The sequence below is a fragment of the Lentzea sp. NPDC036955 genome (genome assembly GCF_055608005.1).
Window position 1 is genome coordinate 225901 of the sequence record NZ_JBVJRC010000009.1, and the last position, 56921, is coordinate 282821.

At 71.7% G+C, this 56921-nt stretch carries 51 protein-coding genes and 1 pseudogene (2 of these 52 only partly in view); 26 read left to right on the forward strand and 26 right to left on the reverse strand.

Annotated elements, in window-relative coordinates:
- From ACZ7CF_RS30325 to ACZ7CF_RS30345, 5 genes are all read left to right on the forward strand, one after another.
- A protein-coding gene (locus ACZ7CF_RS30325) for a proline racemase family protein (protein WP_470371175.1) crosses the window boundary here: on the forward strand, window positions 1-84 show its 3' portion. Its footprint begins 909 nt before the window's first position; 84 of the gene's 993 nt are visible here — the last part of the coding sequence; its start codon lies off the left edge, out of view; it ends in the stop codon at window positions 82-84.
- A 35-nt stretch (window positions 85-119) separates the two neighbouring features.
- Window positions 120-971 carry a hypothetical protein gene (locus ACZ7CF_RS30330; protein WP_360392726.1) on the forward strand — a complete coding sequence of 284 codons (852 nt, stop codon included), beginning with the start codon at window positions 120-122 and terminating at the stop codon, window positions 969-971.
- A 121-nt stretch (window positions 972-1092) separates the two neighbouring features.
- Window positions 1093-3477, forward strand: a complete 2385-nt coding sequence (locus tag ACZ7CF_RS30335) for an ABC transporter permease (protein WP_470371176.1) — start codon at window positions 1093-1095, stop codon at window positions 3475-3477.
- Window positions 3474-4073, forward strand: coding sequence for an ABC transporter ATP-binding protein (locus ACZ7CF_RS30340; protein WP_470371177.1), 600 nt, complete (start codon window positions 3474-3476; stop codon window positions 4071-4073). Before ACZ7CF_RS30335 ends, ACZ7CF_RS30340 begins: the two co-directional genes overlap by 4 nt.
- A 14-nt stretch (window positions 4074-4087) precedes the next feature.
- Window positions 4088-4690 (forward strand): ATP-binding cassette domain-containing protein, encoded by a 603-nt coding sequence (locus ACZ7CF_RS30345; protein ID WP_470371287.1) that lies wholly within the window; start codon window positions 4088-4090, stop codon window positions 4688-4690.
- On the opposite strand, the gene ACZ7CF_RS30350 is transcribed toward ACZ7CF_RS30345, so the two are convergent.
- Both ACZ7CF_RS30350 and ACZ7CF_RS30355 read right to left on the reverse strand, forming a co-directional pair.
- The gene (locus ACZ7CF_RS30350; protein ID WP_360392718.1) at window positions 4659-5279 is read right to left on the reverse strand and encodes a DJ-1/PfpI family protein; all 621 of its coding nucleotides are present in this window, start codon (window positions 5277-5279) and stop codon (window positions 4659-4661) included. The genes ACZ7CF_RS30345 and ACZ7CF_RS30350 overlap by 32 nt on opposite strands.
- Entirely contained in the window at window positions 5279-6217 is a 939-nt protein-coding gene (locus ACZ7CF_RS30355) for a GlxA family transcriptional regulator (RefSeq protein WP_458431372.1), read from the reverse strand. The genes ACZ7CF_RS30350 and ACZ7CF_RS30355 overlap by 1 nt, the downstream gene beginning before the upstream one ends.
- Window positions 6218-6476: 259 nt before the next feature.
- Here ACZ7CF_RS30355 and ACZ7CF_RS30360 point away from each other — a divergent pair, with 259 nt between their 5' ends.
- The gene (locus tag ACZ7CF_RS30360; protein WP_470371178.1) at window positions 6477-7481 is read left to right on the forward strand and encodes a GDSL-type esterase/lipase family protein; all 1005 of its coding nucleotides are present in this window, start codon (window positions 6477-6479) and stop codon (window positions 7479-7481) included.
- Window positions 7482-7727: 246 nt separating this feature from the next.
- On the opposite strand, the gene ACZ7CF_RS30365 is transcribed toward ACZ7CF_RS30360, so the two are convergent.
- The 3 genes from ACZ7CF_RS30365 to ACZ7CF_RS30375 all read right to left on the reverse strand — a co-directional run bounded on the left by ACZ7CF_RS30365 (window position 7728) and on the right by ACZ7CF_RS30375 (window position 11718).
- A complete protein-coding gene (locus tag ACZ7CF_RS30365; protein ID WP_470371179.1) occupies window positions 7728-10499 on the reverse strand; it encodes a hypothetical protein in 2772 nt (923 codons plus the stop codon).
- A 173-nt stretch (window positions 10500-10672) separates the two neighbouring features.
- Window positions 10673-11350, reverse strand: coding sequence for a hypothetical protein (locus ACZ7CF_RS30370; RefSeq protein ID WP_470371180.1), 678 nt, complete (start codon window positions 11348-11350; stop codon window positions 10673-10675).
- Window positions 11347-11718 carry a YchJ family protein gene (locus ACZ7CF_RS30375; RefSeq protein ID WP_360396473.1) on the reverse strand — a complete coding sequence of 124 codons (372 nt, stop codon included), beginning with the start codon at window positions 11716-11718 and terminating at the stop codon, window positions 11347-11349. Before ACZ7CF_RS30375 ends, ACZ7CF_RS30370 begins: the two co-directional genes overlap by 4 nt.
- Window positions 11719-11814: 96 nt before the next feature.
- Here ACZ7CF_RS30375 and ACZ7CF_RS30380 point away from each other — a divergent pair, with 96 nt between their 5' ends.
- Window positions 11815-12375: a DivIVA domain-containing protein gene (locus ACZ7CF_RS30380; RefSeq protein WP_470371181.1), complete on the forward strand. Its 561-nt coding sequence runs from the start codon at window positions 11815-11817 to the stop codon at window positions 12373-12375.
- Window positions 12376-12402: 27 nt separating this feature from the next.
- Here the strand turns inward: ACZ7CF_RS30380 and ACZ7CF_RS30385 are convergent, their stop codons facing one another.
- Genes ACZ7CF_RS30385 through ACZ7CF_RS30395 form a run of 3 tightly spaced genes read right to left on the reverse strand, consistent with a single transcriptional unit; the run spans window position 12403 to window position 18205 of the window.
- Window positions 12403-12927 (reverse strand): GNAT family N-acetyltransferase, encoded by a 525-nt coding sequence (locus ACZ7CF_RS30385; RefSeq protein WP_470371182.1) that lies wholly within the window; start codon window positions 12925-12927, stop codon window positions 12403-12405.
- On the reverse strand, window positions 12928-15408 hold the full coding sequence (locus ACZ7CF_RS30390) for a DNA gyrase/topoisomerase IV subunit A (RefSeq protein ID WP_360396469.1): 2481 nt from the start codon (window positions 15406-15408) through the stop codon (window positions 12928-12930).
- A 34-nt stretch (window positions 15409-15442) separates the two neighbouring features.
- Window positions 15443-18205 carry an ATP-binding protein gene (locus ACZ7CF_RS30395; protein ID WP_470371183.1) on the reverse strand — a complete coding sequence of 921 codons (2763 nt, stop codon included), beginning with the start codon at window positions 18203-18205 and terminating at the stop codon, window positions 15443-15445.
- A gap of 451 nt (window positions 18206-18656) precedes the next feature.
- On the opposite strand from ACZ7CF_RS30395, the gene ACZ7CF_RS30400 reads away from it, so the two are divergent.
- The 4 genes from ACZ7CF_RS30400 to ACZ7CF_RS30415 are packed head-to-tail and all read left to right on the forward strand — an operon-like array spanning window position 18657 to window position 23300.
- A complete protein-coding gene (locus ACZ7CF_RS30400; protein ID WP_470371184.1) occupies window positions 18657-19022 on the forward strand; it encodes a hypothetical protein in 366 nt (121 codons plus the stop codon).
- 23 nt (window positions 19023-19045) lie between these two features.
- Window positions 19046-20644 (forward strand): DUF4331 domain-containing protein, encoded by a 1599-nt coding sequence (locus tag ACZ7CF_RS30405; protein ID WP_458431366.1) that lies wholly within the window; start codon window positions 19046-19048, stop codon window positions 20642-20644.
- A 26-nt stretch (window positions 20645-20670) separates the two neighbouring features.
- Entirely contained in the window at window positions 20671-21933 is a 1263-nt protein-coding gene (locus ACZ7CF_RS30410; RefSeq protein ID WP_470371185.1) for a tetratricopeptide repeat protein, read from the forward strand.
- Window positions 21930-23300, forward strand: a complete 1371-nt coding sequence (locus tag ACZ7CF_RS30415) for a nickel/cobalt transporter (RefSeq protein ID WP_470371186.1) — start codon at window positions 21930-21932, stop codon at window positions 23298-23300. Before ACZ7CF_RS30410 ends, ACZ7CF_RS30415 begins: the two co-directional genes overlap by 4 nt.
- A 62-nt stretch (window positions 23301-23362) precedes the next feature.
- On the opposite strand, the gene ACZ7CF_RS30420 is transcribed toward ACZ7CF_RS30415, so the two are convergent.
- Together ACZ7CF_RS30420 and ACZ7CF_RS30425 are read right to left on the reverse strand one after the other, a co-directional pair.
- Window positions 23363-24118, reverse strand: coding sequence for an anti-sigma factor family protein (locus ACZ7CF_RS30420; protein ID WP_360396457.1), 756 nt, complete (start codon window positions 24116-24118; stop codon window positions 23363-23365).
- 216 nt (window positions 24119-24334) lie between these two features.
- Window positions 24335-25087, reverse strand: coding sequence for a TetR/AcrR family transcriptional regulator (locus ACZ7CF_RS30425; RefSeq protein ID WP_470371187.1), 753 nt, complete (start codon window positions 25085-25087; stop codon window positions 24335-24337).
- Between the two features lie 101 nt (window positions 25088-25188).
- Here ACZ7CF_RS30425 and ACZ7CF_RS30430 point away from each other — a divergent pair, with 101 nt between their 5' ends.
- Both ACZ7CF_RS30430 and ACZ7CF_RS30435 read left to right on the forward strand, forming a co-directional pair.
- Window positions 25189-26127 (forward strand): ATP-binding cassette domain-containing protein, encoded by a 939-nt coding sequence (locus ACZ7CF_RS30430; protein WP_470371188.1) that lies wholly within the window; start codon window positions 25189-25191, stop codon window positions 26125-26127.
- Window positions 26124-26912 carry an ABC transporter permease gene (locus tag ACZ7CF_RS30435; RefSeq protein ID WP_470371189.1) on the forward strand — a complete coding sequence of 263 codons (789 nt, stop codon included), beginning with the start codon at window positions 26124-26126 and terminating at the stop codon, window positions 26910-26912. Before ACZ7CF_RS30430 ends, ACZ7CF_RS30435 begins: the two co-directional genes overlap by 4 nt.
- Before the next feature lie 119 nt (window positions 26913-27031).
- On the opposite strand, the gene ACZ7CF_RS30440 is transcribed toward ACZ7CF_RS30435, so the two are convergent.
- The 5 genes and pseudogenes from ACZ7CF_RS30440 to ACZ7CF_RS30460 form a co-directional block, all read right to left on the reverse strand.
- A complete protein-coding gene (locus tag ACZ7CF_RS30440; RefSeq protein WP_470371190.1) occupies window positions 27032-27253 on the reverse strand; it encodes a hypothetical protein in 222 nt (73 codons plus the stop codon).
- A gap of 158 nt (window positions 27254-27411) precedes the next feature.
- Window positions 27412-27894: pseudogene (locus ACZ7CF_RS30445) on the reverse strand (carboxylesterase family protein); the annotation flags it as partial.
- Window positions 27895-27953: 59 nt separating this feature from the next.
- Window positions 27954-28811, reverse strand: coding sequence for a bile acid:sodium symporter family protein (locus ACZ7CF_RS30450; protein ID WP_470371191.1), 858 nt, complete (start codon window positions 28809-28811; stop codon window positions 27954-27956).
- A 198-nt stretch (window positions 28812-29009) separates the two neighbouring features.
- A complete protein-coding gene (locus tag ACZ7CF_RS30455) occupies window positions 29010-30026 on the reverse strand; it encodes an MFS transporter (RefSeq protein ID WP_360396448.1) in 1017 nt (338 codons plus the stop codon).
- Between the two features lie 174 nt (window positions 30027-30200).
- The gene (locus ACZ7CF_RS30460; protein ID WP_470371192.1) at window positions 30201-31544 is read right to left on the reverse strand and encodes a cellulose binding domain-containing protein; all 1344 of its coding nucleotides are present in this window, start codon (window positions 31542-31544) and stop codon (window positions 30201-30203) included.
- A 93-nt stretch (window positions 31545-31637) separates the two neighbouring features.
- Here ACZ7CF_RS30460 and ACZ7CF_RS30465 point away from each other — a divergent pair, with 93 nt between their 5' ends.
- Window positions 31638-32408, forward strand: coding sequence for a class I SAM-dependent methyltransferase (locus tag ACZ7CF_RS30465; protein ID WP_470371193.1), 771 nt, complete (start codon window positions 31638-31640; stop codon window positions 32406-32408).
- Between the two features lie 36 nt (window positions 32409-32444).
- Here ACZ7CF_RS30465 and ACZ7CF_RS30470 read toward each other — a convergent pair whose 3' ends face one another.
- Window positions 32445-33203: an SGNH/GDSL hydrolase family protein gene (locus tag ACZ7CF_RS30470; RefSeq protein ID WP_360396442.1), complete on the reverse strand. Its 759-nt coding sequence runs from the start codon at window positions 33201-33203 to the stop codon at window positions 32445-32447.
- 139 nt (window positions 33204-33342) lie between these two features.
- Between ACZ7CF_RS30470 and ACZ7CF_RS30475 the strand changes: the two genes are divergently transcribed.
- Window positions 33343-34236 (forward strand): DUF4142 domain-containing protein, encoded by an 894-nt coding sequence (locus ACZ7CF_RS30475; protein ID WP_470371194.1) that lies wholly within the window; start codon window positions 33343-33345, stop codon window positions 34234-34236.
- A gap of 84 nt (window positions 34237-34320) precedes the next feature.
- A complete protein-coding gene (locus tag ACZ7CF_RS30480; protein ID WP_470371195.1) occupies window positions 34321-35784 on the forward strand; it encodes a DUF1996 domain-containing protein in 1464 nt (487 codons plus the stop codon).
- Window positions 35785-36024: 240 nt separating this feature from the next.
- Here the strand turns inward: ACZ7CF_RS30480 and ACZ7CF_RS30485 are convergent, their stop codons facing one another.
- Genes ACZ7CF_RS30485 through ACZ7CF_RS30495 form a run of 3 tightly spaced genes read right to left on the reverse strand, consistent with a single transcriptional unit; the run spans window position 36025 to window position 37884 of the window.
- Window positions 36025-37071 carry an alpha/beta hydrolase family protein gene (locus tag ACZ7CF_RS30485; protein WP_360396437.1) on the reverse strand — a complete coding sequence of 349 codons (1047 nt, stop codon included), beginning with the start codon at window positions 37069-37071 and terminating at the stop codon, window positions 36025-36027.
- A complete protein-coding gene (locus tag ACZ7CF_RS30490; protein ID WP_360396436.1) occupies window positions 37068-37421 on the reverse strand; it encodes a hypothetical protein in 354 nt (117 codons plus the stop codon). Before ACZ7CF_RS30490 ends, ACZ7CF_RS30485 begins: the two co-directional genes overlap by 4 nt.
- 1 nt (window position 37422) lies before the next feature.
- Window positions 37423-37884: a TetR/AcrR family transcriptional regulator gene (locus tag ACZ7CF_RS30495; protein ID WP_360396434.1), complete on the reverse strand. Its 462-nt coding sequence runs from the start codon at window positions 37882-37884 to the stop codon at window positions 37423-37425.
- A 105-nt stretch (window positions 37885-37989) separates the two neighbouring features.
- Here ACZ7CF_RS30495 and ACZ7CF_RS30500 point away from each other — a divergent pair, with 105 nt between their 5' ends.
- Both ACZ7CF_RS30500 and ilvD read left to right on the forward strand, forming a co-directional pair.
- On the forward strand, window positions 37990-39159 hold the full coding sequence (locus ACZ7CF_RS30500) for an alginate lyase family protein (protein WP_470371196.1): 1170 nt from the start codon (window positions 37990-37992) through the stop codon (window positions 39157-39159).
- A 20-nt stretch (window positions 39160-39179) separates the two neighbouring features.
- Window positions 39180-40859, forward strand: a complete 1680-nt coding sequence (gene ilvD, locus ACZ7CF_RS30505; RefSeq protein WP_360396428.1) for a dihydroxy-acid dehydratase — start codon at window positions 39180-39182, stop codon at window positions 40857-40859.
- A 60-nt stretch (window positions 40860-40919) separates the two neighbouring features.
- On the opposite strand, the gene ACZ7CF_RS30510 is transcribed toward ilvD, so the two are convergent.
- Window positions 40920-42515, reverse strand: a complete 1596-nt coding sequence (locus ACZ7CF_RS30510) for an AMP-dependent synthetase/ligase (protein ID WP_470371197.1) — start codon at window positions 42513-42515, stop codon at window positions 40920-40922.
- 49 nt (window positions 42516-42564) lie between these two features.
- Between ACZ7CF_RS30510 and ACZ7CF_RS30515 the strand changes: the two genes are divergently transcribed.
- Window positions 42565-43104: a TetR/AcrR family transcriptional regulator gene (locus ACZ7CF_RS30515; RefSeq protein WP_470371198.1), complete on the forward strand. Its 540-nt coding sequence runs from the start codon at window positions 42565-42567 to the stop codon at window positions 43102-43104.
- Between the two features lie 37 nt (window positions 43105-43141).
- Window positions 43142-43750 (forward strand): alpha-ketoglutarate-dependent dioxygenase AlkB, encoded by a 609-nt coding sequence (locus ACZ7CF_RS30520; protein WP_470371199.1) that lies wholly within the window; start codon window positions 43142-43144, stop codon window positions 43748-43750.
- On the opposite strand, the gene ACZ7CF_RS30525 is transcribed toward ACZ7CF_RS30520, so the two are convergent.
- Entirely contained in the window at window positions 43716-44660 is a 945-nt protein-coding gene (locus ACZ7CF_RS30525; protein ID WP_458431354.1) for an SDR family oxidoreductase, read from the reverse strand. The two genes, ACZ7CF_RS30520 and ACZ7CF_RS30525, sit on opposite strands and share 35 nt — an antisense overlap.
- 133 nt (window positions 44661-44793) lie before the next feature.
- Between ACZ7CF_RS30525 and ACZ7CF_RS30530 the strand changes: the two genes are divergently transcribed.
- The gene (locus ACZ7CF_RS30530; RefSeq protein ID WP_458434364.1) at window positions 44794-45651 is read left to right on the forward strand and encodes a helix-turn-helix transcriptional regulator; all 858 of its coding nucleotides are present in this window, start codon (window positions 44794-44796) and stop codon (window positions 45649-45651) included.
- Window positions 45652-45708: 57 nt separating this feature from the next.
- On the opposite strand, the gene ACZ7CF_RS30535 is transcribed toward ACZ7CF_RS30530, so the two are convergent.
- On the reverse strand, window positions 45709-47094 hold the full coding sequence (locus ACZ7CF_RS30535; RefSeq protein ID WP_360396417.1) for a PP2C family protein-serine/threonine phosphatase: 1386 nt from the start codon (window positions 47092-47094) through the stop codon (window positions 45709-45711).
- Between the two features lie 137 nt (window positions 47095-47231).
- Here ACZ7CF_RS30535 and ACZ7CF_RS30540 point away from each other — a divergent pair, with 137 nt between their 5' ends.
- On the forward strand, window positions 47232-51380 hold the full coding sequence (locus ACZ7CF_RS30540; RefSeq protein WP_360396415.1) for a hybrid sensor histidine kinase/response regulator: 4149 nt from the start codon (window positions 47232-47234) through the stop codon (window positions 51378-51380).
- Between the two features lie 86 nt (window positions 51381-51466).
- On the opposite strand, the gene ACZ7CF_RS30545 is transcribed toward ACZ7CF_RS30540, so the two are convergent.
- Window positions 51467-51835 (reverse strand): STAS domain-containing protein, encoded by a 369-nt coding sequence (locus ACZ7CF_RS30545; RefSeq protein ID WP_360396413.1) that lies wholly within the window; start codon window positions 51833-51835, stop codon window positions 51467-51469.
- Between the two features lie 104 nt (window positions 51836-51939).
- On the opposite strand from ACZ7CF_RS30545, the gene ACZ7CF_RS30550 reads away from it, so the two are divergent.
- The 3 genes from ACZ7CF_RS30550 to ACZ7CF_RS30560 all read left to right on the forward strand — a co-directional run bounded on the left by ACZ7CF_RS30550 (window position 51940) and on the right by ACZ7CF_RS30560 (window position 52991).
- On the forward strand, window positions 51940-52326 hold the full coding sequence (locus ACZ7CF_RS30550) for an ATP-binding protein (protein ID WP_470371200.1): 387 nt from the start codon (window positions 51940-51942) through the stop codon (window positions 52324-52326).
- A gap of 20 nt (window positions 52327-52346) precedes the next feature.
- Window positions 52347-52559, forward strand: a complete 213-nt coding sequence (locus ACZ7CF_RS30555) for a DUF6480 family protein (protein WP_360396410.1) — start codon at window positions 52347-52349, stop codon at window positions 52557-52559.
- A 78-nt stretch (window positions 52560-52637) separates the two neighbouring features.
- The gene (locus ACZ7CF_RS30560) at window positions 52638-52991 is read left to right on the forward strand and encodes an STAS domain-containing protein (protein ID WP_360396408.1); all 354 of its coding nucleotides are present in this window, start codon (window positions 52638-52640) and stop codon (window positions 52989-52991) included.
- Window positions 52992-52998: 7 nt separating this feature from the next.
- Here the strand turns inward: ACZ7CF_RS30560 and ACZ7CF_RS30565 are convergent, their stop codons facing one another.
- The gene (locus tag ACZ7CF_RS30565; RefSeq protein WP_470371201.1) at window positions 52999-53883 is read right to left on the reverse strand and encodes a Ppx/GppA phosphatase family protein; all 885 of its coding nucleotides are present in this window, start codon (window positions 53881-53883) and stop codon (window positions 52999-53001) included.
- A 115-nt stretch (window positions 53884-53998) separates the two neighbouring features.
- Between ACZ7CF_RS30565 and ACZ7CF_RS30570 the strand changes: the two genes are divergently transcribed.
- Window positions 53999-54976 (forward strand): hypothetical protein, encoded by a 978-nt coding sequence (locus ACZ7CF_RS30570; RefSeq protein WP_470371202.1) that lies wholly within the window; start codon window positions 53999-54001, stop codon window positions 54974-54976.
- Here ACZ7CF_RS30570 and ACZ7CF_RS30575 read toward each other — a convergent pair.
- The gene (locus ACZ7CF_RS30575; protein WP_470371203.1) at window positions 54955-56139 is read right to left on the reverse strand and encodes an MFS transporter; all 1185 of its coding nucleotides are present in this window, start codon (window positions 56137-56139) and stop codon (window positions 54955-54957) included. The two genes, ACZ7CF_RS30570 and ACZ7CF_RS30575, sit on opposite strands and share 22 nt — an antisense overlap.
- Window positions 56139-56921, reverse strand: the final stretch of a protein-coding gene (locus tag ACZ7CF_RS30580) for a DUF4910 domain-containing protein (protein WP_470371204.1). It continues 870 nt past the right edge of the window; 783 of the gene's 1653 nt are visible here — the last part of the coding sequence; its start codon lies off the right edge, out of view; the stop codon is at window positions 56139-56141. The genes ACZ7CF_RS30575 and ACZ7CF_RS30580 overlap by 1 nt, the downstream gene beginning before the upstream one ends.

Genomic DNA, 56921 nt, shown 5'->3' on the forward strand with positions numbered 1-56921 from the left:
GTGGCCGGCCGGGCGTGGATCACCGGGATGGGCCAGTACCTGCTCGACCCGTCAGACCCGTTTCCGGAGGGCTTCTCGCTGTAACCGGTGGGCTCCGCGGAGTCGTTAGGCTCACGGGGGTGAGCACCACGCCCAGTCTCGAGGCACTGCTGCGCATCGGGCCGTTCCACGCGGCGCTGAGAGCCGCGATCCGCCGGCGTGGGCTCACCCTGGAGCGGCTGCGCTCGCGGCTGGCCCAGCAGGACGTCCCGGTCGCGCTGTCGACGCTGAGCGACTGGCAGCAGGGCCGGGTCCGGCCGGTCTCGCCGAAGTCGCTGCGCGCGGTCGCGGTGCTGGAGGAGCTGCTCGACGTCCCGCACCGCTCGCTGCTGGACCTGCTGGAGCAGACCGGTCCGAGCGGCTGGCCGGACGTCGTGCCCGGCATGATGCCCGGCTTCGACGCCAACGACCTGGAGGTCGTCGCCCGGCACGACCGGGTGTTCGTCGACGCCGACCGGCACGCTTCCCGCGCCCTGGTGAAGATGGTCGTCCGCGCGCACACCGACGGCGTGGACCGCTACAACGCGCACTACTACGGCGACGACCTGGTCCGCGTGGCGCACGAACCGCTGCGCAACTGCCGGCTCGGCCAGACCGTGCTGGAGGACCGGACGACCGTCGAGGAGCTGCTGTTCGACCGGCCGCTGCGGCTGGGCGAGACGTGGGTGTTCGAGTACTCGATCCACGACCCGACGCGCGTGGACAGCGTCGAGTACGCGCACGGCGTGCGGTGCTTCCTCGCGCAGAGCCTGATCGAGGTCCACTTCGACCCGGCCGCGCTGCCCGTCGACCCGCACGTCTACCTGCAGGACTGGGAGGAGACCGAGCCGCACCGCACGATCGACCTGTCGCTCGACCACACGCACTCGGTGCACCACTTCGAGTCGAACGTGTCGGTGAACTGGGTCGGCATCCGGTGGAGCTGGGTGTAGGTCCGGCGACGAGAACGGCCAAGGGCTCCCGAAAACGCAGCTCGCCGGTTAGCGTGCGCTGGTGCAATTGCCGTGGAGAGCCGCCCCCCGGGCAGCGCTGTCGAGCCCGCTCACGCTCGTCGTGAGCATCGTGACGACGTTGCTGCTCGGCTTCGTGGTGGCCGCGGCGGTCCTGCACTCCTCGGCGGCCGGCAGCGCGGCGCTCGCCTACCAGCAGGGCCGCGTCTGTCCACAGTCGATGCACCCCTCCCTCGACGGCGACGGGATTCCGCTGGCGCAGGCCGTCCGCACGGCCACGACCAATGGCGGCCTGGGTGCCGTCTACACCAACATCGCGCGGCCGGACTTCACCGGGCTCGCGACCTACGCGCGGTTCGGGTACCGGCCGGGTGCCACCGAGCACCTGCGGGTGCTGCAGGGCGGCGGCACCGGGTTGTGGGTGCCGCAGACGGTCGCGTCCGCCGCGAAGGTGAAGATCGGCGACCGGCTCGTCGGGTCGACGCTCGTGGTCAGCGCGATCTACGCGGACCTCGCGCACCCGGTGGCGGACTGGTGGTGTTCCGAGGCGAAGACCGTCGTGCCGAACCCGCTGGCCGGTGAGGGCGCCAGCACGTCGGTGATCTGGGTGCACCAGGCCGCCGACCTCGCACTGCTGCCGGCGGACTTCTCCAGCGCCACGGTGTCGATCCGGTTCCCGGCCGCGCCGGTGACCACCATCGCCGAGGCGGAAGCCCTGCGCGACAACGGGAACGCGCTGCTGGCGAAGCTCGGCCTCCCGCTGACCAGGACCGACCTCGTCAGCGCCGCGATCACCGCGTCGGCCACCGCGCGGGACAACGTCGGGTCGGCGTTGCTGCCGCTGGTGGTCGTGAGCGTGCTCGTCGGGCTCGCCGGTGTCGGCACGGTGACCGTGCAGTGGGCCCAGCGCAGGCACTCCGAGCTGCGGCTGCTGTGGGTGCGCGGTGCCGGCCCGCTCGCGCTGGGCCTGCGCGGGGTGCTGGAGCTGGGGCTGCCGCTGGTGCTCGGCGGTGTGCTGGGACTGGTGGCCGCGCGGGTGCTGCTGCCCCTCTACGGGCCGGGCACGGCGCCGGCGCCCGGAACGCTGTGGACCGCGCTCGGCGCGGTGCTCGCCGTGGTGGTGCTGAGCCTCGCGGTGACCGTGCTGACCGCCTGCTGGAGGACGCACCGGACGTTCCAGGGACGGCCCCGGCGGTGGCGGCTCGCCGTGCTGCCGTGGGAGCTCGCGGTCGGCGGGCTCGCGGTGCTCGCGTGGCTGCGGCTCGCGGAGAACGGGCTGGGCACCCGGCCCGGGGCCGGTGAGCTGCCGCGCATCGACGCGGCGGCGCTGACGTTCCCACTGCTGGTGGTGCTCGCGGCGGCGTTGCTCGCCACGCGGGTGCTGCGCTGGACGCTGACCTGGTCGCACCGCGTGCAGTTCTGGCGGGTGCCGGCCGCGCAGCTGGCGGTGCGCCGGCTCGCCGCGGCCGCCGGACCGGTCACCGGCGTGGTGCTCGTGGGGGTGCTGGCGGTCGGCACGATCGCGGTCGGCAGCTCGGTCGCCGGTGCCCAGCGGTCGGCGCTGGACTCGAAGTCCGCCGTGCACGTGGGCGCCAACAGCACGGCGCAGGTGTCGCAGGACCTCGCCACCGGCAAGGTGGCGCTGCCGGAGTCGTTGCGCGGCACCACAACGCTCGTCGGCGTGAGCTCCGGCGCGCTCGTCGTGGACCCGGCGACGTTCACCGACGCGGCCATCGTCGGCGACCCGGACCGGGTGCGGGCGGTGCTGGCGGGCCTGGGCAAGACCGGCGCGGTCGCCTCCGCGGTGCGGATCGGGCGGGCGGCGAACCAGGAGATGCAGGTCCCCGGCCTGCCGCTGCTGAAGCCGTCCGAGTCGCTGCCGTCGTTCCCGAAGCTCGGCACCCGCGGGTACGTCATCACGCGGTCCGCGGTGCCCGCGCCCGAACAGGTCGGGTCGTGGCACCTGTGGTCGTCGCTGCCGGTGAGCGCGCTGACCGCGGAGCTGCAGAAGGCGGGCATCCACTACACGAACGTCGCCGACCGCGCGAAGGTGCTCGACGGGCTGCCGTTCCTGACCGTGCAGTGGACGTTCGGGTTCGTGGCGGCGATCGGCGTGGTGCTCGCGGTGGTGGCGGCGGTGGCGCTGCTGCTGGCGATCGAGGTGCGGCGGCGGCAGAACGCCGTGTCGGGCGCGCTGTCCACGCGGATGGGGATGAAGCCCGCACTGCTGTGGTCGAGCCACCTGCTGGAGGTGGGCGCGATCGCGGTGGCGGCGGTGGCGGTCGGTGCGGTGGCGTCGTTCGTGAGCGCGGGGGCCGCGGTGCCGCGGCTGGACCCGGCGCCGTGGCTGAACCCGGCACCGGTGCTGCCGGACCTGGTGCCGTTGCTGGGGCTGATGGTGGTGTGCGGTGCGGCGGTGGTCGCGGCGGCGGCGTGGCTCGCGTTGCGCGGCGTGCGCACCGCGCGGATGGGAGAGCTGCTCAGGTGATTCGCGCTTGTGGCGTCGGGGTGTCCTACGGCGGGGTGCGGGCGGTGGCGGACATGTCGCTGCGCACCGCGCCCGGCCTGACCGTGCTGTCGGGGCCGTCCGGGTCGGGCAAGTCGACGTTGCTGCGGGTGCTGTCGCTGGTCGAACGGCCGTCCGCCGGCGAGGTCTTCGTGCACGACCGGCCGACCTCGCAGCTGTCGTGGCGCGAGCTGCGGTCCTTGCGGCGCAAGGAGATCGCGGTCGTGTTCCAGAACCCGGCCGACAACCTCATCGGGCACCTCACGGTCGGCGACAACCTGCGGGCGGCGGGCGCGACGGACCTGTCGCTGCTGGAACGGCTCGGGCTGGGCGGCTCGGGGACGTGGCGAATCGGGGCGTTGTCGGGCGGGCAGCAGCAACGGCTCGCGTTCGGCTGCGCGCTGGCGCGCGGTGCCTCGGTCGTGGTGGCGGACGAGCCGACCTCGCAGCTCGACGCGCGGTCGGCGGACCTGGTGCTGGAGACGCTGACGTCGTTGCCGGTGCCCGTACTCGTGGCCTCGCACGACCCGCGGCTGGTCGAGCTGGCCGACCTCTGCGTGCCGCTGGTGGCGTCGTGATCAGCGCGACGGGGATGCGGCGGTCGTTCGGCGGCGTCGAGGTGCTGCGCGGGGTCGACCTGTCCGTGGCACCGGGCGAGCTGGTGACGCTGAGCGGGCCGTCGGGGTCGGGCAAGACGGCGCTGCTGTCCGTCCTGTGCGGCTTCGACTTCCCCGACTCCGGCACCGTCACGCCGGGGCCGGCGGCGTGGTCGGCGTGCGCGGTGCTGCCGCAGTCGCTGGGACTCGCGACCGAGCTGACGCTGGAGGAGAACGTCGCGCTGCCACTGCGGTTGCGCGGGCTGCCGGTCGGCCCGGTGGCGGACGTGCTCGCCGAGCTGGGGATCGCGGACCTGGCCCGGCGGTACCCGGCGCAGGTGTCGTTCGGGCAGCAGCAACGGGCGGCGCTGGCGCGTGCGGTGGTCGCGAAGCCGTCGGCGTTGCTGGCGGACGAACCGACCGCGCACCTGGACGCCGTCAGCGCCGACGCCACGATCGGGCTGCTGCGCCGGGTCGCCGACGACGGCGCCGCGGTGCTGATCGCCACGCACCACGACGCCGTGCACGCCGCCGCCGACCGGGTGTTGGAGCTGGCCGGCGGCCGGATCAGCTCGGGCTCGCGGCGAACAGCGCCCTGAGGTTCTGCTCGATCTCCGCCGGGATCTGCGCGTAGGCGTGCGGCGGCTGCGGGTCGTACTCGATGCCGACCTGCACGGTCTGCGCGACCGCCGTGCCGAACTCACGTTCCACCAGCTGCAACGCCATGTCGATGCCGGCCGACACGCCCGCACCGGTCACGACCTTGCCGTCGAACACGACCCGGTCGGTGCACGCCTGCACCCCGCGCGCGGTCAGGTCGTCGCGGGCGGCCCAGTGCGTGGTGGCCCTCGTGACCACCCCGGCCTCGGCGAGCAGCGTCGAGCCCGTGCACACCGACGTCGTCCACTTCGTCGTCGAGTGCACCTCCCGCAGCCACGCCACCAGCTCGGCGGACTCGCGCAGCACCTCCCTCCAGCGGCCCGACCCCGGCACCACGACCACGTCCGCCGACTTGAGCGTGTCGAACGTGTCGGTGGGCACCATGGTCAGGCCGTTGTCGGAGCGCACCGGGTCGAGCGTCCGCGCGACGAAGCGCGGTGTCACCACCGGCACGCAGCCGAGCACCTCGAACGGCCCGACCAGGTCGAGCGCGGTCAGGTTCGGGTAGAGCACGTACGCGACGTCCATCAGGCGACCCCCGTCGTCCGGAAGCGGGCGCGGTAGCTGCCCGGCGACACGCCGAGCACGCGCAGGAAGGCCCGGCGCAACGTCTCGGCCGAGCCGAAACCGCTCTGCCGCGCCACCAGGTCCAGCCCGTCACCGGTGCTGGCCAGGCGGTCGGCCGCGGCCTCGACGCGGGCCCGTTCGACGTACTGCGCGGGTGAGATGCCGACGCTGCGCGAGAAGACGCGGGCGAAGTGGCGGACGCTCATCATCGCCCTGCGCGCCATGACGGGCACGGTCCACTCACGCGTCGGGTCGGCGTGGATCGCGTCCAGCAACGCCCTCAGCGCGTCGTCGGACACCGGTGGCGTGCGGGTGTGCACGCTGAACTGCGACTGGCCACCGCTGCGCTGCAGGAAGACCACCAGGTACTGCGCGATCCGGCGGGCCAGCGCCGGGCCGTGGTCCTGCTCGACCATCGCGAGCGACAGGTCGATGCCCGCCGTCACACCGGCCGAAGTGGACACCTGACCGTCGCACACGAAGATCGCGTCCGGTTCCACGTCGACCCCGCGCGCCGCGAGCTCGCCCGTGAACGCCCAGTGCGTCGTCGCCTTCTTCCCGTGCAGCAGCCCGGCCCCCGCCAGGACCACCGCACCGGTGCAGACGCCCGCGATCCGCCGCGACTTCAGCGCGAGCCGCCGCAGGTGCGTCGTGAGCACCGGGTCGGTCGCGGCCTCGTCGTACCCCCAGCCGCCCACGACGAGCAGCGTGTCGATGGGCCGGTCGAGCGTGCGCAGGTCCGCACCTGCCCCGATCCGCACCCCCGCGGTGGCGGTGAACGGTTCTCCCCCGAGCGTGGCCACGGTGACGCGGTAGCGCTGACCCCCGTGGTTCGCCGCCTGGAACACCTCTATCGGCCCCGCCAGGTCCAGCAGCGCCGTGCGGTCGTAACCGACCACGACTACTTCCCTCAAGTTCCCCACAACTCCACTTTCCTCATCACCCGCGGTGGCGGCAACGCCATTCCGCCCTCTCATTCGGCCACCGCTCAGGTGCACGCGGGGAGCTTCCGTACTCCCCTGGCGCACGAAAGGCCCCCACGTGCAGCAAGCAAACCGGCGGGGTGCACGCGGGGAGCTTTCGTACTCTCCTGGCGCACGGGAGGTCCCCGCGTGCGGCAAGACGGCGGGCGGGAGGGGGTCGGTAGGCTGGTGTGCGATGCGCAGAGTTCTTCCGCTGATGGCGATCGTCGTGCTGGCGATCGTGCTGGTCGTGAGCGACCACCCGTTCCCGCCGCCGTCCGACCCCGACCGCGAGTCCAGGACGGCGGTGGTGGCGCTCGGCGACAGCACCCTGTCCGGTGAGGGCGCTGGCTCCTACGAGCCGGGCACGAACGGCGAGGAGGGCGGCAACTGGTGCCACCGCTCCAGCGAGGCGTCGATCATGAAGGCGCGGTTCGAGGCCGACGAGCGGTTCAACCTGGCCTGTTCGGGCGCGAACTCGGACCGGCTGCGCACCCAGCAGCTGCCGGAGCTGCGCAGGATCGCCGGCTCCCATCGGGTCGTCGCGCTCGTGGTGGCCGTCGGGGCCAACGACGACCCCAAGTTCGCGGACATCCTCAACACGTGCGTGCAGGCGTGGGGTGCGCGCAGCGACTGCACGGCGAAGGTGGCGCCGGAGTGGACCAAGCGGGTCGCGAAGATGGTGCCGAAGGTCGAGAACACGCTGAACGCGATCCGCCAGACCATGCGCGACTCGGGCTACCTCGACTCGTCCTACCAGCTCGTCGTGCAGTCCTACGCGGCGCCGGTCGCGCCGAACGTGCCGAAGTCGCTGCAGAACCTGTCCGGCTGCCCACTGCGCACCGGTGACCTGGAGTGGGTCGTCGAGGAGGGCGTGCCGGAGCTGTCGAACGGGTTGCGCGTGGCGGCCGGGAAGGTCAACGCCCGGTTCCTCGACCTGGCACGGGCCGGTGAGGGCCACGAGGCGTGCGCGAGCGGCTCGTCACCGGAGGAGGAGTGGTTCACCCGGCTGACGCTGGACTGGGACGGCCTCAAGGACGACCGGCGGTCGGCGCACGCGTGGCAGGAGTCGTTTCACCCCAACGCCCGCGGGCACGAGCAGCTCGCGAACTGCCTGAGCGAGTTCCTGGCCGCCGACAAGCGTGACGGGGCCTGCGTGCCCAAGCTCGACGGCACGCTCGGGCTCACCACCGAAAGCTGACCTCTCGCGGCCAGCCGGGGTTGCCGGTGTGCGCGAACGCGGCCCACGCCCGTGCGATGTCGCCGCGGAACACGGCGGGCACGTCCGCGCCGGGTGCGCGTAGACCAAGCGGTAGCCGCTGGCCTGCTCGGCGAGGCGGGTGCCGGTCGCCGAACGCGCCGGTCGGCTCGCCGTCGCAGTCCACGGGCGGACGCAGGCGCAGCGGGCCGACCGCCGGTTCGGCGTACCGGATGCCCGGGTGGGCGGTCAGGCCTGCACCGCGGCGGCCGGCACCGACGGCAGCACGCGCAGGTTCGCGGCCGCGCGTTCCAGCCGGGACAGCACGCTGGGCCGCAGGTTCGCGATCTCCTGGTCGGCCGCGGGGCCCGCGACCTCCTGCAGCAGCACCTGCATCGGGTGCTCGCCCTCGGCCTCGGAGACCGCGAGCACCCGGAACGTGGTGCCGGGCGGGAACACGACGCGTTCCTCGGTGGCCACGGCGACGCGGTCGGCGACCTCGACCCTGCGGCCGGTGACCGACCACAGCAGGTACTCGACCGCGCCCTCGACGCGCTGGACGGGGTTCGCGACGGCGTCCAGCAGGCCGTGCTCGACCAGGACGTCACCGCTGCGGTAGCGCCGCGGCCCGGTCGGGCCGGTGACACCCCACACGGTCGCCACGCCGTTGTGCACCGGCAGCCGGTTCAGGCCCGAGACGATGCACGCGACGTACGGGCGCAACCGGCCCAGTCGGCCCATGCGCAGCGTCTCGACGACCATCTCTTCGTCCTGCGACACGCACGCGAGCAACGCTGTCAGGTCGGTGACCATCGCCTCGAACGCCGCCGGGTCCTCCTCGGCGTCGGGTCGTTGCGCCAGCAGCCGGCACACGGTCGCCGCGTGCGCGCCGTACCGTTCGCCCAGCGCACGGCGCACGGCGTCGCGTTCGACCTCCGAGCTGCTGTGGTCGGGTGCCACGGTCTCGCGGTCGCCGGTGCCCTGCGCGGGCTGCTCCCACAAGGCCAGCGGCTGGGCGGGCAGCGGCCCGTCGACGCGGAACCGCACTGCGGCGGCGTCCGGGTCGGACGACGGGTAGGCGGCGTCGTCGGGGTCGGCCAGCGCGTGCGACGTCACGGCCGCCATGGCCGGACCGCCCTCGACGGCCGCGGCACCGAAGGCGGGCCGGGCCGGCTGTTCCGGATCAGCGCCCACCGCGGCGAACGCGACCCGGACCGTCGCCTCCTGGTCGACCGGCACACCGGCGAACACCGGACGGGGCGACTCGGGCTCGGCGAACGCGGACCGGGCAGGCTGGTCGGTGTCGACCGGGATGCCGGCGAACGTGGCGCGCGGTGCCTCGGGTTCGTAGGCGGGTCGCGGCTCGTAGTCGGCCGTCACCCCGGCACCGAAACTGGGCCGCGCCGGGTGGTCGGGCTCCGCGTACGCCGGTCGCTCCGATCCCGCGGGCGTCACCCCGGCACCGAACGTGGGCCGCTCCGCATCCGCTGGCGTCACGGCCGCGAAGAAGCCGGTGCCGTTGTCCGCGGAGTCGCGCTGCGACAACGCGTGCGCGGCCGCACCGAGCGCCGCGGCGATGGTGGCGGACGATCCGGTCTTCGCCACCGGTGGCGCCTCGGCGGGCTCGGCGAACCCGCCGTCCACCGCGGCGTGGGCCGGGGCGGCGTGCTGCGGGACCGAGGGGGGCGGCGGAGGCGGCGGTGACACCTTCGAGTCGCAGAAGACGACTCGAAGCAGCTTGCGGACCTCGGGCTCAAGGCGTTCCACGAGAGCAGCGCCGTGCACCGCGACCGCACCGGGCGTCGTGCGCCCTGGCGTGCCCACGGTCAGACGTGCCCATTCCGGGTCCACGGCCTGAGAGCGGACCTCGGCGGCGTTGTACGGCTCGTCGTGCTCGCGCACCCACAGACCCGAGGGCACGACTTCGAGCACCACGCCGTCGCCGAGCGAGAACACGCCCGGCGAGACCTCGCTCAGGCCCGGCACCGGCGTGCGGTAGCCGGTCACGACCGGCACGCTCTCGTGCGGGACGCACTGCATCTCGGTCACGAACGGCCGCCACGTCTGCTGCCCGCGCGGGTCGACCGCGATGACCGCGGGACCGCCGCCGCGCAGGTTGCCGACCGGCAGGCCGGTGAACGCGGCGATCGGCTCGCCGAGTTCGTCGGCGACCAGCTTGCCCAGCTCGGCGTCGACGCCGTAGGGCACGAGCCGCACCCGCGACCGGGCGGCCTGGGGCAGCGCGGTGAGGAGCCGGCAGACCTCGTCGGTCGGGATGGCCGGCTGGCCAGGCCCGCCGACGACCACGGTCAGCACGTTGTCGCGGCACGGCAGCGCCACGATCGGGCGGGCGTCCGGGGCGGACGGGTCGAACGGCGGCTGCTGCGCGCGCAGCCACAGCCCCGACGGGATGGGTTCGGAGACGCCGACCTCGCCGGTGGGCCACGGCGAGTTCGGGTCCATTGCCTCCCACTGCGGCACCGGGAAGCGGCGGCCGAACGGCATCGGCGAGGCGTTCGGCTGGAACCGCACCCAGCTGCCGTAGCCCTGGGAGCCGACCACGAACGCGGCACCCGGCACGGTCGTCAGCACGCCGTCCGGGGCCACGACCTCGGTCTGCAGCTGCTCGGCCAGCCACTGCGCGGGCGCGGTGGGGCGCATCGTGCCGGCGTGCGAGACGGCGAGCCGGACCGGCCCGCGCCCGTTCAGCGCCGTCACGACGTGCGGCCAGAACGTGCTCTGGTCCCCGCTGGGGAAGTCGACGACGACCACGGTGCGACCGCGGTCGGCCGGCAGTGCGCGCGCCAGCCCGGTCGCGCCCTGACCCGGTCCCTCCGGTGCGGAGACGACGAGCGTGGCACCGACGAAGTTCGCCGCGTACGGCGTCCGCTGCGGCTGCGGTGGCTTCGGCGGCTCCGGTTCGTACTCGTACGACGGGGCCTCGTAGGACACCGGCACCTCGTAGGTGGGCGTCGGCTGTTCGGCCGGTTGCAGGGCCTGTTCCTGGGCCTGTGCGTGCATCGGCTGCACCTGTTGCGTCTGTTGGTCGCCGCGGGCGGCGGCACGTCGGCCCATCAAGCGCCTGATCACCTCCGTGCCATCCCGTTCACTCGCCCTTTCGGTGGAACCGGGCAACGGTCGTGCACGCTATCAACACGCGTCAGCGCTCCGTCACCCAGTCGGGTTATTTGGTGTCATCCGATCGAGACCCACACCGCGGTCGCCCGGCCGCACACACCGTCCGGGCCGATGATGGCCGACGCGGAGTACGCCTTGCGCCCCTCGCGGCCGAGCTCCCACGCGAGCAGCACGTGGTCCACGTCCAGCTCGACGGGCCGCTCCACCTGCGCCACGAACGTGCCGAGCACGAACGCCGGACCGCCGTCGGGGGCCACCGGCTGGGCCGACGGGCAGTCCAGCGCCGCCCACACGACCTCGGGCCGCACGTGCCCGCCCTCGTGGGGCAGGACCGCGGTCGGGCGCCAGACCCCGGCCCACTCCTCCCGGCCCGCGAGCGGCCCGAGCAGCGCGCCGATGCCGTCCTCGCGGTCGGGGCCGCAGCCGAAACAGGTCGGGAACGGGTGCCGGTCGCGCCACGGCACCTGCGCCGCCGCCGCGCGGGCCTCCGCCAGCGTGGGGACGGCAGGGACCGCCAGGTCGAGCGCCGCCGGTGCGGCCGAGGCGATCACCACGTCACCGTCGAGCAGCTCACCGTCGCGGACCCGCATCTCCCGGTCCAGCGGCACCGGCTTGCGCAGCCGCACGCTCACCGGACCGGCGCCGACGTGCGCGGCGAGGCGGCCGGAGACGTAGCCGCCGTTGCCCGTCCCCGGCGGGCCGTTGAACCGGCTCCCGATCGTCACGGTCGTCACTTCTGGTCACCCTCCAGGTACACCCACTGGCCGTTCTCCCTGATGAAGCGGCTGCGCTCGTGCACGACACCGCCCACGTAGTGCGCCCGGAACTCGACGACGCCCTCGTTCTGGAGCAGTCCGCCGTTCTCGGTCGCCAGCACCTCGAGCTTCAGCCAGCGGTCGTTGTCGCCGGTGCCCGCGTCCGACGGCCGGTGCCGCGAGTGCCAGGTGCGCAGCAGGTAGTCCTCATCGGACAGTGCGAAAGCGCTGTACCGGGAGCGCATCAGCTGCTCAGCGGTCGCCGCCGTGCGGACGCCGGAGTGGAGCGCACCGCAGCAGTCCACATAGGACTGGCCGGTGCCGCAGGGGCACAGTTTGGTGGTCACGTCCACATTGTGCCCGGTGAACTCGGTAGAACCGATGCCGCACCGCGTACGTACCCCCTGTCAGGACTGACTCGCGGGAGGCATGGGAGGCCGCACGTGACCGTCGAGAGCAGGGCGGACCTGGTTCCGCTGCGCACGTGGTTCGGGCTGCGCTGGCGCGGCTACGACCGGGACGAGGTGGACGACTACGTCGCCGAGCTGGAGGCCGAGCTGCGCCTGGTCACCGCCGACCGCGACGCCTCCGAGGCCCGCGCCGACGCGCTGGCCAGCAGGTTGATGTCGGTGCAGGAGGAGAACACGGCGCTGCAGGACGGCCTGCACCGCATCTGCCTGACCCCGATCGACCTCAGGGGCCTGCCCGAACGGCTCGCGCGCATGGTCGCGCTGGCCGAGGAGGAACGCCGCGAGGTCATCAGGGACGCGCAGCTCCAGGCGCTGATGATCGTCGGGGAGGCCGAGTCGCGCGCCCGCGGCCTCGAAGAACAGGCTGCGGCCCAGCGCGAGGAGGTCCGCGAGGACTTCCGGCTCGCCATGTCCGCCCGCCGCGCCGAGGCGATGCGGGCCCTCGCGGAGCTGCGCGACGTCGCACTCGACGAGGCGGACCGGATCGTCGCGGAGGCGAGGGTGCGGCGCGCGGGGATCGAGAACGGCGGATGACGCGGCCCCGCCCCGCACGGACGGGAGCTACGGCTCCTGGTCGAGGTCGTGGAAGTCCGGCACGGTCGTCGTCCCCGTGCGCCAGTCGTGCCGGAGCACCGCGTACCCCACCGAGTCGAACCGGCGGCCCTCACCGTCCGGCCACGCCCGGCGGTAGTGCGCCTCCTTGACGTAGCCGCACTGCGCGAACACGCGGCGCATCGCCAGGTTGTCCTGCCGGGTCGTGGCCTCGATCCGCTGCACGTGCACCAGCTCGGTGAAGAGCTTGTCGGTGAGCCAGCGGACCGCGGCCCTGCCCAGGCCGCGGCCGCGGTGCCGTGCGCCCACCCGCAGGTCGAACATCGGCGTCTCGTCCCCGAGGTCGAACAGCCGCACGATCCCGGCGCGCTCCCCCGCCACCTCGATCCAGTACGTCTCGTCGTAGTACCCGGATCGGACGCGGTCGAGCACGTCCGCGCGGTCGACGGTGGCGTTCGCGTGGAACGGCCACGGCTCGCCGGCGAGGAAGTCGGCCAACGCCTCCGCCTCGCCGACCTCGAACCGCCGGAACACCTAGTCCCTCTCGATCAGGTGGCCCACCACGTCCGGACCGGGGTGCGCGTGCCCGGACCCGTCGCGGCGCGGGTCGATCTCCGGCAGTTCCACCGGCGTGCCCTTCACGTCGGACCCGGCCGGCCGCGACCCGATCCACGCCACCACCAGGTGCGTCTCGCCCTTCAGGAACCGCTGCGACCGCACACCGCCGGTCGCGCGCCCCTTCGCCGGGTACTCGGCGAACGGCGTGACCTTGACGCTCTGCCCGCTCGACGTGACCACCATCGGCTCGCCGTGCTGGCCGTCACCCGTCTTGACCGCGCCGAAGAACAGCACGTGCGCGTCACCGCTGAGGTTGATGCCCGCCATGCCGCCGCCCTTGAGGCCCTGCGGCCGCACCAGCTTCGCGTCGTAGCGCAGCAACGACGAGTCGGAGCTGACGAACGCCAGCGCCTCCGTGCCGTCGTCCAGCCAGGTCGCACCGACGACCTCGTCGCCGTCCTTGAGCGTGATGACCTCGAACTCGTCCGACCGCACCGGCCACTCCGGCGAGCACACCTTGACCGTGCCCAGCTTCGTGCCCAGCGCGATGCCCGGCGAGGACCCCGGGTCGAGCGGCGCGATGCCGACGACCTTCTCGCCCTTTTCCAGCGGCACCAGCTCACTGGCCGCCATGCCGCCGCGCAGGCTCACCGTCCCACTCTGCTCCGGCAGCACCGGCAACGGCAGCACGTCCGTCTTGAACGCCCGCCCCCGGTTCGTGACCAGCACGACCTGACCGCGCGCCGTGGAGTGCACCAGCGCGGCCACCGCGTCGTGCTTCACCCGCCCGGCCCGCCGCTTGCCCTCCGACGCCTCCTCCGACTCCGCCGCCGTGCGCGCGACGAGCCCGGTGGCGCTCAGGATCACCTGGCACGGGTCGTCCGCGACCTCCAGCGGCCCGGCCGGCTTCGACGCCGCCAGCACCTCCTTGAGGTCACCGTCGATGAGGCTCGTCCTGCGGTCCCCGCCCAGCTCCTTCGCCACCGCGGCCAGCTCGCTCGACACGAGCTTCTTCAGGACGCCCTCATCCTCCAGGATCGCCGTCAGCTCCGCGATCTCCCTGGTGAGCTTGTCCTGCTCGCCCTCCAGCTCGATCTTGTCGTACCTGGTGAGGCGCCGCAGCGGCGTGTCGAGGATGTAGGACGCCTGGATCTCCGAGAGCGTGAACTGCTTCATCAGGCCGTCCTTCGCGGCAGCGGCGTTCTCGCTGCCCCGGATCAGCTTGATGACCTTGTCGATGTCGAGCAGCGCCCTGAGCAGCCCCTCGACCAGGTGCAACCGCTCCTCGCGCTTGCGCCTGCGGAACTTCGTCCTGCGCGTGACGACGTCGTAGCGGTGCCGCAGGAAGACCTCCAGCAGCCCCTTGAGCCCGAGCGTCCGCGGCTGCCCGTCCACCAGCACCAGGTTGTTGATGCCGAACGACTGCTCCATCGGCGTCAACCGGTACAGGTCCGCGAGCAGCGCCTGCGGGTTCACCCCGACCTTGCACTCGATGACGAGCCGGATGCCGTTCTCGCGGTCGGTCAGGTCCTTGACGTCCGCGATGCCGGTCAGCCGCTTCGACTTGTTCACCTCGTCGGTGATCTTCTCGACGATCCGCTCCGCACCCACGCCGTACGGCAGCTCCGTGACGGTGATGGCCTGCCGCCCGCGTGACCCCTCCAGCGGGCCGATCTCGATCTTCGCGCGCATCCGCACGACACCGCGACCGGTCTCGTAGGCCTTCCTCACCTCGTCGAGGCCGAGCAGGATGCCACCGGTGGGCAGGTCCGGCCCCGGGACGAACTCCATGAGCTTGTCGAGGTCGGCGTTCGGGTGCGTGATGAGCCACCGCGCCGCACCCACCACCTCGCGCAGGTTGTGCGGGATCATGTTCGTCGCCATGCCGACCGCGATGCCGGACGTGCCGTTGACCAGCAGGTTCGGGAACGCCGCCGGCAGCACGCTCGGCTCGTCCAGCGAACCGTCGTAGTTCGGACGGAAGTCGACCGTCTCCTCGTTGAGCTCGCCGACCAGCTGCATGGCGACCGGCGACATGCGGCACTCGGTGTACCTGCTCGCCGCGGGACCGTCATCGGGGCTGCCGAAGTTGCCGTGGCCGTCGATCAGCGGCTCGTTGAGGCTGAAGTCCTGAGCGAGACGGACCAACGCGTCGTAGATCGCCGTGTCACCGTGCGGGTGGTACCGGCCCATGGTGTCGCCGACTACGCGCGACGACTTCACGTACGGGGTGTTCGGCCGCTGCCCGTTCTGGTTCATCGAGAACAGGATGCGCCGGTGCACCGGCTTGAGGCCGTCCCGCGCGTCCGGCAGAGCCCGCGAGTGGATGACCGAGTACGCGTACTCCAGGTACGAGTCCTCGATCTCCGTCTTCAGCGAGTTGTCGAGCACACGGGCACCGGCCCGGTCGAACGCGGCCGGATCGACCTTGGTCGTGGGTCCCTTACGGCGTGCCATGACTTCGTAACTCCGTCTGTTCTCTCGAGAAGGCTTAGAGGTCGATGGCCGACTGGTCGACCCGTGCGGCGGACTCGACGAGCCAGTTGCGGCGCGGCTCGACCTTCTCGCCCATCAGCAGCTCCAGCGCGACCTCCGCGGCCTCGACGTCGTCCATCGTGATGCGGCGGACGCTGCGGGTCGCGGGGTTCATCGTGGTCTCCCACAGCTCGTCCGCGTCCATCTCACCCAGGCCCTTGAACCGCGGCACCGGCGTCACTACCTGCTTGCCGGCCTTCTCCAGCCGCGCGACGGTCTGCTCCATCTGCCGCTGGGTGAAGGTGAAGTGCGTCTCGGCGTTGCGGCCGCGGGTCATGACCTTGTGCAACGGGGGCATGGCCGCGTAGAGGCGGCCGTCCTCGATCACCGGGCGCATGTACTTCGCGAACAGCGTGATCAGCAACGTGCGGATGTGGCTGCCGTCCACGTCCGCGTCGGCCATCAGGATCACCCGGCCGTAGCGCATCTGGGAGATGTCGAACGTGCGGCCGGTGCCGGCGCCGAGGACCTGGACGATGGAGGCGATCTCGGCGTTGCGCAGCGTGTCAGCGAGGGACGCCTTCTGGACGTTGAGGATCTTGCCGCGCAACGGGAGGAGCGCCTGGTACTCGGACACGCGGGCCATGCGCGCGCTGTTGTGCACGAACACACCGGCTTCGAGCGCGAAGTTGTGGTAGCCGTCCACGGTCAGGTCGTAAACGTCCTCGCGCTCCGGCAACGCCGCGACAGCGGCGACCGCGTGGTTGACCAGCGTCGCCGCTTCCCGCAGCCGGGCGGAGTGGGCGGCCCTGTCAGCGTCGCTCAGCCCGGCGTACCGGTCCTGGAAGTCCTGCTCGATGCGGGCGCGGAACGCCGGGTCGTTGTTGCGCTTGTCCACGTCCACGTGGTGGCGGACGTTGCCGTTCGCGGCGCTGTCGAGGCCGTGGCGCAGGTTGTGGGCATCGGCCAGGTAGTGGGTGTAGACCCATTCCTGCCGGTCGTTCATCCACACCCGCTCGTAGCCGTCGAGGTTGTGGCCCTCGGCCTTCGACGACACCGACCGGTAGAGCGGCATCAGCGAGTCGCCGGGCAGCAGCGCGTCGGCGCGGCGGTACGAGCCGTCGCGCAGGCGGAACAGGTGGTCGGGGGTGCAGCGGACCGACGCGCCGTTGTCCAGGGTGACGCGGACCAGCGGGGCATCCCTCTTCGTCAGCCGCGGCTCGACCAGCGGCACGACGACCACGCGGCCGGCCTTGTTCGTCGCGTAGCCGAAGTGCGTCACACCGCGCTGCCAGTCCTCGACCAGTTCCAGGAACGACAGCGACTTGCCCGACGCCAGCGCGACCTGCGTCTCAGCGGTGAAACACCCGAGGGCGCTGTCGCCCTCCACGAGGAAGAGCTCAGACCGCGACACACCCGTGGTCCGGCAGTCCACCAGCTTCGCCGGCATCGCCGCGCCTTCGAGCGCCGTCTTGCGCCGGGCCGCGTCCTTCTGCTGCTTCTGGGTCAGCCGGACGCGGGAGGCGTCGACGACCTTCTGGAGCACGGTCTTGGCCTCGACCTTGGTCCTGCGGTCCTCGGTCCAGGCGCGCACCTGCTGGTCGACGATGCCCTGCAGCACCTTGGTGATGCCGGCGGTGGACAGCTCGTCCTTGGTCTGCGAGGTGAACTGGGGTTCGGGGATGCGGACGTGGACGACGGCGGTCATGCCCTCCAGCACGTCGTCCAGCGTGGGCGGGTCCTCCTTGGGCTTCAGCAGGCCGCGGGTCTTGGAGATGGCGTCCTGGACCGCCTTCAGCACGGCGCGGTCGAAGCCGCGGCGGTGGGTGCCGCCGTGCACGTTGCGGATGGTGTTGGTGAAGCACTCGACGGTGCGGTCGTAGCCGGTGCCCCAGCGCAAGGCGACCTCGACCTCGGCCTGTCGCTCCACTTTGGACCGCATGACGCCGTTCTCGTCGGCGGCGTTCTCGAAGTAGGTGCCGGTGCCGGTGATGACGAGGGTGCCGGAGACGGCGCGGTCGCCGGAGGGGGCCAGGAAGTCGACCATGTCGGTCAGGCCGTTGGGGTAGTGGAAGACCTCTTCGGAGATCGCGTCTTCCAGCGCCGACTTGAGCACGTAGGTGACGCCGGGCACGAGGAACGCCGTGTTGCGCAGCTTCATGCGCACGGTCTCGACGTCCAGGGAGGCGCCGTTCTCGAAGTAGCGGGCGTCGTACCAGTAGCGGATGGAGGTGCCGGTCGACTCGCCGCGCTTCATCTTGCCGACGACGTTGAGGCCGTTCTGGCGGGTGAACGCGGCCTTGGGGCCGGGGCCGTCGAAGACGCCGGGGACGCCGTGGGCGAACGACATCTCGTGGACCTTGCCGCCGCGGCGGACGGTGACGTCGAAGCGGTGGGAGAGGGCGTTGACGGCGGAGGCGCCGACGCCGTGCAGGCCGCCGGAGGTCTTGTAGCCGGAGCCGCCGAACTTGCCGCCCGCGTGCAGCTTGGTGAGGACCAGTTCCACACCGGACAGACCGGACTTGGCGTGCACGTCGGTGGGGATGCCGCGGCCGTCGTCGTCGACCTGGACGCTGCCGTCGGCGTGCAGGGTGACGACGATCTTGGTGGCGTGGCCGGCCACGCCCTCGTCGGTCGAGTTGTCGACGATCTCGCTGAAGAGGTGGTTGATGCCCCGGCTGTCGGTCGACCCGATGTACATGCCTGGCCGCTTGCGGACGGCCTCGAGACCTTCGAGGTGCGTCAGGTCGTCGGCCCCGTACAGGGTCTCAGCGGTCACGGGTGGTGCTCCCTGGATTGTGTGCGGACTGCCAGCAGGGTATCCGCCTGGACCGACAATTTTCCGCAACGGTGGTGCCCTTCGACCCGCAGGGCGGGTGACGTCGACCTCGCGCGCCGGTCGGGCGGTCCCGAGAAAGCCTGCTGACCTGGCAAGACGCGGTTCACCGACCCAAACGACCACGGCGATCGGGCGGTTGTCGAACGTCACGGGCCCGAGCGCGCCCCGAGGCCGGGTGCCCGAGCACGTGCGGGGTCGGGCGAGGGACCGGATCAGGCGGTTGTGATCGTCCACTGTGGACCGGAAACCGGCGGGTGCTCCCGGTCGGCGGCGGGGGCCGAGGTTGCGCGCGTGACCCAGCCGAGACCTTCCCGACACTGGTCCGTGAACCGCTGTGAACGGCGGCACGTATGCCCCGGTGTCAGATCGACGACCGGGACGGGGTGATCGCGTGCGGCACGGTGTGGACCCGGGTCCCTTCCAGCAGACCGCGCACAGCCCGTCCTGCTTCGAGCCGGCCAGGACGGGCGCGGGTGAGCCGGTGGGCTTCCGCATCCCGCGCAACCCGCACTTCCCGACCCCGCAGACGTTCGAGGAGCCGGCGGAGAGCCTGCGGCTGCTGTCCCGGCACCGGGTCCTCATCCGCGAGTGCGGCACCGAGCTCGGCATGAGCAGGGTCTTCGCGCGCCTGGTGGTCCGGCCGGAGTCCGACGTCGAGCGGCTCGTCGAAGGCATCCGCGACTTCACCAGGGCGAGGTGGACCTCAGCGCACTCAGCCCACCCCGGCGAACCCCCGCTGCTCATGCACAGCGCCTGACCCCCTCGAAAGGCAGACCAGAGATGTCGTCACCGCACGTCCTCAGCGGTCGGCGCGGCCAGGTGGCCGCGGCCGCGCTGGTGGCAGCCACCCTGCTCAACGCCGCCCTGTTCGGCGGATCCGGTGCCACCGCGTCCTCCCACCGCGAGGCACCGCTCATCGCCGGTGACCCGGCCGTGGACAACACGGACCTGTACGCGTTCGTCAGCCCCGACCACGGGGACACGGTCACCCTGGTCGGCAACTGGTTCCCGTTCCAGGAGCCCAACGGGGGCCCGAACTTCTTCCCGTGGGCCACGGACGCGCAGTACGACTTCAACATCGACAACGACGGCGACGCCAAGGCCGACGTGGTGCTGCGCTGGCAGTTCCACGACGACGACCGCCGCAAGAACAACACGTTCCTCTACACCAACGGCCAGGTGGACTCGCTCGACGACGAGAACCTGCTGTTCCGCCAGCGCTACGACATCGAGGCGATCTACGAGAACGGCCAGAAGGTCAAGCTCGTCGACAACGCCCCGGTCGCGCCGTCGCCGAACGGCCCCGCGTCGATGCCGGACTTCAAGAAGCTGCGCGACCAGGCGACGGTGCAGCTGCCCGGTGGCGGCAAGGTGTACGTCGGGCCGGCCGAGGACCCGTTCTTCCTGGACCTGCGGGTGTTCGACCTGCTCTACGGCGGGAACCTGAGCGAGGTCGGCCAGGACACCCTGCGCGGCTACAACGTCAACACGATCGCGATCCAGCTGCCCAAGCACGCGCTGGCGCTGAAGAACGACGCGAACCGCAACCCGAACATCGGCATCTGGAGCACCACGCAGCGCCGCACCATGAAGCTGTCGCCGGGCAAGGCGGAGGCGGTCGGTGACTTCGTGCAGGTCTCCCGCCTGGGCAACCCTCTGGTGAACGAGGTCGTGGCGCCCGCGGGCCTCAAGGACGCGTTCAACGGCCTGCGCCCCGACCAGGACGCCGGGGTGAAGGAGCTGGTGGACCGGGTGGTGAACCCGGAGCTGCCGAAGCTGGTCGAGGCCATCTACAAGATCCCGGCGCCGAAGGGCCAGCGCGACGACCTGGCCGAGATCTTCCTGACCGGCATCAGCACGAAGATCGGCGCGCAGATCAACGCCGACCTGAACTCGCAGATCAACAACGCCGACGTCGACAAGCACCGGTTCCGGCCCGCGGAGATGCTGCGGCTGAACATGTCGATCAACCCCAACCCGAACCCGAACCGCCTGGGGCTGCTCGCCGGTGACACACAGGGCTTCCCGAACGGCCGCCGCCTCACCGACGACGTCGTGGACATCGGCCTGCAGGCGTTCGAGGGCGCGGCGGTGACGGGCAAGCTCGTCGAGGCGCTGGCCGCCGGTGACAAGGTCGACCAGAACGACCAGCCGTTCGAGGCGGCGTTCCCGTACGTGGCGCTGCCCCGCAACGGCACGGCCGTGAACACCTCGGGCACCACCGCCGAGGTCGCGGTGAACCCGGTCGGCCGGATCGGCAACCTCGACCCGATGGCGATGACCACCGCGGTCGGCTCGGCGCTGGTGTTCGGCGCGGGTTTCTTCCTGTGGCGCAAGCGCCAGACCCACATCCGCGAGTACGGGTCGCACTCGAAGTGAGGTATCAGCAGCGACAGGCCGTCGCGGTGGGTCTCCTGGTCACCGCGGCGCTTGTCCACCTGGTCGCCTCCGGTCCTGCCGGCAGCAGGGCCGGGGGCGAGCCCCCTGTTCCCGTGGTGGCGCAGCAGAACCAGCTGCACCGGGTGGTGCACCAGCTCCAGCAGCGGCTGCACCGGGTGCCCGACGACCCGGCGTCGTGGGCGCGGCTCGGCGCTTCCTACGTGGAGCTCGCGCGGGTCACGGCCGACCCGGCGTACTACGCGAAGGCCGAGGGTGCGCTGAAGAACGCGGGCGACACCGGTCTGGCCGCCGTCGGCATGGGCACGCTGGCCAACGCCCGGCACGACTTCCACGCCGCACGCGAGTGGGGGTTGCGGGCGGTCGCCGCCCTGCCGTCCTCCGCGGAGGGCTACGGCGTGCTGGCCGACGCGCTGACGCAGCTCGGCGACGACGCGGGTGCACAGGACGCGGTGCAGCGGATGCTCGACCTCAAGCCGAACACGGCCTCGTTCGCCCGCGCCTCCTTCCACCTGGAGCTCCACGGCGACGTCGACGGCGCCCGCGCCGCGATGACCCGCGCGCTGAACGCGGCCGCGACGCCCGAGGAGATCGCCTTCTGCCGGTACCGGCTGGGCGAGCTCGCGTTCGACCACAACCGGCTCGACGAAGCCGCTCAGCACTACGAACGGGGTCTGGCGGCGAGAGGAGACGACATGACCCTCACCCAGGGCAAGGCGAAGGTCGCGGCGGCACGCGGTGACGTCCCGGTCGCGATCGAGGAGTACCGCAGGCTCGTGGCCCGCGCTCCCCTGCCGCAGTACCTGCAGGAGTACGCGGAGCTGCTCGCGGCCGACGGCAGGGCGCAGGAGGCGGCCCGGCAGTACGACGTGCTGTCCGAGCAGCAGCGGCTGATGGAGTCGCAGGGTGCCTCCGACGACCTCGCCGCGGCGCTCGTGGCGGCCGACCGCGGTGACGGGGTGCGGGCGCTGCGCCGGGCCGAGTCGGAGTGGGGCAAGCGGCAGAGCGTGTTCGTCGCCGACGCGATGGCGTGGGCGCTGCACGTGAACGGGCGGGACGCCGAGGCGCTGGCCCACGCCGACCGCGCCGCCGCGCTGGGCTGGCAGAACGCGACGTTCTCCTACCACCGCGGCATGATCCTCGCCGCGCTCGGCCGGGTGGCCGAGGCGCAGGAGGCGCTGGTACGGGCGCTGCGGCTGAACGCGAACTTCTCCCCGCTGCACGCGCTGAAGGCGGGCCGCAAGCTCGCCGAGCTGCGGGACGGGCGGTGAGGTACGCCGTCATCGGCGCCCTGCTGCTGGCCGGGTTCTTCGGCCTGCAGGGCGAGGCCTTCGGGCACCCGCTGGGCAACTTCAGCGTCAACCACTACCACGGCCTGCACCTGCACCCCGACCGGATCGACCTCAGGTCGGTGGTCGACGTCGCGGAGATCCCGACGCTGCAGGAGAACCTGCGGGACCGCGACGCCGGGCGCTGGTGCGACGAGCTGGCCGGCACCGACCGGTCCACCGTGGACGGCCGGCGGATCACCTGGACCGTCGCCGGCGCCACCAAGGAGCACCCGGTCGGGCAGGCCGGCCTGGTCACCACCCGGCTGGTCTGCGAGCTCACCGCGAAGGTCGACCTCGCCCGGCCGGCCCGCCTGGAGTTCCACGACGAGTCGAACACCGACCGGATCGGCTGGCGGGAGATCACCGCCGCCGGCACTGGGGTGCGGCTCACCGGCTCGCCCGTGCCCACCGAGAGCATCAGCGGCGAGCTGCGGACCTACCCGGAGGACCTGCTCAGCAGCCCGCTCGACGTCCGCTCGGTCGCGTTCACCGCGCAGCCCGGTTCCGGGTCGGAGCCCAAGCAGGCCACCGGTTCCCCGATCCGGTCGTTCAGCACGACGGCCGCCGCCCTCAACGACATCCTGGGCAGCGACGAGCTCACGCCGTGGCTCGGTTTCCTCGCGCTGCTGCTCTCGCTCGTCCTCGGTGCCTCGCACGCCGCGCTGCCCGGTCACGGCAAGACGCTCATCGCCGCCTACCTCGCGGGCCGTCAGGGCACGCCGCGCGACGCGTTCGTCGTGGGTGCCTCGGTCACGGTCACGCACACCGGTGGCGTGCTGCTGCTCGGCCTGGTCATCAGCGCCTCCAGCGCGCTGGCCGGCGAGCAGGTGCTGCGCTGGCTCGGGCTGGTCAGCGGCCTGCTGATCACCGGCATCGGCGTCCTGCTGCTGCGCTCCGCGCTGACCCGCGAACCCGCGCTCGCGCGAGCCGGACACGGACACGGGCACGGGCACGGGCACGGGCACGGACATGGGCACGGAACCGGGCACGGTCACGGGTACAGCCGGGCGAGCCTGATCGGCATGGGCGCGGCCAACGGCCTGGTCCCGTCACCCTCCGCGCTCGTCGTCCTGCTCGGCGCCGTCGCGCTCGGGCGCACCTGGTTCGGCGTGCTGCTGGTCCTCGGCTACGGCTTCGGCATGGCCGCGACGCTGACCGGCGTCGGCCTGCTGCTGGTGAAGGCCCGCGACCGGGTCGAACGGCTGCTGGACGGCCGTGCCACAAAACTGCTCTCGCATTGCGCACCCATGGGCACAGCCGCGTTGGTCATCGTGGTCGGCGGGTGGCTCGCATTGCAGTCCGCATAAATCACATCAATGCGAGAAGGGCCCGCATTCCGAACAGAATGCGGGCCCTTCTTCGTCCGTTCCTACATGGTGGCCACGACGAACGGCTTGCCGTCCCCGTTCTCGACCGCCACCGACTTCACCTCGTCGAGGGGAACGCTGACCATGCCCCGCACGGTCACCCCCTCGAGCCGCCCCTTCTCGCTGGAGGTCCACACGTGGGCCTCCGTCCTCGTCCCGTCGGCGCCGATGACGACGAGCCTGCACCTCTGGGCGGCGGGCAGGCCCTCGATCCTCGCGGTGACCTCGTAGCGGTCCTGCGAGGACGGAGCGACCTCCGCGACCAGCCTGATCCCGCCCGAGGTCCCCTCGCCGCTGCGCGACGCGGAGATGGACGTGTCCGGTGCCCGGTTCTGCATGAAGACCGCACCACCGCCGAACGCCACCACCGCGGCGACGGCCGCGGCGGCGAGGTAGCCCGGCCAGCGCCGGGCCTTGGCGTGCTGCGGCTCCGCGAGCTCCTCCACCTGCCGCGGACTGGCTCTGGGCTGCGGGTCGGCCACCCGCGGCTGCGGGATGACCGACTCCTGCCTGATCTGCCGCAGCGCCCGCTGCAGCACCAGGTCCGACGGCGTGGGCAGGTCGTCTTCGAGCTCGTGCAGGAACACCTCGCGGGACACCTCGTCGAGCGCCCTGCGGATCCGGTGGAAGTCGGCGACCTGCGCACGGCAGGAGGGGCAGCCCCTCAGGTGCTGCTCCACGCCATGGCTCTCCTGCGCGTCCAGAACGCCGAGCGCGTAGCAGCCAAGTGTGACCGCATCGTGCGCGCCAGCTGTCATGCGACCTCCTCGTCGTCCCGAATCGACCCCCGCGGCGAAACGGTGTCACAAGGAAAACGGGCGGACGGGAGTGCTCGGTTCAGCCCGTGAACGAGTTGAATCCGATTGCGCATAACAATGGCATTACGCAACCGCTCGACTCCGGTTCACCGGTGCGCTGAACAGCGCATTTCACTCGAACGGCCGACTCAAGTCCACCTCACCGGGCACACAGGACTACTGGCACGTCTCTCGACGAACCACCGGTCGTTCTCCGGACTCCAGGAACACCGCGAGACCGTCGAGAAGACGTGCGAGACCGAACTCGAACTCGTCCAGCGGCCGTTCGAAACCGCCCGTGTTCCAGATGTGGGTCATCATCGGCAGCCGGTCCGGCGTGAAGTGCTCCCAGAGCGCCTCCCTGCCGGTCCACCAGTCCTCCTCGGACACCCCGGTCTCGCGTTCGGTCCGCACGCGGTCGGCCATCGCGCGGCCGACCCCGTCGACGTGGTGGGCGACCGCCGTCACCACGGCCACGATCTCCTCCGGCCGCAGCCCCAGCTGCGAGACGGCGGCGTAGGCCGCGTCCCGGCGGGTCATGGCGTGCGGTCCCGGCATGACCCGCGAGGTGGTGAGCTGCAGCATCCACGGGTGCGCGCGGTACATCGCCCACATCTGGCGCGCGAAGAACTCCAGGCCCTCCCGCCACGGTCCGGGCGGGGTGCGCTCGGTCTCGCCCCAGGCCGCGTCGACCATCAGGTCGAGCAGCTCCGACTTGCCCGGCACGTGCCGGTACAGCGCCATGGCCGTGCTGCCCAGCACCTCGGCGACCCGGCGCATGGTGAGCGCGTCGACCCCCTCGGCGTCGGCCACCTCCATCGCCGCCCCGACCACCCGCGACTGGCTCAGCGCCGCCTTCGGTCCCCTGGTCGGCTCCGCCGGCGGCGCCCACAGCAGGCGCACGCTGCGGTCCCGGTCGCTCTGCTTCACCCAGCCCCCTCGTCCACACCGCACTTGCCGGTGAATCCTAAAACCGTGTACAACGTACACCTCGTATACGTTGTACACAGTTCAGTCACGGGGGTGAGGACGTGGGACACGCGGTGCTCGCGGAAGGCCTGCGCAAGGGGTTCGGCGGGAAGGCGGCGCTCGACGGGTTCGACCTGGCGGTGCCGGCGGGAACGGTGTGCGGCCTGCTCGGGCCCAACGGCGCCGGCAAGACGACGGCGGTGCGCATCCTGGCCACGCTGCTGCGGCTGGACGGCGGCCGGGCCGAGGTGGCGGGCCACGACGTCGCGCGGGAGGCGCCGCGGGTGCGGCGGCAGGTGGCGCTGAACGGTCAGCAGTCCACGGTGGACGACGTGCTGACCGGCCGGGAGAACCTGGTCATGTGGGGGCGGCTCTACCACCTGTCCAGGAAGGAGGCCCACGCCCGCGCGGAGGAGCTGCTGGCGCAGTTCGGTCTGACCGATGCCGCCGACACGCGCGTGAAGGCCTACTCGGGCGGCATGCGGCGGCGCCTGGACCTCGCGTCGAGCTTCATCACGCGGCCGTCGGTGCTGTTCCTGGACGAACCGACGACCGGGCTCGACCCGCGCAACCGCGGTGAGGTGTGGCGGGAGGTGAAGCGGGTCGTCGCCGAGGGCACGACGGTCCTGCTGACCACGCAGTACCTGGACGAGGCCGACCAGCTCGCCGACCAGGTCGTGGTGCTCGACACCGGCCGGGTCGCCGCCCAGGGCACGCCCGACCAGCTCAAGTCCACGCTCGGCGGCGACCGGATCGAGGTCGTGGTCCGCACCGCGGAGGAGCTGCCGGTCGTGGCCGGTGTGCTCGGACCGGACGCCGAGGTCGACCACGACGCGTTCCGCGTGAGCGCGGCGGTCGCGGACCGGGTGGCGGCGCTGACGCGGGTGACCTCCGCGCTGGCGGCCCGCGGGGTGGAGGCGGAGGACATCGCACTGCGGCGGCCGACGCTCGACGAGGTCTTCCTGGCGATCACCGGCCACCGGGCGGAGGCGCGGGCGTGAACGCGGTCGGGTACGCGGCGGTCGACTCGTGGGTCGTCGCCAAGAGGGAGCTCGTCCACTGGGTGCGCGAACCGGTCAGGGTGTTCGCGAACCTCGCCTACCCGGTCATCTCGGTGCTGATCTTCGGGCTGGTGTTCGGCAGCGCCATGAACGTCTTCGGCGGCGGCGACTACATCGAGTTCCTGCTGCCGGGAATGTTCGGCCAGACCGTCGCGTTCGGCGTCGGCAGCACGCTGCTGATGGTGTCGATGGACGCCGACCGGGGCGTGACGGACCGGTTCCGCGCCTCGCCGATGTCGCAGACCGGGGTGGTGGCCGGGCGCAGCATCGCCGACCTGGTCAACTCCTCGCTGGAGCTGCTCGTGCTCGCGCTGTGCGGGCTGGCGATCGGCTGGTCGTTCCACGACGGGCTGGTCAACGCGCTGCTGGCGTTCGCACTGCTGCTGTGGCTGCGGTTCGCGCTGGTCTGGGTCGGCATCTACGTCGGCCTGCTGGTGAAGCCGGCGGCGGCGCAGGCGTCGTGGATGTTCCTGTTCCCGTTGACGATGTTCGCGAACACGTTCGTCTCGCCGGAGCTGATGCCGGGCTGGCTGCGCGTGGTCGCGGAGTGGAACCCGCTGTCGTCCACGGTGGCCGCGGCGCGGGAGCTGTTCGGCAACCCCGGTGTCGGCGGTGACTCCTGGGCGGCGCAGCACTCGGTGCTGCTGGCCGTGCTGTGGCCCGCCGTGTTCGTGGCGGTCTTCTGGCCGCTGTCGGTGCTGAAGTACCGCGACCTCAACCGTTAGCGCCGCGCGGTAGCCGGTGCGGAAGTGGTCGGCGAGCCGGCGCCGGGCCGGGCGTGGTTGCCGCGGCACGGCTTTGCGCGCATCCGGCAGGTCGCACGGACGCGCGCCGCTCGGATCGCTCAGCCGGTCCAGAGGTCACACCGGTGGTCGGCCGGCGCGACCTGCCCGGTCGCGAAGACCCGGACGTCCTGGCGGGCCCAGCCGGGACGTCCGGTGCGCGCGAACCGCGTCCACACACCGGCCATCTCGTCCGCCAGCGCCCGTTGCCGCGCGGTGAGCTCGACGCCGCCGCCGCCGTAGCCGAACAGGGACGGCAGCTCCGAGCCGTGGTGGCGCCGCACGGGAACTCCGGCATCCCCTGGAAGGTCATCGGCGGGTCCGGTTCGGCGAACTCGTGCGTCTGCGCGCGCAGCCCGGCCGTCGGGCACGCCGAGGTCATGTCCGACAGCGCCGCGGACATCGGCACCCGTCCACTCCGGACGATCGCCCGGTGGAACAGCCCGCGCGTCCGGGGCGACGTCAGCTGGGCGCACGTGGAGAGCCCGCCCGCCGACGCCCCGAACAGCGTGACGTTGTGCGGGTCACCGCCGAAGCCCCGGATGTTGCGCTGGACCCACTCCAGCGCGGCCCGCTGGTCGCGCAGCCCGAACGCGCCGGACCCGGCGAGCCCGGGGAAGCCGAAGTACCCGAAGGCACCCAGGCGGTAGTTGACAGTGACGACGACGGAACCCCGGCGCACCAGCCGTTCGACGCCGTAGTCGGCTCCGGCGCCGGTGGTGAAGCTGCCGCCGTGGACCCAGACCAGCACCGGCCGGTGCGCGGCCCGCGGCGGCCTGGTGACGTTGAGGTACAGGCAGTCCTCTGCCTGGTCGCACCGCGGACCTGGCCGGTCCGCCTTCAGGACGCCCTGCCAGGGCCGGGCGGGCTGCGGGTCGCGCCAGCGGTTCTCCCCGACGGGGCGAGGAGAACGGCCGCGAGCAATGTGGTTGTGGTTGTGGTTGAACGCATGTCACGCTCAACCCAGCCACAGCCACAACCGCTTCAGCCGACCGCGGTCCTGTTCCGCGCCAGCAACTTCGCCGCGATCGCCGCCGGCAGGTACATCAGCACGCCGTACACCGCGGGCGGGATCGCCATGGTCTCGTCGTTCAGCACGGTGAGGGCGAGGGTGATCGCGATCGTGGCGTTGTGGATGCCGATCTCCATGGCGCTGGCGACGGCCTGCCCGCGGTCGACGTTGAACGCCTTGGGCACGTAGTAGCCGATCAGCAGGCTGAAGACGCTCAGCAGCAACGCCACCGGGCCGAGCGTGGTGATGTTGTCGAGCAGCTGCCGGTGGGCCTGCGCGATCGCCGCGATGATGACGAGCACCAGCACCACCACCGACGCGACGCGCACCGGGTCGTTCATCCGCAGCGCCCACGCCTCGAACCTGCGCCGCACCAGCATGCCGATCGCCACCGGCACCAGCACGATCGCGAAGACCTGCACGAACTTCGCCGGCTGCAGCCCGACCTCGGCGCTGTCCGCCATGAAGTGCGCCATGCTCAGCCCGACCACCAGCGGCAGCGTGAACACCGCCAGCACGGAGTTGATCGCCGTCAGCGTGATGTTGAGCGCGACGTCGCCGCCCGCGAGGTGGCTGAACAGGTTCGCCGACGTGCCGCCCGGTGACGCGACGAGCAGCATCATGCCGACCGCGAGCACGCCCTGGAGCCCGAACGCGAGCACCAGGCCGAGGCAGATCGCGGGCAGCACCACCACCTGGCAGACGAGAGCGATGACGGCCGCCCTGGGGTATTTCGCGACCCTGGCGAAGTCCCCGGTGGTGAGCGTGAGGCCGAGGCCGAACATGACCAGGGCCAACGCCAGCGGCAGGAAGATCTGGACGACGAACACGGCGGCCTCCGCGGATTGTCCGGCTTGTGAGGTTCGATCTGTTCGGACGGTCCTGGCGTTACGCCCGCGCCGGTGGAATCGGCACGTCAGCTCCCCCGCGGACGTCGAACGGCCGGCCTCGGCAGCGTGCTCGGCCGGCCTGTCCCTCTCCGCCCGGGTCGAACCCGGCCTGACCGCCGGGGTGCGCACGCCCACCGGTCACCTCCGCAGCGAGACCACCACCGCGACCACCAGCACCAGCACCCCGACCGCCACGGCCGACCCGAGCACCCACGCCGCGTACACCGCGTACGCCACGAACTCCGACCCGATCCCGGCCACCGACGTCACGGTGGCCCGCGCGTCGGTGTCGATGCGGTGCTGCAACTCGGTCTCCACGTGCACGAGCACGAACCGGTAGAGCCCGTAGAACAGTCCCAGCAGGACGATCGCCGCCGGTACCGCCAGCACGGCCGCGAGCACCAGCACGCCACCCGCGGCGAACAGCACCCAGCCGCGCCACGGCAGCCTGCCCGCGAGCGACGCACCGGCCGCACCCATCAGCGGCACCCCGATCGTGGCCAGCGGCACCCACACCGTGGGCACGTGCCAGTCGTGGGCCAGGAGCGTGAAGTACTCCTCGAAGGCGTCGATCGCGTACACCAGCGCGACCGCGATGACGGCCCGCCTGACCGGCACCGCCTCGCGCAGCCCGGTGCGCAGGGTCGCGAGGTACCCGTCCTCGCCGGGCGCCGGCTCCCTGTCCGGTTCGGGGAACCGCAGCGCGATCACGGCCGACAGCAGGCACATCGCCACGCTGACCCACCCGGCCAGCGAGTAGCCGCCGAGCGAGAACAGCACGGTGGCCACCACGGCGACCGGCACCTGGGCGATCAGCTCGACGGTGTCGACGCGGGCGTTGAGCCGCCCGTACGACTCCTCGTCCCCGTTCGCCGCCAGACCGTCGTACAGCAGCGCCTCGAACGCACCGGAGGTGAGCGTGCCGCCGAGCCCCCACAGCACGAACCCGGCCGCGAAGCCCCAGAACGACGGGAACACCACCCACGCCGCGTGCGCGAGTGCCTGCAGCACCCCGGCGGCGACCAGCGAGCCGCGCCGGGAGAACCGGTCGGCGATCGCGCCCGAGGGCACCTCGAAGACCACCGCGGTGGTCGACCAGATGGCGAGCAGCACCGAGATGTGGGCGTCCGACAGCCCGCTGTCGGCGAAGAGCAACGCGTACAGCGCGTAGATCGGGAGGAGGTGCGAACACCACGCCCACGCCGTCGCGGTCCTGGTCAGATCAGTTGAAGATCAATGTCGTCGACGCATGGCACAAGCGTAAGCCGTCAGCGCCACCGAATAAACGGCGCTGACGGCTCGTGCTCGACCGGGAACCGGCCGTGTCGCCTAGAAACCGGCGGTGATCTTCGTGAACGCCAGGTCGGCCTGCGCGATGCCGGAGCACTGGTCCGCCACCTGGCCGTCGCAGCCGCCGCGGTCGCGGTTGACCGCCCAGAACGCCAGGCGCCCGAGGCCGTTCGCCTTCGACCAGTCGCGGATCGCGGTCCAGTCCTCGACGCTGGTCACCTCGCGCTGGTCGGACAGGCCGTTCATGCCGGAGATGCCGACGTGCTTGAACGCCTCGGCGTCGCTCCAGCCGAAGGTCGACTTGAGCTTGTTCTTCAGCGCGGTGGCCGCGCCGATCGTGTCGGTGCGGACGTTCGAGCTGCCGAAGTCGAACGGCATGATCGTGAACACGTCGACGTTCGCGTTGAGCGCCTTGGCCTGGTCGATCAGCCGGGCGCCGTAGAAGTTCGGCCCGGTGGTCGTGGTGCCGAACGTGACGATCGTCTGGATGCCGGGGTTCTTCTGCTTGACGATCTTCAACGCGGTCAGGATGCGGTCCTGCACGGTGGTGTTCTCGAACTCGTCGGAGTTCTCGATGTCGATGTCGATGGCCTTGAGGCCGTAGGTGTCGATCACCTTCTGGTAGGCGCCGGCCAGCGCTTCCGGCGTCGAGCAGTTCGGGCCGAGCTTGTTGCCGCTCCAGCCGCCGAACGACGGCACGACGTCACCACCGGCCGCGCGGACCGCGTTGATCGTCTGCTGGTCGACACCGCCGGTCAGCGGGCGCTGACCGTCCCACGACGGGGTGCAGCCGCCGCCGGAGAGCACGAACGCGAGCGTGAACCACTTGACGCCGGTCTGGCTCATGACCTGCGTGGCGCTCTGCGGGTTGCCCCAGCCCAGGTACAGGTAGGGCGCGCCGCGGCCGGTGCCGGGCAGCGGCGGGTTCGACGTGGTCGTGGTCGTAGTGGTGGTCGTCTTGGTGGTGGTCGTCGTCGTGCCACCGGTGCCGTCGCACGACGCGCCGTTGATCTTGCAGCCGGTGGGGCTGCCGCCGGAGCCGCGGACGGTGAAGCCGAAGCTGGTCGAGCCGCCGACGCCGACGTTGCCGTTCCAGCTGTTCTTCACCGTGACGGTCTGGCCGTTCGCGGTGTAGGTGCCGTCCCACAGCGACGCGATCGACTGCCCGCTCGGCAGCGTGAACTCCAGGGTCCACGAGGTGAGCGCGGTCGAGCCGCCGTTGCCGATCGTGTACTTGGCCTCGTAGCCGCCGCCCCAGTCGGACGTCTTGGTGAACGCGGCCGTCACGCCTGTCGCACCGCTCGCGGGAGCGGCGAGCACGCCTCCGACCACGGCGGCGACCGCCACCCCGATGGTCAGGAACTGCCAGCGAAACCTCTTCATGGTGCTCCTTCACGTGCAGGGATACGTGATGGCGAGCACGTTAACTGGTCTGGACCATTGGTTCAAGGGTGCGCACGTCTAGTCTCGGTCGCGATGAGGGCAGCAGAGATCGCGCGACACATGGCCGCTTGGGCCGCCAGTCCGGACATCCAGGTCGTGCAGACCCGATACCGCCTGCAACTGGCCGAAAACTGGCAAATCCCCGTCGGTGGCAGGACTTTGGAGATCGGCTGCGGCCAAGGCGACATGACCGCCGTGCTCGCCGACCTCTCCGGTCCGAACGGGACGGTCGTGGGCGTCGACGTCGCGTCGCGGGACTACGGCGCGCCGGTCACCGTCGGCCAGTCCGCCCGGCACCTGCTCGACGGACCGCTCGGTGCGCGGATCGACATGCGGTTCGAGACCGACGTCCTGACCGACGACGTCGGAACCGGGTACGACCTCGTCGTGCTGGCGCACTGCTCCTGGTACTTCGCGTCCGCGGGCCTGCTCGAACGGACCCTGGCGAAGGCGCGTGAGCTGAGCGCCCGGCTCGCGTTCGCCGAGTGGGACCCGCAGCCCGCCGCCGTGGACCAGCTGCCGCACCTGCTGGCCGTGCTCGCCCAGGACCGGATCACCGGGGACACCGACGTCAACGTGCGCGCACCGCTGACCCGCGCGACGGTGCTCGATGCGCTGGGCCGCACGAGGTGGGAGGTCGAGCGGGTGTCCGACGTGGACACCCGCGAGCTGCAGGACGCCGACTGGGAGGTCGCGATCGCCCTGCACGAGGCACCGGACGGGCTGGCCAAGGAGCTGCTGCGGCAGTCGGCGGCCAAGCACGGCAACGTGCCGTTGCCCGCCTACGCGCTCACAGCACGCTAGTTGCCACAACACGTTCTCGCGGCAGGAAAGATCGACTCACGACGGCGGCGACAGCTCCGGCCACCGCGGCCGGACGACGTCCCCCGACGACTGCCCGCGCAGCCGCCGCACCACCCACGGCACGACGTGCTCGCGCGCCCACCGCAGGTCCTCCGCGCGCCGCACCCGCCGGTCCACCAGCGGCGCGATGTCCAGCACGGTCCGCTCCAGCGAGTGCCGCACACCGAGGCCGTCCAGCACCGAGATCGCGACCTCGCGGTGCCCCAGCGCGTTGAGGTGCAGGCGGTCCACCGACCACATCCGGCGGTCCCGCAGCTGCCGCATCGACCACATGTCGACCAGGACGCACGAGTGCTCGGCCGCGATGGCGCGCACGTGCTCGTTGTAGATGGCCACCCGGCCGCGCATCCGGCGGAACACCGGGTCGTCCGCGCCGTCGACGCCGGTGAACAGGACCACGCGCGCGCCCGCGACGGTCAGCCGCGCCACGGCGGCCCGGTACCGGCGCATCAGGCCGTCGATGTCCACCTTGGGGCGCATCAGGTCGTTGCCGCCCGCGTACAGGGACACGAGGTCCGGCTTCATCGCGAGGGCCCGCTCCAGCTGCTCCCCCAGCACCTGGGGCAGCAGGCGGCCACGCACGGCCAGGTTGGCGTAGCCGAACTCCGGGTCCGCCGCACCCAGCACCTCGGCCACGCGGTCGGCCCAGCCGCGGACACCGTTCGGTCGACCGGCGTCGTCGTCGCCCACTCCCTCGGTGAACGAGTCCCCCAACGCCACGAAACGCTTGCTCATGGCGTTCACGGTAGGTCGGAGCCGCGCGGCCGGGTTGCGCGGGTCCGGATAACGGTTCGATAACGCCGGGGTCTCGAACTGAGGCGCGCTCCTGCCCCCGGCCGTACTCCCGTTCGTGCGACTCCCCATGGACCTGGCAATGCCGGCGCGACTGCTCGTCGCGCTGGCCGGCTGTGCGCTGGCCGTGCTGCTCAGCACCGGGAGCGCGATCGGCCAACCCGCGAACCCGTCGACGCCGATCTCCACCCCGCCGCCCGGCAGCGCCGGCACGGGTGACGAGGTCGTGCAGACGCAGTGGGGGCCGCTCGGTCCCGCTGACCGGGACTTCATGAACCGCGTCAAGCAGGCCGGTCTGTGGGAGAAACCCGCCGGTGACAAGGGCAGGGCCAAACGGCCGGACCAGCCCAAGATCCTGGAGGCGAGCAAGCACCTCGTCGAGGGCCACACGCTGCTGGACAACGTGGTGAACAGGGCGGGCGTGCTGCTCGGCCACACGCTGCCCACCGAGGCCTCCGACGAGCAGAAGGGCTGGCTCGCCGAGATGGACGCGGCGACCGGTGACGAGTTCGACGCCGTCTTCGCCAACCGGCTCCGCGCGGCGCACGGCAAGGTCTACGCCTATGCGGCGCAGATCCGCGCGGGCACGAAGAACGAGCTCATCCGCATCCTCTCCACGCAGGCGATGATCACCGTCTTCGACCACATGAAGGTGTTGGAGGACACCGGTCGCGTCGACTTCGCCGGACTGGAGTCGCCGAAACCGCTCGCTCCCCCGACCGCGGCGTCCGGGACCCCGGACCCGGCGGGCACGACGGACGCCGCCGACGCGGACGCCTCGGTCAACCCGACCGACGGGGTGATCCCGACCGTGCCGGAGGGCACCAGGTTCACCCGCACCGCGGAACAGGGCGTCTTCGGCGACAACAACGGCGTCTTCTTCGGCGCCATCGCCGTTCTGGCACTGGCCCTGGTCGGAATGCGGATGATCTCCCGGTCGAAGAAGAGGTCACGACGCAGTTCCCGTTCTCACTGACCGCACACCGAGCTCGACCCGAACACGCGGCTCATCGCCGCCTTCTTCAGCATGCCGTTTTTCCGGACTACCACGAGGTGGCACATGGCTATTCACCGGAGGAAATCCACGATCTGGCTCACCGCTGCCGCCGCGGCGATGGCCGTGGTCGCTGGCGGCGCCGCGGTGGTGGCCGTCAGTTCTTCTGATGGCGCCGCGCTCGCCGACGGTGCGGACAAGAGCTTGTTCGTCGACATCACCAAGGTGAAGCCGAACGTCAAGAAACCCAGGCAGCAGCAGAACGCCACCACCGGCACGTTCACCGTCAACTGCGGCCGCAACGAGAACGGGCACTTCAACCCGGACAACTTCATCGCGCAGCCCGGCGTCCGCAACGGCGCCCAGCACCTGCACGACTACGTCGGCAACCTGTCCACGAACGCGGACTCGAACAACAAGTCGCTCCAGGCCGCCGGCACGACCTGCAAGAACGGTGACAGGTCCGCCTACTTCTGGCCCGTCGTGCGCATCATCGACGAGGAGGAGGCCGCGGAGGGCGGCGAGCAGGTTCCGCCGAAGAAGGACGACAAGGCCCAGCAGGACGAGGACAAGGCCGCCAAGGCCGAGGCCCGCCTCGAATGCCCCGACGTCGCGTCGCTGCTGCCCGAGGACGTGCCGGACGCGGCCCAGGCGGAGATCGACCGCGAGCTCGAGAACATCGAGAAGGTGACCGAGGAGGCCGAGAAGAAGGTGGCCGCCACCAAGGCCGCCGACCGCGACAACGTCATCGTCGGCCCGACGCGCGAGAAGCGCGCCGCCATCCTCGACCGGATGATGCTGGCGTTCAGCCGCCAGGGCCGGCAGGCCCCCGACCTGAACCCGGCCGCCGCCTGCGCCGTCAAGGACCAGGCCCAGGGTGAGCAGGGCCTCGACAACGGCGGCCAGAACAGCGACAACGCCCAGGCCGAGGGCACCGAGGGCAAGAAGGACCAGGACAACGCCGAGGAGAACGCCGAGAACGAGCTCGAGGGCAACGAGGGCGAGATCCAGCGCCCGGCCGTCGTCGACCTGACCTTCCGCGGCTCGCCCGTCGGCAAGGTCACCGCGATGCCGAAGTTCCTCCGCGTGCTCTACGGCGACGCCAAGGCGGGCCAGAACGGCCCGAAGAACGCCAGGGCCTCCTGGACCTGCACCGGGTTCGAGGACAAGGTCCTGATGGACAAGTACCCGATCTGCCCGCAGGGCGCGAAGGTCAAGCGGGTCCACGACTTCCCGAGCTGCTGGGACGGCAAGAACATCGACTCCGCGAACCACCGCGACCACATCGTGTTCCCCGACCAGAACGGCCGCTGCAAGCAGGGCTTCAAGGCCGTGCCGCAGCTGCGCATCTCGCTGACCTACGACATCCCGCTCGACGTCCAGAAGGAGGGCCGCTACCTGGTCGACTCCTTCCCGGAGGAGGAGCACAACCCGCTCACCGACCACGACGACTTCGCGAACGTGATGTCGCAGAAGATCATGAACCGTCTGGTCAACTGCGTGAACACGGGCAAGAAGTGCCGCGAGTGACCCGCTGAGCACCTGGCCCGCCCCCTCGTTGCTGCCCAGGCGTCTGCAAGTACCACCAACACATGATCGAATCGCCGCTGACTACCACCAACATGGTCACCACCCGTCGAACCAGGTTCCAGGTCTACGGACGGCCGACGGCGCAGTTGGTAGTAGAAAAGTGCTTGTTGATGTTGAGTTGGTGGTACTTGCAGGCGCCGGCAGAGCCAGGGTCCGCTCTGTCCATTCAGGACTTGCCCGTCACCACCGCAGTGCCCTGAGGCTGCGCACGAGAACGGGTGAGAACGTCCCGTCGGCCGTGGTCATCGCGTGCCCCGCACCGGGCAGGACCACCCGGCCGCCCACGACGGACACGAGCTGGTCCGTGGTGTGGCACGGCACCTGCGGGTCGAGCTCGCCGCAGGTGACGAGCACGGGCGTGCGCGGCGGCAGCGTGCGGGCGACGTCGGGCGGGTTGACCGCGTCGTCGCTCACCACGAACTTCCGGTTCGGGCCGGCCAGCGAGCCGAACAGCGCGGCGAGCGCCGGTGGCATGGCCGTCGTGTCGACCGCCCGGCCGGTGCGCAGGTCGGTCACGGCCGTGTCGACCGCGCGGTCGATCACCGCCGCGTCCTGTTCGGACAGCTGCCCGGCCGCGACCAGCTGGGCGATCTGGCCGTGCAGCTGCATCGCGAGCACGTCCAGGAACCGCAACGCCTGCGGTTGCAACATGACCAGCGCGGCGGCCCGGCGGTGCCGAGGCGCCTGCGCGGCGACCACGAGCGCCGTCATGCCGCCCTCGCTGTGGCCGGCGAGCGCCACCCGGCGCTGGTCGACCTCAGGACGGCGGTGCAGCAGGTCGCGTGCGGCCGCGGCCTGCCGGACGAACGCCGGGTAGTCGATGTCCTGCGGACGTCCCGCGTACGCGCCCAGTCCCGTGCGGCCGGTGCCGTACTTGTCGAACCGCAGCGTCGCGACCCGGTCGGCGGCCAGCACTCCGGCGAGGTCGCGCAGCGTGTTCGCCATGAGCGCGGGTGGCTGGTTGCCGTCGCGGTCGGTCGGGCCGCTGCCGGGCAGCAGCACCGCGGCGCGCAGGCGCTCACCGCGGCGGCGCGCCGGCACGTGCAGCGTTCCCCAGGTGGTCGTGCCGTCGACGACGAACGACACCTCCTCGTCGTGCGCGGGCACCCAGGAGCCGTGCCGCGCGGTGTGGGCGACGGCGGAGGCGGTGCCCGCGACGAAGGGCGGTGCCACGCCCGCCGCGGCGGAGACCACGGCCACCAGCGCCACCGCGACCTTGCCGATCACCGGCGGATCGCCTTCTCGACCAGGGCCACGGCCTCGCGCGGGTCGTCGACCTCGACCACGAGCCGGGTGAACTGCTCGTCGGCCAACTCCACGACCACGGCGTTCTTGCCGTCGCGGACCGCCCAGAACACCTTCTCGCCATCCCGGTGGAACGTGCCCGCCGTGATCACCCCCGGCAGGTGCGTCCCCGGCGCCCGCAGCCCCTTCGGCTCACCCGCGATCCCGGGGTCCGCCGTCGCGCCCCGCACGTTCGCCAGCGGGATGGTCAGCCTGCTCTTCAACGCCCACAGCTTGTCCAGGCCCTCCATCTCCACGACCAGGTCCTCGCCCTGCACACTGATGACCGCCACGTCAGCTCTCCTCACCCTGCACCGTTCCCGGTGCCTCGTCGTTGTCGGGAACGCCGTCGCCGGTCGCCCGGTGGCGCAGCCACCGCCCCAGCAGCTCCTCGGTGGCGCTCGGGTCCCCCGTCGCCGCGTCGACCTCGCCGAGGACCGCGGACACGAGCCCGGCGACCTCGGGGTCCTCGCGCGCCCGGTCGACCGCCGCGAGCAGCAGCAGGTCCCACCCCGGCACGTGCCCCGCTCCGGCCGCCTCGGCCAGCCGCGGGCGGACGTCCTGCTCGACGTGGTGGCGCAGCGCAGCGAGGTACAGCCCGCGCTTGCTGCCGAACACGCCGTAGAGGCTGTTGCGGTGCACGCCGGTGTGGGTCACCAGGTCGTCGATCGAGACCCCGTCGTAGGCCCTGCGGGCGAACAGGTCCGCAGCCGCCGCCACGGCCTCGTCCACGTCGAAAGACCTCCGTCGTCCCATGGCACGACCCTAGCGTTTTCGGGAACGATCAGTCAAGAACGACCGTTCCTAAAAATCTGCGCCGGTCTTTGACGGCGAAGGTCCACACCTCTGACACTGGTCCGCATGGTCACCCGTTCCTGCGCGGTGCTGATCGCACTGCTCGCGTCCCTCATCGCCCCGGCCACCACGACGGCGACCGCCGCTCCTGCCACCTTCACCCACCCCGGTGTCGTCGTCTCCCGCCCGCAGCTCGACTTCGTCCGCGCCAAGGTCCAGGCCGGCGCCCAGCCGTGGAAGACGGCCTACGACCGCATGATGGCGAGCAAGTACGCCGACCTGAACCGCGTCCCGAAGCCGCGGGCCGTCGTCGAGTGCGGCTCCTACTCCAACCCGAACCTCGGCTGCACCGACGAGCGCGAGGACGCCATCGCCGCGTACACGATGTCGCTCGCCTGGTACATCACCCGCGACGACCGCTACGCGCAGAAGGCGATCCAGCTCATGGACGCCTGGTCGGCCACCATCCGCGACCACACCGGCTCCAACGCCCCGCTGCAGACGGCGTGGTCGGCGAGCAGCTGGCCCAAGGCCGCCGAGATCATCGAGCACGTCCGCGGGAACTGGCCGAACAGCGGCCGGTTCGCCACCATGCTGCGCGACGTGTACCTGCCGGAGATCGGGAACGGCCGGGTCGACACCGCCGGCAACTGGGAGCTCAGCATGATGGAGGCGACGCTGGGCATCGCCGTGTTCCTGGAGGACCGGGCCGTCTACGACAGGGCGGTCGGGATCTTCCGCGGGCGCCTTCCCGCGTTCATCTACCTGACCGGTGACGGAGCGCTGCCGAAGACGCGGCCGGGCAGTGCCGTCGACACCAGGGACGAGATCATCTCCTACTGGTACGGCCAGGACACGTTCGTCGACGGGCTCACCCAGGAGACGTGCCGGGACTTCACCCACACCGCCTACGGGCTCGCGGCCGCCGCGCACTTCGCGGAGACCGCCAGGCACCAGGGCCAGGACCTCTGGGGCGAGATCCGGGAGCGGATGCGCCACGCGTGGGGACTGCACACGAGGTACCAGAACGGTGAGCCGATGCCGAGCTGGTTGTGCGGTGGCACGCTCAACCGCCACCTCGGGCCGACGAGCGAGGTCAGCTTCACCGCGCTGAGCACCCGGCTCGGGATCGGGATGGCGAACACCCAGCGCTACACCGAGAGCCAGCGTCCACAGGGGACGGACAACCTGTTCGTCGCGTGGGAAACGCTCACCCATGCGGCGAATCCCGCCTGATTGGCACTACCGTTCGTGGCATGACAGACGTGAAGCCACGCAGCCGGGACGTCACCGACGGCTTGGAGCGCACCGCCGCGCGCGGCATGCTCCGGGCCGTCGGCATGGGCGACGAGGACTGGGAGAAGCCGCAGATCGGTGTGGCGTCGTCGTGGAACGAGATCACGCCGTGCAACCTGTCGCTGGACCGGCTCGCGAAGGCCGGCAAGGACGGGGTGCACGCGGCCGGCGGGTACCCGCTGGAGTTCGGCACGATCTCGGTGTCGGACGGCATCTCGATGGGCCACGAGGGCATGCACTTCTCGCTGGTGTCGCGGGAGGTGATCGCGGACAGCGTCGAGACGGTGATGCAGGCGGAGCGCCTCGACGGGTCGCTGCTGCTGGCCGGGTGCGACAAGTCGTTGCCGGGCATGCTGATGGCGGCCGCGCGGCTGGACCTGGCCAGCGTGTTCCTCTACGCCGGGTCGATCCTGCCGGGCCGGGTCACGCTGACCGACGGCACCGAACGCGAGGTGACCATCATCGACGCGTTCGAGGCCGTGGGCGCGTGCGCGCGGGGGCTGATGAGCCGCGCGGACGTGGACCTGATCGAACGCGCGATCTGCCCCGGCGAGGGCGCGTGCGGCGGCATGTACACGGCGAACACCATGGCCAGCGCGGCGGAGGCGCTCGGCATGTCCCTGCCCGGCAGTGCCGCGCCACCGGCCACCGACCGCCGCCGCGACGGTTATGCGCGCAGGTCCGGCCAAGCGGTCGTGGAGATGCTGCGCAAGGGCATCACCGCACGGCAGATCATGACGCGCGAGGCGTTCGAGAACGCCATCGCGGTCGTCATGGCGTTCGGCGGCTCCACCAACGCCGTCCTGCACCTGCTCGCCATCGCGCACGAGGCCGAGGTCGAGCTCAGCCTCGACGACTTCACCCGCATCAGCGCGCGTGTGCCGCACCTGGCGGACGTCAAGCCGTTCGGCCGGCACGTGATGACCGACGTCGACCGCATCGGTGGCGTGCCCGTGGTCATGAAGGCGCTGCTGGACGCGGGCCTGCTGCACGGCGACTGCCTCACCGTCACCGGCCGGACCGTCGCCGAGAACCTCGCCGACATCGCCCCGCCCGACCCCGACGGCAACGTCCTGCGGGCCCTGGACAGGCCCATCCACCGCACCGGCGGCATCACCATCCTGAAGGGCTCCCTCGCCCCGGACGGCGCCGTGGTCAAGTCCGCGGGCTTCGACTCGGACGTCTTCACCGGCACCGCCAGGGTCTTCGACCGCGAACGCGCCGCCATGGACGCCCTGGAGGACGGCACGATCACCGCGGGCGACGTCGTGGTGATCCGCTACGAGGGTCCCAAGGGCGGTCCCGGCATGCGCGAGATGCTGGCGATCACCGCGGCCATCAAGGGCGCGGGCCTGGGCAAGGACGTCCTGCTGCTCACCGACGGCCGCTTCTCCGGTGGCACCACCGGCCTGTGCGTCGGCCACGTCGCCCCGGAGGCCGTCGACGGCGGGCCCATCGCGTTCGTCCAGGACGGCGACCGCATCACGCTCAACGTCGCCGAGGGCACCCTCGACGTGGACGCGGACCTCGACAGCCGCCGTGACGGGTGGGCCCCGCTGCCCCCGCGCTACCAGCGCGGCGTGCTCGCCAAGTACGCGAAGCTGGTCGGCTCGGCGTCCCGCGGCGCCGTCTGCGACTGAGCACCCACCGCCCGTGCGGGCTCCGTTCGAGGCGCGCCCCGAACGAGCCCGCACAGGCGTCTAGTACAGGCCGTCCAATGTGGACGCGTAGCGCTTCTCGATCTCCCGGCGGCGGGGTTTGAGCGACGCGGTCAGCAACCCGTCCTCGACGCTGAAGTCCTCCTCCAGCACCGCGAACCGCTTGATCGTCGCGTGCCGCGGCAGCTGCGCGTTGACGACCTCCACCGCGCGCCCGATCTCGGCCTCCGGGTCCGGCAGCCCCGCCCGCGTGTCCGGGTCCAGCGTCACGAGCGCCACGCAGTACCTGCGGCGGTCGCCGTGCATGATGACGTTGCTGATGTAGGGGGACGCGGCCTTCAGCAGGCTCTCGACCGGGGCCGGGGCGACGTACTTGCCGCCGGAGGTCTTGATGAGCTCCTTCTTGCGGTCGGTGATCCGCAGCCGGCCCGCGTCGTCGACCTCGCCGATGTCACCGGTGTGCAGCCAGCCGTCGACGAGCGCCTCGGCGGTGGCGTCCGGGCGGTTGTGGTAGCCGCGCATGACACCGGGGCCGCGCAGCAGCACCTCGCCGTCGTCGGCGATCCGCACCTCGGTGCCGGGGATCGGCGGGCCGACCGTGCCGATCTTGATCATGCCGGGGCGGTTGAAGAACGTGGCCGCCGACGACTCGGTGAGGCCGTAGCCCTCCAGGATCGTGATGCCCGCGCGGGAGAAGAACTCGGCGATCTCACCGGCGAGCGGTGCGGAGCCGGAGACGAAGTAGCGGATCCGGCCGCCGACGCGGTCGCGCAGCCTGCGGTACACCAGCCGGTCGGCGAGCCAGCGGGTCGCGGCGCCGTGGTCGCGGTCGGCCCAGCGGAAGACCTTCTCGGTGAGCCCGCCCTTCTCCCGCGCGCCGGTGACGATGCGGCCGTGGATCTTCTCGAAGATGCGCGGGGCGGCGGCGACGATCGTCGGCCGCAGCTCGCCGAGGTTGTCCACGATCCGCTCGACCGAGCCGTCGACGGCGGTGGCGGCGCCCACGGCGATCATCGCCATGGTCAGCACCTTGCCGAACGCGTGCGACAGCGGCAGCCACAGGAAGTGCAGGTCGTCCTCGCGCAGGATGCCCAGCGAGGCGATGGCCTCCGCGGTGGTCACCCAGTTCGCGTGGGTGAGCTCGACGCCCTTCGGGGTGCCGGTCGTGCCGGAGGTGTAGATCAGCGTCGCGAGGTCGTCCGGCCCCAGCTCGGCGATCAGCGCGGCGTAGTCGCCGTCGGCCCGCGGGACCGCGCCGAACCGCAGCACGTCGAGGTCCGGCACCAGCGCCGCGTGCTCGTCGGTCTCGACGACCACGAGCTTGCTGCCGGAGTCGCTGACGATGTGCGCGACCTCGGCGGCGGTGCTGTTGGGGTAGATCGTGGTGGTGGCGCCACCGGCGGCCAGCACGGCGAGGTCGGTGACGATCCACTCGATGCTCGTGCGGCCCATGAGCGCGACCCGGTCGCCGCGCCGCAGCCCCCGCTCGCGCAGCCCGAACGCCTCGCGCGCCACGCGGTCCTGCAGCTCCGCCCAGGTCAGCGAGACCCAGCCGGTACCGGAGCGGTACCGCACCGCCTCGGCACCGGGCGTGCGGGCGACCCGGTCGCGCAGGAGGCCGGGAATCGACAGCGCCATTGCTCTCCCCTTCTCTGGAGCGTTGCTCCAGAGCGGTACTCTAACCCCCATGGCCGACCGACGACAGTCCCTTCTCGACGCGGCGCTGCGGCTCGTCGAGGAGGGCGGGCTCGACGCCGTCACCATCGCGGCGCTGACCGAGCGCTCCGGCATGTCGAACGGCAGCATCTACCACCACTTCGGCAGCCGCGCGGGCGTGTTCGCACAGCTCTACGCCGACTCCTACGGCCGCTGCGTCGCCGCGATGACCCCCGCGCTCGACGACCGGCCTGCCCTCGCGGCCGTCCGCGACCTGGCGCTGCGCTACCTCGACTGGGTCACCGCGAACCCCAGCCGCGCGCGGTTCCTCTACGCCGCACCGGACCACGCCGACCCCGTGGCCAAGCAGGCGGAGTTCGCCCCGGTGCTGACGTGGTTCCTGGCGCGAATGGAGACGGGCGAGCTGCGGACCGTGCCGCCGTGGGCGCTGGAACCCGTGGCGATGGGTCCGGCGCACGAGTCGGTGCGCCGGTTCCTGCTCGGCGTGTTCGACCTGGCAGCGGCCCGCGACCTGGTCGCGGACGCGGTCTGCGCCGTGCTGCGGCCCTGAGTGGTCGTAGAACACCTGTTCGACTAGGCTGCGCGCCATGCGCCAGGGTTCCCTCTTCGACCTGGAAGCGGAGCCGGTCCTGGCCCCGCTCGCCCCGCGCCGCACCGAGCTCGGCCACGGCGCCTGGGTCGACGTGCAGCCCGGCTGGCTCTCCGGCGCGGACACCGTGTTCGACGAGCTGGTCGAGACCGTGCCGTGGCGGGCAGAACGCCGCCAGATGTACGACACCGTGGTCGACGTGCCACGCCTGCTCTGCTTCTACTACGGCACGCTGCCCTCGGACGTGCTCACGAACGCCCGTGCCGCCCTCTCGGAGCACTACCGGCCCGAGCTGGGTGAACCGTTCACCACCGCCGGCCTCTGCTACTACCGCGACGGCCGCGACAGCGTCGCGTGGCACGGCGACACCATCGGCCGCGGCGCCACCGACGACACGATGGTCGCGATCCTGTCCGTCGGCACGCCGCGCGCGCTCCTGCTCCGGCCCCGCGGCGGCGGCGAGACGCACAGGTACGCGCTGGGCCACGGCGACCTGCTGGTGATGGGCGGGTCGTGCCAGCGCACGTGGGAGCACGCCATCCCGAAGACCGCGAAGGTCGTCGGGCCGCGCATCAGCGTCCAGTTCCGCCCGCACGGAGTCCGCTAGCGACGAGCTCCTCGGACACCTCCCAGACGCGCCGGGCCTCGTCGGCGGACCTCAGGCGGCTGTAGAGCGCCTGCTCTGCGGGCGGGCCGCTGAGGTGCCCGAAGCGGGTCGGGCCGTAGAACGGCGCGGGGTGCGGCGCGGTGGCGGCCAGCAGAGCCGGCAGCTGCGCGGACTCCACGGTGCCGAGCACGCCGACCGCGGACGCGACGCGGATCAGGCGCACGGCCGGGGTGTCGCTCGCGCGGCCGACCTCGGGGCGGGCGGCGAGCAGGTTCGTCGGTGCCACGCCGGGGTGGGCCAGGTTGCTCGTGATCCCCCAGCCGCCCGCCTCGCTGCGGCGCGCGAGCTCCAGCCCGAACAGGCCCAGTGCGATCTTCGACTGGCTGTAGGCCTTGCCGCCGCTGTAGGAGCGCTCCCAGTTCAGGTCGTCCCAGTTGATGGCGTTCTGGTTGGCGGCGATGCTGATCTGCGAGGTGACGCGGGCGCGGCCGGCCTTCAGCAGCGGCAGCAGCGCCGTCACGAGCGCGACGTGGCCGAGGTGGTTGGTGCCCCACTGGAGCTCGAACCCGTCGGCGGTCGTCTGCCGTTCGGGCGGGGTCATGACGCCCGCGTTGTTCACGAGGACGTGCACGGGCGCGCCCTCCTCCAGCAGCTCGGCGCTCACCGCGGCGACCGAGCGCAGCGAGGACAGGTCGAGCGAGCGCAGCGAGACGGTCGCGCCGGGTGTCCGCCGCCGGATCTCGGCGAGCGCGGCCTCGCCCTTGCGCGGGTTGCGGACGGGCAGCACGACCTCGGCCCCCGCCGCCGCGAGCCGTCCGGCGATGCCGAGCCCGACCCCGTCGCTGCCGCCGGTGACGACCGCACGCTTCCCGGTCAGGTCCGGCACCTCGACGTCGAACTTCCTGCTCATCGCACACTCCCCTGGTTCGTCCGCGGTCTCTCCGTTCCACCGTGGACGGACGGCGCGCGCACATCCAGGACCTGGGAGTCCGTGGCTACGGCGGGGCGCGGGCGTTAGAAAGGGGACAGCGAGAGGAGACGCCGTGATCGACCGAGCCGGGCTGGCCGCGTTCCTGCGGCACCGCAGGGAGGCGCTGCAGCCGGAGGACATCGGCCTGCCGCGCGGGCGGCGCCGCCGGACCAGCGGCCTGCGCCGCGAGGAGGTCGCCGCCCGTTGCAGCATGTCCGCCGACTACTACGCGCGGCTGGAGCAGGAACGCGGGCCGCACCCGTCCGAGCAGATGATCGCCGCCATCGCCCAGGGCCTGCACCTGTCCCTCGACGAGCGCGACCACCTGTTCCGCCTCGCGGGCCACCCACCGCCGGGCAGGGGCGGGACCAGCGACCACGTGAGCCCCGGCCTCGCCCGGATCTTCGACCGCCTGCACGACACCCCGGCCGAGGTCGTCACCGAGCTGGGCGAGACGCTGCGCCAGACCCCGCTCGGCGTCGCGCTCACCGGTGACGCGGCCGCCCGCACCGGACCGGAGCGCAGCCTCGGTTTCCGCTGGTTCAGCGACCCGTCGTCGCGGGCGCTGTACGAGCCAGCCGACCACGCGTTCCTGGGCCGCATGTTCGCCTCGGGGCTGCGGGAGGCCCTGACCCGGCGCGGACCGGGCTCGCGGGCCGCGCACTACGCCGACCTCCTGCTGGCGACCAGCGAGGAGTTCCGGACCGTCTGGGACCGGCAGGAGATCGGCCTGCGCCCGCGCGAGGTCAAGCGGTACGTCCACCCGGCCGTCGGCGCGCTCGAGCTGCACTGCCAGACGTTGCTCGACCCCGACCAGCACCACTTCCTGCTCGTCTACACCGCCACGCCGGGCAGCGAGAGCCACGAGAAGCTGCGGCTGCTGTCCGTCGTCGGCACTCAGATGACGTCGGCGAACACCGGGTCGGCGTAGCACCGGCGGCCGCCGTGCCCGGTGCGCGGACCGGGGACGCTCGTCACCCGGGCGAGCTCACACGGCCTGGACCGCGAGCAGGGCGAGGTCGTCGTGGTCGCCGCTGCCGAGCCACCGCAGCACCGCCTCCTGGCAGTGCCGCGCGATCTCCTCCGCCGGCAGCCCCTTGCACTCCTCGAGCACCGCGCGGAGCCGCTGCTCGCCGAACAGCTCGTTGCGGTCGGTGTGCGCGCGGGCCTCGGTGAACCCGTCGCTGTAGAGCAGCAGCGTGTCGCCGGGTGCCAGGGTCACCTGCTCGCCGGTGAACCGGACGTCGGCCAGGATGCCGACGATCGCACCGGGGGCGCTGATCTCCTGCACCGTGCCGTCCGCGCGCAGCACCAGCGGCGACGGGTGGCCCCCGGACGCGAGCGACAGCCGCACTCCCCCGGACGCGAGCGGCACCAGCTCGCCGACGACGATCGTGGTGAAGAGCTTGGAGCCGGTGGCGCGCAGCGAGGTGTTCAGCAGGTGCAGCAGCCGCACCGGGTTCGTCTCGACCAGCGACAGCGCCTGCAGCGACTGCCGCACCCGTCCGCTGTGGACCGCGGCCTCCAGCCCGTGGCCGCAGACGTCGCCCAGCGCGAACGTCGCCGAGCCGTCGGTGCGCGGGTGCACGTCGTAGAAGTCGCCGCCGACCTCCGCCCGCTGGTGGGCGGGCAGGTACACCGACGCGAGCGAGGCACCGCGCAGCTCGGGCAGCGGCAGCGGCAGCAGCGCCGAGCGCAGCACCTCGATCATCCGCCGCTGCTCGGTCAGCTTCGACGACGACTCCAGCGCCGCCGCCGCGTGTTTGCCGAACAACCGCACGCGCTCGACGTCGTTCGGCGGGAATTCACCCCGTCGGACGACGACCAGCGCTCCCCCGACGCCCAGCGGCACGGCCAGTGCGGTGCCGAAGTCCTCCGGCACGCCCCAGCTGCCGTCACCCAGGGAGGTGATCCTCGTCAGCGTCGAGGTGCCGGTCAGGACCTCCGCCAGCACCGTCGCCCGGCGCGGCGTGCGGGTGACCGTGGGTTCGCCGCCGCCGCACCGCCACCACTCCAGCCGGTCGCGCGTCGCGGGCACGACGGCCACGCAGTGCTCGCCCAGCAGCTCGGCCGCGAGCTGCACGATGGTCTTGAGCGTCGTCTCCCGCGACGTGCCGCCCGCGAGCCGCAGGTGGGCGTGGTCGAGCGCGGAGTCCGTGAAGTACCAGGCACTCCAGCCGTCACCGAGGTCCAGCTGCCGGCCGGCGACGTGCACGTCGAGGTGCTCGCCGGGGGACAGCCGGGGGAACCGCTCGGCGGCCGCGGCGTTGCGCACCCGCACGGCACCGGCGGGGTCGACGACGAGGACCGCCTCGCGCAGCCCGTCCACCAGGCGCTGCCAGCCGTCCAGGTCGATGCCCACGGTGCTGCTCATCCGCTCTGGTCCTGCGCGGACGGCCGGGTCATCACGGCCTCCTGCGGGTCGTTGGCGTGCATCGCGGCATCAAGTTACCTCGCTCCCAACCTAACGTGGCAGGCTTGGCTGCGACCACCGAGGCACGGAGGCTTGGAGTGACCACGGCCAACGAAGAGACGGACGCGACCCTCGACCGGGTGCTCTCCGCCATGAGAGACCTGCGGGACGGCAACTTCCGCCGCAGGCTCGTGGTGCCGGGGAACGGGCCCGTGTCGGCTCTCGCGGACGTGTTCAACGAGATCGCGGAGCGCAACCAGTGGCTGGCCGGCGAGCTGGGCCGGGTCCGGCAGGCGGTCGGCCAGGAGGGCAGGCTCACCGAACGGGTGGCGCCCGCGGGCACCGCCGGTGGCTGGTCGCTGATCGCCGACTCGGTGAACGGCCTGGTCGAGGACCTGATGCGGCCGACGACCGAGCTGAGCCGCGTGCTCGCCGCCGTGGCCGAGGGCGACCTGACCAAGCGCATGTCCGACCAGACGCTGCGCGGTGAGTTCGCCACGCTCGGCTCGACGGTCAACGGCCTGGTCGACCAGCTGTCGTCGTTCGCCGACGAGGTCACCCGCGTCGCCCGCGAGGTCGGCACCGACGGCCGCCTGGGCGGTCAGGCGCGGGTTCCCGGCGTCGCCGGGACGTGGCGCGACCTGACCGACAACGTGAACTCGATGGCGAACAACCTGACCAAGCAGGTCCGCAACATCGCCCAGGTGGCGACGGCGGTGGCCAACGGCGACCTGACCCAGAAGATCACGGTCGACGTCTCCGGCGAGATGCTGGAGCTGAAGAACACGCTGAACACGATGGTCGACCAGCTGTCCTCGTTCGCCGACGAGGTCACCCGCGTCGCCCGCGAGGTCGGCACGGACGGCAAGCTCGGCGGTCAGGCGAAGGTGCCGGGCGTGGCGGGCACCTGGCGCGACCTGACCGACAACGTGAACCTCATGGCGGAGAACCTGACGACCCAGGTCCGCAACATCGCCCAGGTCACCACCGCCGTGGCGCAGGGCGACCTGACCCAGAAGATCACCGTCGACGCGCGCGGCGAGATCCTGGAGCTCAAGTCGACGATCAACACGATGGTCGACCAGCTGTCCTCGTTCGCCGACGAGGTCACCCGCGTGGCCCGCGAGGTCGGTTCGGACGGCCGGCTGGGCGGTCAGGCCCAGGTCCCCGGCGTCGCAGGCACCTGGCGCGACCTGACCGAGTCGGTGAACGTCATGGCGAACAACCTGACCACGCAGGTCCGCAACATCGCCTCGGTGACCACCGCCATCGCGCGCGGCGACCTGACGCAGAAGATCACGATCGACGCGCGCGGCGAGATCCTCGAACTGAAGACCACGATCAACACGATGGTCGGCCAGCTCTCCTCGTTCGCCGAGGAGGTCACCCGCGTCGCCCGCGAGGTCGGCACCGACGGCCGCCTGGGCGGCCAGGCGCAGGTGCCCGGCGTGGCGGGCACGTGGCGCGACCTGACCGACAACGTCAACTTCATGGCGAACAACCTGACCAACCAGGTCCGCAACATCGCGCACGTCGCGACGGCCGTGGCGAACGGCGACCTGTCGCAGAAGATCACGGTCGACGCGCGCGGCGAGATCCTGGAGCTGAAGTCGACGTTGAACACGATGGTCGACCAGCTGTCCTCGTTCGCCGAGGAGGTCACCCGCGTCGCCCGCGAGGTCGGCACAGACGGCCGCCTGGGCGGCCAGGCGCGCGTGCAGGGCGTCGCCGGCACGTGGAAGGACCTGACCGAGAACGTCAACCTGATGGCGGACAACCTCACCGACCAGGTCCGCAACATCGCCGCCGTCGCCACCGCGGTCGCGAACGGCGACCTGTCGAAGAAGATCACCGTCGAGGCGAAGGGCGAGGTCGCGACCCTCGCCGACACGCTGAACGGCATGGTCGACACGCTGCGCGCGTTCGGCGACGAGGTCACCCGCGTGGCCCGCGAGGTCGGCACCGAGGGCATCCTCGGCGGTCAGGCGCGCGTGTCGGGCGTGGCGGGCACGTGGAAGGACCTCACCGACTCGGTGAACTTCATGGCGGACAACCTGACCAACCAGGTCCGCAACATCGCCCAGGTCACCACCGCCGTGGCGCAGGGCGACCTGACGAAGAAGATCGACGTCTCGGCGCGCGGCGAGATCCTGGAGCTGAAGACCACGATCAACACGATGGTCGACCAGCTGTCGTCGTTCGCCGACGAGGTCACCCGCGTCGCCCGGGAGGTCGGCACCGAGGGCAAGCTGGGCGGTCAGGCCGAGGTCGACGGCGTGGCCGGCACGTGGTCGAAGCTGACCGACAACGTGAACCAGCTGGCCTCGAACCTCACGACCCAGGTCCGCGCGATCGCCGCCGTCGCCACCGCCGTGACCGCGGGCGACCTGACCAGGCAGATCACCGTGGACGCGTCCGGCGAGCTGGCCGAGCTCAAGGACAACGTCAACCAGATGATCGCGAACCTGAAGGAGACCACCCGCGCGAACCGCGAGCAGTACTGGCTGAAGACGAACCTGGCCAGGCTGTCCGGCCTGATGCAGGGCCACCGCGACCTGCGCGCGCTGGCGTCGTTGATCATGAGCGAGCTGACGCCGCTGGTCAGCGCCCACCAGGGCGCGTTCTACCAGCTCCAGGAGGACGACGACAGCAAGCAGACGCTGGAGCTGACCGCCTCCTACGGCTTCCGCCTCGACGCCGCCCGCGCGACCCGCGTGGAGATGGGCGAGTCGCTCGTCGGCCAGTCCGCGTTCGAGAAGAAGACGATCCTGGTCACCAAGGTTCCCGCCGGCTACCTGACGGTGTCCTCCGCGCTGGGCTCGTCGGCACCGGTGAACCTGGTCATCCTGCCGGTGCTGTTCCAGGGCGAGACCCTGGGCGTGATCGAGCTGGCCTCGCTGAACGAGTTCTCCGACGTCCACCTGGACCTGCTGGACCAGCTGAAGGAGAACATCGGCGTCAACGTGAACACGATGCTCGCCAACTCCCGCACCGACGCCCTGCTCGTCGAGTCGCAGCGCCTGACCACCGAGCTGCGCGCCGGTTCCGAGGAGCTGGAGGACCGCGCCCGCCAGCTCCAGACGGCCTCGAAGTACAAGTCCGAGTTCATGGCGAACATGTCGCACGAGCTGCGCACGCCGCTGAACTCGCTGCTGATCCTCGCCAAGCTGCTGGCCGACAACCTCGACGGCAACCTGAACCCGAAGCAGGTCGAGTTCGCACGCACGATCCACTCGTCGGGCTCGGACCTGCTGCAGCTCATCAACGACATCCTCGACCTGACCAAGGTCGAGGCCGGCCACATGACGCTGCACGAGGACCGGGTGCGCCTCGACGAGCTGGTCCGCTACGTCGAGACGCTCTGCCTGCCGCTGACCGCCGAGAAGCACCTGGAGTTCTCGGTCCGCGTCGACCCGGACGTGCCGGAGACCCTGCGCACCGACGAGCACCGCCTCCAGCAGATCCTGCGGAACCTCCTGTCGAACGCGGTGAAGTTCACCCACGACGGTGGCATCCGCCTGCACGTGCGCATGGACGACCCCTCGACCGTGGCGTTCGACGTGCACGACACGGGCATCGGCATCCCCGCGGAGAAGCTGGCCGTCATCTTCGAGGCGTTCCAGCAGGCCGACGGCACCACGTCCCGCAAGTACGGCGGCACCGGCCTGGGCCTGTCCATCAGCCGCGAGCTGTCCCAGCTCCTCAACGGTGCCCTGCGCGTGCGCTCGGAGCCGGGCATCGGCTCGACGTTCACCCTCTGCCTGCCGCTGGGCAAGGTCGTGTCGGACGCGGTCGTCCTGCCCGAACCCGCGCCGATCGTGGCGCCGGCCGCGCCGCTGGCCCCGTCCGACTCGATGCGCTTCCACGGCGAGAAGGTCCTGGTCGTGGACGACGACCTGCGCAACGTCTTCGCCCTGACGTCCGTGCTGGAGCTGCACGGCCTGGAAGCGATCTTCGCCGACAACGGCATCACCGGCGTGCGCGCGCTGGAGCAGTACGACGACGTGGCGATCGTCCTGATGGACATCATGATGCCCGAGCTGGACGGCAACGCCACGATTTCCGCCATCCGGGCGATGGAGCGCTACGCGGACCTGCCTGTGATCGCTGTCACGGCGAAGGCGATGAAGGGCGACCGGGAGAAGTCGCTGGCCTCCGGTGCCACCGACTACGTGACGAAGCCGGTGGACACCGAGCACCTGATCCGGTTGATCGCGTACTACCTGGGGGTGTCCGGGGAGGTGTGAGCGCGGAGCCCGGCCGGGGTGGTCTCACCCGTGACAGCACCCCGGGTGGGCTCGCGTTCAGCCCACCCGCGCTGGAGCGGACGCCGCTAGAGGGCGCTCTCCACGGACTCCTGCACCGCCGCGTCCACGCTCTCGTGCAGGCTCAGCACCCCGGCGACGTCGGCCAGCGTGAACAACCGCAGCACGGGCGCCTGAACAGCGGCGATCCGCAGCTGACCGCCGGACTCGGCGAGCCGCCGGTGCCAGTCGAGCACGAGCGCGAGCCCGGTCGAGTCCATGAACTGCAGCAGCTCCAGGTCGAGCACCGCGTGCTTCCCGGTCACGTCCGCGTCCATCCGCGCGGACAGCACGGGGACGGTGTCGATGTCCAGCTCACCGGCGACGGCGAGCACCCGCCACCCCCGCTGGACCTCGCTGCCGACGTTGAGCTCCATCGTCGCCGTTCCTTCCGCCACGCCCGACTCGTGCGACCCAAATCGTGCAGCACGACGTCCACCCGTGCGACCACCGGGGGGCTGAAAGATCCGGACGACCCACCGGATGTGCGACGATGCGCCCTGTGTTGAACGACCCACTGGCAGAGGTGCGGGTGACCCTGACCGCCGAGGGCGGGTCGTGTGCGCGCGCACGTCAGGTCGTACGGGAGGCCGCGACCTCCTGGGGACTGTCGGAGGACCTGTCCGACGACGCGCAGCTGATCGTCACGGAACTGGTGTCGAACGGCATCGACCACGGCAAGGGACCGATCACGCTGACGGTGACGCGGCGTGCGGCGGGGATGCTGGTCGAGGTGCACGACCTGTCGGAGCGGCTGCCGCAGATGCGTCCGGTGGACCCGACCAGTGCGCGCGGGCGCGGCATGCAGCTCGTGCAGGCGTTGAGCGTGCGCTGGGGGACGACACCCGATGGTGGCGGCAAAGTCGTCTGGGCGGAGTTGGAAGACTGAAAACGGGTACCTGTGCCCCTATGACCGCTGACCCAGAACGCACACCTGGACTCGAACCCGGCGGAGGGGTGCAACCGGGTGACACACCCCCGGAGGCCGGGCAGACCTCGGGGCTGTCCCACCAGGAGGCGACGCCGCCGCGCAACCTCGGGCGGATCGCCGTGATCGTCATCATCGCCTTCGCGGTGCTGGTGGCCGCGATGCTGCTGGTCAGGGCCTTCCTGCTCACCTGAGCGGCGCGGTGGGGGACCCCGTCCGGGTTGTGGGTGTCGTGGGAGGGCGCGTACGGTCGGTGCGGACGGGAGTCCCCTATGAACCAACTTCAACAGCGAACGACCTATGTCCAGTCCATCCCGGTCGTCTCTCTCACCGGCGAGATAGACATGATGTCGTCAGCGCCGGTGACCAGCAGGATCGCCGCTCTGCTCGACCGCAGGCCGCCCGCGCTGGTCATCGATCTGCGCGAGGTCCGCTTCTTCGGCTCCGAAGGCATCCGCACGCTCGTGGAGACCCAGAACACGGCCGACGAGTTCGGCATCCGGTTCGGAGTCGTGAGCAACAGCAGGGCTGTGCTGCAGCCCCTCGAAGTGACCGCGGTCGACCAGTTGCTGCTCATCTTCGGCAGCGTCGACAACGCCGTGACCGCTCTGGTCAACACCCGCTGAGGGCGGGTCAGGCGGCCGGTGTGACGCGGCGCGACCGTTCGACCAGGTCCAGCAGCAGACCCTCCTTGGTGGACCACGGCGAGATGTCCACGACGTCATGTCCGGTGGCGCGCATCAACGCCTCGGCCACCACCGCCCCCGCGAGCGACTGCCGCGCGCGGTGCCGGGAGATCCCCGGCAGCGCGGCACGTTCCCGCACGGAGAGCTTGGCCAGCCGGGGGATCCACTTCTCCAGGTCCTTGGCCCGCAGCTGCCGCGTCGTGGAGGACGCCGACCGCCGGTCGCCCGCGAGCCGGGCGAGCTGCTGGAACACCTTGGAACACCCGATCGCGCGAGCGCCGTCGTAGCGCGGGAACACCGCCTCGATGCGCTCGCGCACCTCTTCCCGCATGTCCTCCACCGCGAGGCCGGAGCGGGTCAAAGTCCTTGCCCCCAAAGGCAAGGAGATCGCGAACTCGGGTTCGGCGCCGTCACCGGCGGCGAGCTCGACCGTGCCGCCGCCGACGTCGAGCACGACGAGCGGGCCGGCGCCCCAGCCGAACCAGTGCCGCGAGGCCGCGTACGACAGCCGGGCTTCTTCCTTGCCCGACAACACCTTCAGCTCCACGCCGGTGCGGCGCGACACCTTGCGCATCACCTCGCCGGCGTTCGCGGAGTCGCGCACGCACGAGGTGGCGAACGGCAGGAACGGCGTGTCCCCCGCGGCCTTGCGGGCGGCCTGCACGGCCTCGCACAGCGAGTCGATCCCGGCCGGGCTGATGGCGCCCTCCGCGCTCAGCTCGCGGTCGAGCCGCAGCCGGACCTTGTGGGACACCAGCGGACGCGTCAGGTCACGTTCCACGACCACCAGGTGTGCGCTGAAGCACCCGACGTCCAGAACCCCGACCGCCATCCGCCCGCCTTCCCTCACCCGTAAAGGACCTCTTTACCGCATCCGGCTCGAATACCCGAACTTTTAGCGCCCAACCGCGCAAAAGTCACCCGATGACGTGCGTTACAGTGCTGCGATGTCATTGGCAGAGGTGCCTTCCCGGCTCGACGACGCGGTGCGCAGCGCGGACAGGGGCGTCATCGTCCTCGCCGTGGACGGGCTCTCATCGGACGTGGCCGGACAGACGTGGCTCGAAGCCGAGATCACCACGCTCACCTCCACGCTGCCGTCGACGTCGGCGACGGCCTGGCTGACGGCGCTGACCGGTGCCGCCGCCGACGTGCACCGCGTTCCGGGAACGGTGTACCGCAACGGTTCCGGCCTGGTGCACGCCATCACCGGCACACCGTCGATCCCGTCGCTGCCGACCGTGCTGGAACGCCACGGCGCCGCGGTCCTGGCGCGGGAGATCGACCTGCTGACCGGCACCTGGGCGCGGGCGCTGCTGCGGGGGTGCACCCGGATACCCGCGCCCGCACAGCACAAGCTCACCGCGCAGGCGGAGGACCCACCGCTGCTCGTCGCGAACGTCGTGGCGGACCTGGACAAGGTCTCGGCCGACCACGGCTTCCTGTGGACCTACGTCAACATCGACGACCACGTGCACCGCAACGGGTACGACGAGTCGGTGCACGAGGCGATGCTGCGTCTGGACGCACACGCTTCCCGTTGGGCCGCAGCGGGTTGGACCGTCGTCGCGCATTCGGACCACGGCCAGGTCCCGGTCGCGGCCGACCCCGATCTCGTCGAGGCGTGGGACGCGATCGTCCGCGAGGAGTGCGCGATCCCGTCCGGCGGGGCGGGCCGGATGCGCTGGCTGTACCCGAGGCCGGACCGGCTGGAGGCCGTTTTCGACCGCGTGGCAACGACCCTGGGGGACGCGGCGACCGTGCACCACGCGTCCGACCTCGGCCTGCCGCAGCCGGAGGCGGGCCCGGTGGTGGCCGTGGCGGCGTCGCCGGCGTTCCCGGTGCCCGACCCGTCCGCGCGCTTCGAGCACGGCGGTGTGAGCCGCGACGAGGTCGAGGTGCCCTACGCCGTCTGGCGCACCTGATCGCGGATGCGCAGCACCACGAGCCCGACGACGACGAACACCGCCGCCTGCACGACGTAGATCGCGAAGTACCCGACCGCGCTGATGACCACGGTGGCGACGCCGATCGCCACCGTGTACGGCAGGTCCACCATCGCCTCGGACGCCGCGATGGCCCGTCCCTGCACCTCGTTCGGGGTCCTGCGCTGCACCAGGGTCATCGCGGCGACGAGGATCATCGGCAGTCCCAGCCCGATCAGCACCGCGCCCGCGCACACGCCGGTCAGGGTCGTGGTGGCCGCGAGCCCCAGACCCAGGCCGTTCAGCAGGAACCCGGTCGCCGCGGTCACGAACTCCCCGCGCCGCCGCATCAACCGGCCGACCGCCACCGCGCCGAGCACCGCCCCCGCGCCCTGCACGGACCCGAGCACCCCGAGGAACTCCGGTGGCCGGCCGAGGCCCGCGGTCACGAGGTCGAACACCGCGACGTTGAGCATCCCGGCGCCGGTGAACGCCACCGCGCCCGCGATCACCATCTGCCGCAACGCCGGGGTGCCCCAGATGTGCCGCACCCCGGCGAGCAGGGCGGGCACGATCGGTTCCCGCTCCGGTGTCCTGGTCAGGTCGGGAACACCGCGCAACAGCAGCAGCGACACGATCGACGCCAGGTACGTCACGGCGTCCAGGGCGGCCACCGCCGACCCGCCGAACGCCGCGAACACCGCCGCACCGGCCAGCGGTCCCACGATCCGCAGCCCCTGGTTCAGCGCGCCGAACACCGAGTTGACGTCGCCGAGCTCGTCCTCGGTGACCATCGAGTGCACGAGCCCGCCGCGGGCCGCCCGGTAGACCTGGGCCGACACCCCGTACCCGAGGGTGACCACGTAGATGAGCCACACCGACGGCCAGAACACCAGCAGACCCACCAGCACGCAGGCGCCGAGGTCCGCCCAGATCAGCACCGTCCTGCGCGGGAACCGGTCCACCAGTAGCCCGATGAACGGCGCGCACAGCGTCGGCACGGCGATCAGGAAGAAGATCACCCCGGCCGCGCCGCTGGACCCGGTCAGCTCCAGCACCCAGATGCCCAGCGCGATCACGAGGGCGGTGTTGCCGAACATGTTCAGCACCTGCCCGACGAACAGCACCCGCAGCCGCCGGTCCCTCAGCACCTTGCGCCACATCACGACTCCCCCGCCCATCCCGCGGCACACAGCACGTCGAGGAACCGCTGCGCGAACGCGACCGGAACCGTCAGCTCCGAGGCCAGCGCCGCCCACCACCCCACCGAGTACCGCGACCGCCGCCCGTCGATCCCCCGCGCCAGCGCCGACATCCGCGCGTAGGCACCGCCGCGGTCCTCGGCGATGCGCGCGTCCAGCCAGGCACGGTCCTGCTGAGAACAGTCCTCCGCCAGCGCGCGGAGGTTGAACGGCCCGTCCCAGAACGCCACCACGCCACCGCTGCGCGGCTCGCCGGAGGTCGGTGGCTGCCGCAGCGACGCCACGGTCGCCTGGGCCACGGCCCTGCGGTGCGCGAGCCGGCGTGCGGCCGCCGTCGTCGCCCACGGGTCGTAGACGGGTTCGTCCCACTCCAGCTGCCGCCGCGGTGCCGCACCGGCCAGCCCGCCCGCCACGTAGGCCGCCGCCCACGCGGAGGTCGCGTCCGCGACGTCGGCCTTGAGCGAGCCATCATCAACCCGAATGGCACCGATCACCGCGGCCGCGAGCGCGGTGGTCCGGCGCAGCTCGTCGGCCGACACCTTGTCGAACGTGTCGGACGCGGTGTGGTTGAACCGGTCCGGCCAGTGGTTGAGGCCGACGTTCGGGCACGGCACCAGCGCGTGGTCCGAGGCACCGACGTGCGGCACCGACCGCCACGACCACACGTCGCACGGCACGGCCCCGCTGTAGGACCGCGTTCCCGGCATCAGCGCGGCCACCCGTTCGGCCAACGCCGTGACGTA

Bases quoted from the DNA above. Each gene is read 5' to 3' on its own strand.
- ACZ7CF_RS30345 (WP_470371287.1), top strand. From the start codon at position 4,088: ATGCGGCGGTCGTTCGGCGGCGTCGAGGTGCTGCGCGGGGTCGACCTG.
- ACZ7CF_RS30350 (WP_360392718.1), bottom strand. From the start codon at position 5,279: ATGGACGTCGCGTACGTGCTCTACCCGAACCTGACCGCGCTCGACCTG.
- ACZ7CF_RS30360 (WP_470371178.1), top strand. From the start codon at position 6,477: ATGCGCAGAGTTCTTCCGCTGATGGCGATCGTCGTGCTGGCGATCGTG.
- ACZ7CF_RS30365 (WP_470371179.1), bottom strand. From the start codon at position 10,499: ATGCACGCACAGGCCCAGGAACAGGCCCTGCAACCGGCCGAACAGCCG.
- ACZ7CF_RS30390 (WP_360396469.1), bottom strand. From the start codon at position 15,408: ATGGCACGCCGTAAGGGACCCACGACCAAGGTCGATCCGGCCGCGTTC.
- ACZ7CF_RS30405 (WP_458431366.1), top strand. From the start codon at position 19,046: ATGTCGTCACCGCACGTCCTCAGCGGTCGGCGCGGCCAGGTGGCCGCG.
- ACZ7CF_RS30420 (WP_360396457.1), bottom strand. From the start codon at position 24,118: ATGACAGCTGGCGCGCACGATGCGGTCACACTTGGCTGCTACGCGCTC.
- ACZ7CF_RS30460 (WP_470371192.1), bottom strand. From the start codon at position 31,544: ATGAAGAGGTTTCGCTGGCAGTTCCTGACCATCGGGGTGGCGGTCGCC.
- ACZ7CF_RS30465 (WP_470371193.1), top strand. From the start codon at position 31,638: ATGAGGGCAGCAGAGATCGCGCGACACATGGCCGCTTGGGCCGCCAGT.
- ACZ7CF_RS30470 (WP_360396442.1), bottom strand. From the start codon at position 33,203: ATGAGCAAGCGTTTCGTGGCGTTGGGGGACTCGTTCACCGAGGGAGTG.
- ACZ7CF_RS30475 (WP_470371194.1), top strand. From the start codon at position 33,343: ATGCCGGCGCGACTGCTCGTCGCGCTGGCCGGCTGTGCGCTGGCCGTG.
- ACZ7CF_RS30480 (WP_470371195.1), top strand. From the start codon at position 34,321: ATGGCTATTCACCGGAGGAAATCCACGATCTGGCTCACCGCTGCCGCC.
- ACZ7CF_RS30495 (WP_360396434.1), bottom strand. From the start codon at position 37,884: ATGGGACGACGGAGGTCTTTCGACGTGGACGAGGCCGTGGCGGCGGCT.
- ACZ7CF_RS30500 (WP_470371196.1), top strand. From the start codon at position 37,990: ATGGTCACCCGTTCCTGCGCGGTGCTGATCGCACTGCTCGCGTCCCTC.
- ilvD (WP_360396428.1), top strand. From the start codon at position 39,180: ATGACAGACGTGAAGCCACGCAGCCGGGACGTCACCGACGGCTTGGAG.
- ACZ7CF_RS30510 (WP_470371197.1), bottom strand. From the start codon at position 42,515: ATGGCGCTGTCGATTCCCGGCCTCCTGCGCGACCGGGTCGCCCGCACG.
- ACZ7CF_RS30515 (WP_470371198.1), top strand. From the start codon at position 42,565: ATGGCCGACCGACGACAGTCCCTTCTCGACGCGGCGCTGCGGCTCGTC.
- ACZ7CF_RS30520 (WP_470371199.1), top strand. From the start codon at position 43,142: ATGCGCCAGGGTTCCCTCTTCGACCTGGAAGCGGAGCCGGTCCTGGCC.
- ACZ7CF_RS30525 (WP_458431354.1), bottom strand. From the start codon at position 44,660: ATGAGCAGGAAGTTCGACGTCGAGGTGCCGGACCTGACCGGGAAGCGT.
- ACZ7CF_RS30535 (WP_360396417.1), bottom strand. From the start codon at position 47,094: ATGAGCAGCACCGTGGGCATCGACCTGGACGGCTGGCAGCGCCTGGTG.
- ACZ7CF_RS30555 (WP_360396410.1), top strand. From the start codon at position 52,347: ATGACCGCTGACCCAGAACGCACACCTGGACTCGAACCCGGCGGAGGG.
- ACZ7CF_RS30560 (WP_360396408.1), top strand. From the start codon at position 52,638: ATGAACCAACTTCAACAGCGAACGACCTATGTCCAGTCCATCCCGGTC.
- ACZ7CF_RS30565 (WP_470371201.1), bottom strand. From the start codon at position 53,883: ATGGCGGTCGGGGTTCTGGACGTCGGGTGCTTCAGCGCACACCTGGTG.
- ACZ7CF_RS30570 (WP_470371202.1), top strand. From the start codon at position 53,999: ATGTCATTGGCAGAGGTGCCTTCCCGGCTCGACGACGCGGTGCGCAGC.
- ACZ7CF_RS30575 (WP_470371203.1), bottom strand. From the start codon at position 56,139: ATGTGGCGCAAGGTGCTGAGGGACCGGCGGCTGCGGGTGCTGTTCGTC.